The following is a 57,671-nucleotide window of genomic DNA, read 5'->3' on the forward strand; positions in this document are numbered from 1 at the left end:
ATGATCCGAGGCACCCCATCCAAGCCCGCCAGCAAAGCCGTGGTATCCCCTCCAGCGGAATGGTCGAACGCAAGGTAAGAGTTCAGCATCGGCCCATCCACCTTCCCCGCGAACGAAGCCCCAAACAACGATGCCAGCCCAAACTCCTTCCGTCTCACGCCCGCCTCGTCATACAGCGACGTCTCGAACGTAGCCACCACGCCCCCACCCCGCGCAACGAACGCCTCGATCTGCCCACACTGCTTCGTCGAAAGTGCAGCGATATTCGGCAGGATCAGCGTCCGAAGCTGCCTCAGGTGCTCCTCATCGAGCAGCCCGTCATGCACCATCTCGAACGGAATCCGCGCCTCGATCATCGCCTGGTAGAAGCCTAGCGCCGCATCCTCCACCTTCGTCCGCGCGTTCACGCCGCCGTAGAACTCCGCCGTCTGCTGCGAGTACACCATGCCCACACGCGCCAGCGACCGCTCATTCCGCAGATACCCTTCGTTCGCATAGTGCCACTGGTAGATCTCCTCCACCACCGGCAGCCAGCGCTTATCGATCACCTTCGCATTGAACTTCGTAAACCACGGCCTCAGATCGTTCGCAATCCCATCCGCCACCCAAAGCCGTATCTCGTCCCCACTCTGCACCGAGTCCTTCCAGCGGTACCGTTCCTCCACCCCCACGCTGAAGATCCCGCCGATCGCCTTCGACCCCATCGTCGCGCGATATTCCTTGCCATTCTTCCCATTCGTCCACGGAGGCGTCGTTCCGCTCCGTCCCTGCCGATCCGCAAACAGCGTCGGCGCAAGCTCCCCGATCGTCACCATGTCCAGCTCGCTCAAAGCCCCGCCACCCGCATTGGCGATATAACTCGCGTTCGGATTGATCTCCCGAATCTTCGTATTCCACAACCGCCAAAGCTCAAACAGCGTCTTCTGGTTCCAAAGGATGTAAGCATGCCGCGCCGCATCCTGCGGATCGAGCGTCCGCGGCAACTCCAGACCCGAGTAGGCCTTGAAGCTCACCTGGCAGTGCTCGCAGAAGCACATCCCATTGCCCGACCACCGGTTGGTAAAGATCCCATCCGGCATATAAAGCCGCATGATCTCCTGGTGAACCGACGTCATGAACTCGAAGTTGTAAGGCCCCAACGCGCACGTCAACCAAAGGCTGGGGTCTGAAGGATGCCGCCTTTTCTTCCCCTGCGCATCCACCGCGATCCACTCCGGGTGCTGCTCATACGCATCCTGGTGGCACGCATGCGAGTCTGTCCGCGCAACCACATTCATCCCCAGCTTCCGGCACCCTGCGACAAGATCCCCAAACGTATCCATCGACCCGAGCCATTTGCTCCGGTAATGCAACGGGACCTTCGTCGGGTAGAACGCCACCACACCACCCGCGCTCAGGCACGCCGCGTCTGCATGAATCCTCTTGAAGTAGTCCAGCCAGAACCCCTGGTCGTAGTTGCCCGGATCATCCTCGACAAACGCTAGTTGCGCCCACCGCATCGGCCGGTCATACCATCCAGGATTCCCAACGGTAGGACCAACCCTGGCTTGCGCGCCTTCCGCGTCGAGGGTCATCCACAACGCACCCAGGACCGACATCGCCGCCACACCGCCCACCTGCTTCACAAACGTCCGCCGGCTCTGCGTCAATGGATCTCCACTGCATCCAGGCTTTTGACGATGGTACGACCATTCGCCTACGATGCAAGCGAATCATAGGTGGCCGCCGAGAGCCTCGTCAACGAGCGGGAGCACGCCCGCATCCTCTGAACATCAACACTTGCTTCCAAATCCCTTCACCCCGATGAGGTAGAACGTAGTATCGAAAGCGCACGGAGGATTCTCGTCTTGACCTGGTCTCAAACGTATCTTCTCTTCGGCCACGGCCTCGCCTTCTCCGTCCTCCTCGCAGCAACACCCATCTTCACGCTCCTGCTCCTGCTCGGAGTCCTTCGCCGCCCCGCCTGGATCGCTGGCCTCTCCGGCCTCGCCGTCACCCTCTGCCTCGCGGTGCTGGCCTACCACATGCCCGTCGTCACCGCCGTCAGCGCGGCCGCCAACGGAGCCGCCTTCGGTCTCTTCCCCATCTCGTGGATTGTCTTTTCCGCCCTCTGTCTCTTCCGCGTCACTGTCGAGACCGGCCAGTTCGAAATCATCAAGGACTCCCTCGGCCGTCTCACTCCCGACCCGCGTCTTCAGGCCCTCCTCATCGCCTTTGCCTTCGAAGGCTTCCTCGAAGGCGCGGCAGGCTTCGGCGCCCCCGTCGCCATCGCCTCCTCGATGCTCATCGGCCTCGGCTTCTCCCCCTACAGCGCGGCCGCCCTCTGCCTCCTCGCCAACACCGCGCCGGTCGCCTTCGGCTCCATCGGCATCCCCATCGTCACCCTTGCCGGAACTACCGGCCTGTCCCTCGCCAAACTCAGCGCCGCCGTAGGCGCTCTCGTCACCCCGATCGCCCTCATCCTTCCGATCTATCTCGTCGTCGCCGTCGGGGGAGTAGGCGCACTGAGCGGCATCTGGCTTCCGTTGATCGTCGCCGGAGGCGTCTTCGGCGGCATGCAGTTCGTCGTCTCCACCTACCTCGGCCCCCAACTCACCGACATCCTCGCCGCCATCGCCGCCATGGCCTCCCTCGTCCTCCTCCTCCGGTTCTGGCGAGCCCAGAAACCGGGCGAAGCTTCAGGCGGTGTCTCAACAGCAACGCTGAAGAACTTCGCCCGCATGGGAGCCGAAGCCGGCGACCACGACGGAGAACTTTCCCTTGAAGAAAAGACAGTCCCCGAGAACTCCGTTGGCAAGGTCTTCAAAGCCTGGGCTCCCTACGCCTTCCTCGTGGCCTGCGTGCTCCTCTGGGGCTACGCCCCCTTCCAGCGCAAGCTCAACGCCGTTACCTTCCTCATCAAGTGGCCGTTCCTCCACGACGTGGTCCAGCGCATGCCCCCAATCGTCGCGTCGCCCTCGCCCTATCACGCGCTCTACACCGTCAACTGGCTCTCCGCCGCCGGAACCTCCTGCATGGTGGCCGCGCTCCTCGCCGCCGCCTTCCTCCGCCTCAGCCCCATCCGCTTCGCCAGGATCCTCCTAGCCGTCACCCGGCAGCTCATGCTCCCGACCGTCACCGTCACCTCCGTCATCGCCATCGCCTTCCTGATGAACTACTGCGGAGCCACCGTGACCCTCGGCCTCGGCTTCGCCGCCACCGGAGCCCTCTTCCCCTTTTTCAGCGCTCTCCTCGGCTGGGTCGGCGTCTTCCTCACCGGCTCCGACACCTCCGCCAACGCCCTCTTCGGCAACCTCCAGGTCGTCTCCGCCGAGCGCCTCCACTTCGACCCCATCCTCATGGCCGCCGCCAACTCCGCCGGGGGCGTCATGGGCAAAATGATCAGCCTCCAGACCATCGCCGTCGCCGCCGCAGCCACCGGCCTCACCGCCCTCGAGCAGGTCAGGCTCTTCCGCTTCACCCTCAAGCACAGCATCATCCTCGCCGTCGCCACCGGGCTCATCGCCCTCCTCTACGCCCACATCCTGCACTTCGGCTGACGCCCTTGCGAGGGCCAAGTCCGTTACCCTTGAAAGCATGCGCATCGCAGTCATCACAGGAGCAGCCCAGGGCATAGGCCGCCGCACCGCCGAACTCTTCGCCGCCAACGGCTACGGCCTCGCCCTCATCGATCTCCAGTCGTCCAGCGAGACCCTCCACTCCATCGCCCAACACAATGTCGAAGCCTTCGACTTTACCGGCGACATCTCCGACGAGTCCTGCGTCTCCACCTTCGTCTCCGAAGTAAAGTCCCGCTACGGCCGAGCCGACGTCCTCGTCAACAACGCCGGCATCAGCTTCATCGCTCCCGCCGAGACCGTAACCGGAGCCGCCTTCCGCCGCGTCCTCGATGTCAACCTCCTCGCCCCGTTCCTGCTTGCCCGCGACTTCGGCGTCATGATGCTCGAGCAGGGCGAGGGCTCGATCGTCAACGTAGCCTCCATCGCCGGCCTCGTCGGCATTGGAGACCGCTCCGCATACAACGCCAGCAAGCACGGCCTCATCGGTCTCACCCGCACCCTCGCCGCCGAGTGGGGTGGACGCGGCGTCCGCGCCAACGCCGTCTGCCCCGGCTGGGTCAAAACCGAGATGGACGTAGCCGACCAGGCCACCTCCGGCTACAACGACCAGGACATCGAAGACCGCAACCCCATGGGCCGCTTCGCCTCCCCCGACGACATCGCCAACGCCATCCTCTTCCTCGCCGACCCGGCCAAGAGCGGCTTCATCAACGGACAATCGCTGGCCGTAGACGGTGGATGGATTACCGACGGAAGCTGGCAGACCCTGCGCCTCCGCCATCGCTGATCCCTCAATCGATCGCAAGTTGCTGACAGAATTGTCCTTACCTGCCCAACCTCCCGCGCATCCAATCTTCGCAGTGTAGGAAATACACGGAGGAACGAAATGATAATGATGAAATCAGTTGCAGTCTTGGCAATGGTCAGCTTTCTCTCGTTACCCCTCACCGGAGTGGCTCAGACCTACTCCCAGCGCCGCCATGATCGCGCCAAAGCTTCTCAAACCAGGCACGATCACCGCCACCACACCGGTGCCAAGATCGTCGGTGGCTCAGCCGCCGGCGGAGCCGTAGCAGGCGGACTTCTGGGCGGCGGCAAAGGAGCACTCATCGGAGCCGGCGTAGGAGCAGGCGGCGGAGCCATCGCCAACAAGGTCCGCGTCGACAAGGGCGTCAAAGCCCGCGAACGCGAAGACCGCTAGCCCGCTAGACCGCTAGACCGCTGGGGCTTCTCGCAAGCAAGCAAATTATTTCACCCTGTTTCCGGATCATCTCCAACAGCCTAGGCTATGCTGGTCGCTTGGCGATGCGAGACTCTCTCAGGTCTCGCCGCCAGCCGGAAAGCATGGAGGAGTGAGGATGCAGGAGCAGGAAAGAAGGGAATTCCTAAACAACGTCGTCGCTGCCGCCGACCGCATCGAGTATGAAGACATGATGGTGTCCTCTCGCAGGGCACAGGACTTCGGCGGTCCTCCGGTAGTCGACGACGAATCCAAGGAAGCCCGGGCCACGGCTGAGTCGCTTCTCAAGGAGAAGACAGTTCTCGACACCCTGTGTCCCGCCTTGCGTTCCGTATCGGACGATATCGGCTCTATCGCCAAGGTAGTCGGCGGCTCCATGTTGACGCTTGCCCTCACGCCGGCAGCCGCCATTCCCGTCAGCGCACTTGTCTTCGGCGCCATCGCCGTCATGATCGCCCGCGCCGGCGTCAGCAGCCTCTGCGCTGGGCACGGAGCCAAACCGAAAGCAGAGTAAGCGAAAGGCGGAGCATCCCATGGATGCGGCCAGGACTCAGCGTAACGCTCAGAAACTCGAAAAGATCCAACGCATCGGCTACAGCAGGCTTGGCCTTACCCCGCCTGATTATTCCCCCGACGCCGTACGCGAACGTGACGCTGGTGCAACAGCCGCCGTTCGACCCGGTGGCGAACTTGAGACCTACGTGTACGAGACCTACTCGCGCAAGGGCATCGATCCCGCGGCAGCCCAGCCCATGCTCACCGACGTTCGCGCCGCTGTCGCGCAACTCGACAGGATGCATCAAAACCTCCCTCGGCCCGAACGCGGTTCTCCCCTTAGCCACCCGCAGCATCTTTTGATCCTGAACAGGCAGCGCGAGCGTCTTCAGAGGCTCATCGGGACAGGGCTTCCGGAGTTCGTTGAGAACTTCAGCTACCTCGAGCACAGGGTCACCCTCGACACCCTGCCGACCGGCGAACTGAACGGTCGCGCTCTCCTCCCGCCTGGTGAAAACCCCGCCGACCCGCTCTACTGGATCCTCCTCGATCCCACCTTCTTCGACTTCATCTATTTCCTCAGCAATGTTTACGCCAGTGCCATCGACTTCAAGGCCCTCGGCTGGTTGGCCAGGCGGTTCGCCGTCGGGGATGAGAGCGTCCGGACCACCGATTGTATTCGGTTCGGGGACGAGCGCCCCCTCCGGGACCTCTCCGACCTGCTCCAGATGTTCGTTGTCCACGGCACAGGGCCCGTCGCGCTCAGGCCATTCGAAGAGCGCATCTTCTCCTTCGCCGAAGCCCTTCGCAATCAGGCCGCGCTCTTCGTCGTCGCGCACGAATACGGACATATCATTCGCGGCGACCTCAAGGCACAACAGAGCCAGCAGGCCCCTTGGCTGGCTGAACTCGGCGCGGATATCGTAGGCTGGCGACTCACCAACGCCGTCCTGAACATGGAAGGCACCTCGCCCGAAACCCGGCTGGGCGGGGCTGCTCTTTTCTTCATGGGTTTGGCGCTTCTTGAGATGACCCGCCACGAGCTTGCGACCGGAGAGCCCTGGAACCTGGGCAATCTCGAAGCGGCCGCTCTTTCAGGACCAAAGCCCTCGGATAGCCATCCCACGGCTCTCACACGCCGCGCGAGACTCACGCATGAGTTCGAAAGTCACTTCCCTCCAGATCAGGCTCGCGCCGCGGAGTTTATCGTCGGCCTCTTCATCGACCTCACCAATCAGTTCTGGATTCGGCTCGGCCCAAACTTCCTCGTCCTGCACCAGAAGGGCCAGCGTCCGAAGCCAGTCTGGAAAGGCTACATCGGTGTGGAACAGGGCCAAAACGTCTCTGAAACGCCAGAAGAAGCAAACTAAGGGTGAAGGCGGCGTGGCGAGCTGTCCACAAATGAGAGTGGCTGGAGAGCATGAAGCCCTCCAGCCACTCTCAACTTCAACTTAGGTACCTTACTGACCCGCTTCAACCCGAGGCGTAATCAGACCGATGTTATCCACGCCAGCCTGATGCCCGAAGTCGATCACCTCAGCGATCTTGCTGAAGTCCAGGTCCTTGTCACCCTTCACGAACATGACCTTCTCCTGCCGCGCGGCGAAGATGGTTGCAAGCTGTGACTCGATCGCGGACTTGTTGAACGCAGTCTCGTTGATCTTGTACGCCGGCTCACCCGCGCCGTTCGATTGAACCTGAACAACAATCGTGCGGGTATTGTTATCATCCTGCTGCTTGTTCTTGGGCGGCTGGGGAACCAGCGCATCCAGACCATGCGGAGTAACCGGCACGATGACCATGAAGATGATCAGCAGCACCAGCAACACGTCGATGAGCGGGGTAACGTTGATCTCCGAAACCGCGCCGCCTGTACCTCCACCACCCATTCCCATATCAGTCTCCTCACACCCGGCTATCCCCTCGGGGCAAGCCGTACCGCTTATCTAAAATTCCCTACTGCTTCTTCGCTGCAGGCTCATCCGGATCACGACGTTCCGTGAGGAGACCAAGCTCGCTCACACCCGCCGCACGAACGCCATCAACCGCGTCCATCACCTTGCCGTAGTTCGCCCGGACGTCTGCGCGCAGGTAGACCTTCTTGCTCGTCTTCTTCTCGAGCAGTGCTGAAACCTTTGTGCCGATATCGTCCATCGTCACCTGGTCGCCGCCCAGGAACGTCCGGCCATCGCGCGTCACAGCCACGATCACGGAATCTTCCTTGTTGGCGTCTTCCATCGCCTCGGCCGACGTAGCCTTCGGCAGATCGACGTTTACCTTGTTGTTCAACATGGGCGTGATGACCATGAAGATGATCAGGAGCACCAGCATGACGTCCACCATCGGCGTCACGTTGATGTTGGAGTTGACTTTCTTACCTTCGTCCCGCTTGTTGATTCCCATGAATCGCTCCGCTTACGGCAAGACAGCCGATCAATCTAAAATCCTGCGTTCTCTCTCCAGGCCGGATCGGTTGGATCCGGGCCGGACACCGCTCGCTTGCGGCATCCGGCACCAGGGTTCGATTCTCGCAGGCGCCTCGTTCCAATCGGCGTGGCGTCAGCCGCGCCGGCGAAAGCTTAGCGGTGGCTCTGCTTGATGAAGTAGTCCAGAAGCTCGCTCGAGCTGTTGTCCATCTCGACGTCGAACGACTCGACCTTACCGGTGAAGTAGTTGAAGGTCATAACGGCCGGGATCGCGACGAGCAGACCGAAGGCGGTCGTAACCAGAGCTTCCGAGATACCGCCGGCGACCGCGCCGATACCAGAGGTCTTCTGCGTGGCGATCTGCTGGAAGGCGTTCAAAATACCGACCACCGTGCCGAAGAGACCGATGAACGGAGCCGTCGAACCGATCGTGGCGAGACCACCAAGACCGCGCTTCAGCTTCGCGTGAACGATTGCTTCCGAGCGCTCGAGGGCGCGCTTGGAGCTCTCAACCTGCGCTTCGGTGATGCTTCCACCCGAACCGAAGCTGCGGAACTCCTGCAGACCGGCGGTGACGACTTCCGCGAGGTGCGACTTCTTGCTGCGATCGGCAACCTTGATCGCCTCATCCAGGCGGCCATCCTTGAGCGCGCCCGCAACCTTGGGAGCGAACTCACGCGACTGCTTGCGGGCAGCCTGGAAGTACAGGGCGCGATCGATGATGACGGCCAGCGACCAGATCGACATGATGAACAGCAGGATAACGACGGCGCGAGCCAGGTTACCCATGTTGCCCCAGAGCTGAAGCGGGCTGAAACCAACCGCAGGTGCTTCCTGGAAGAACATGGCGAGTGATGCGGGGACATGAGCGAGTTGGGTGGTGAGATGAGCGAGAATCACTGAAATCTTTCCTCCGGACTAAAAAGTCGATTTAGGCAAAAAGTCGGTTGTAAGGGAAGCGGAGTCCCCTGGAACTCGTCCAGACCTTCCTGAACGAAAGACGTTGCAGCGGCGTTTTAGCCACCACCGAAGGTAAAGTTCACGGTCACCGTCGTATCAACCTCGGTCGGATCCCCGTTGAGAAGATACGGCTTGTACCGCCACCGCTTCACAGCGTCGATTGCTGCACCCTGCAACATCTGGGGGCCGCTCACAACCTGCAGGTTCTCAATCGTGCCCGTCTTCGAGATGATCGCGCGGAGAACCACTGCACCGGAAACGTGCGCAGCCTTGGCAATCGGCGGATACACCGGATCAGGACGCGAGATAAGCTGACCCTGCATCGTACCGCTCGAAACGCGCTGCGGACCAGCCGGTTTCGGTGGCGGAGCAGCCTTCACCACAACCGGTGGGCCGGAACCAATGCCGCCCATCACGCCGCCCAGGGCACCACCCGCCGCGCCACCCATGCCTGCCATACCGGCGACACCAGCAACCTGCGGAGGAGGAGCAGCGTCTTCCTTCAGCATCTTGATTTCCTTCGGGATCTTCGTCGGCGCATGCAGGCCCTGGTCGATCTCGGAAACCATCTTGATCGGCTGCACCTTAACCGCTGGAGGTGGGGGCGGTGGAGGTGGCGGGGGTGGAGGCGGCGCCGACAGCATCGCGGTCATCGCCGTCTTCGGCAAGGCCTCCGGATACAGCAGCGGAATCAGGATCATGATGCCTAGAATCGAGCCGTTCAGCACGAAGGTTCCAATCATCCAGTACTTGGACTTGGTCTTCAGCTTTCCGCCGGATTCCATCATTGAATCTTCAAACATGGCAACCTCTTTACGGGTGAGGAAGGAGCTACCAATGCTTAGACACCGGGAGGATTCAGAATGTTCCCGGAATTCCTGCCTACTTTCACCGAAAGTCAATCACCTGTTCGTAAAGGGTTCTGACACTTATGCGGAACTCGAAAGCTCAGCCTAAGCCCGCGACCGGCCCGCAGGAAGCGTCGCCACCTTGCCCCGCGACGCACGCCAGTCCTGGTACGCCACAAGCATCGGAGCCGCCACCGCAATCGACGAATACGTTCCGATCAGGATGCCCACCACAAGCGCGAACGAGAACCCATGCAGCACCGCGCCGCCAAACAGGTAGAGGCTCAGCACCGTCAGAAACGTAAGTCCCGAGGTCAGCACCGTCCTGCTCAGCGTCTGATTGATCGACCGGTTCACCACATCCGACAGCGTCTCCCTGCGGCTCACCGCAAGGTTCTCCCGAATACGATCGAACACGACGATCGTATCGTTCATCGAGTACCCGATAAGCGTCAAGATGGCCGCAATAACAGTAAGGTCGATCTCCTTGTTCGTCAGCGAGAACGCACCCACCGTGATCAGCGTGTCATGGAACACCGCAACAACGGCCGCAACGCCATAGATCAGCTCAAATCGGAACCAGAGATAGATCAACATCCCGATGAGCGAATAAGCCGTCGCCAGCCAGGCCTGCTTCTGCAGCTGCTTGCCAGCCGTGGGCCCGACGATATCGACTTTCTGTACCGCGAAGCCCGAATCCTTGTAGTTCGTGTGCAGCGCGCTATCGATCGCGGCCCGTCCCTGGTCCTCGGTCCCTTCGCTCTTCGATTCCGGCAGCGAGATCACCACCTCGTTGGCCGAGTTCCCGCTCGGGTCCGAGATCCGCTGGATCTTGAAGTCCTTCATCCCTGCCTGCGCCACCGCCGACCGGATATGGTCCTCATTCGGAGTCGTATCGAACCGCACCGTCACCTGCGTGCCGCCGCGGAAATCTACGCCAAGCGGAACATGGTGCCAGAACAGCATCGACAGAATGCCTGCAACCGAAAAAATCAAAGAAAAGCCGAGGAAGTACCACTTCCGCGACAGCCAGTCGATCGTCGTACTCCGAAACAGTTCCACGTCGTATCCTCTTCGGCAGCGCAGCGCGCCCGCCCATTACCCAATCCCTAGATAGAAAGCTCAGCCGTGCGGCCCTTGCCCTGCAGGTGCGCGTCGAAGATCAGCCGTGACACAAACACCGCCGTGAATAGATTCGCAAGCAGACCAAACGTCAGCGTCACCGCAAAGCCCTTCACCGGTCCCGTACCGAACAGGAACAGAATGGCCGCCGAAACGATCGTCGTCACGTGCGTATCGACGATGGTCGTCCACGCATGCGCGAACCCTTCCTTCACCGCGGCCGCAGCCGTCTTGCCTGCCCTCAGTTCCTCACGAATACGCTCGAAGATCAGCACGTTTGAATCCACGCCCATACCGATCGTCAGGATCACCCCGGCAATTCCCGGCAGCGTCAGCGTCGCATGCGAGAAGCCCATGAACCCAAGCAGGATCAGCAGGTTCAGCGCCAGCGCCAGATCCGCGTTGATCCCCGCGCCCTTGTAATAGATGAGCATGAACACCATGACGGCCAGCATGCCCGCCACCGCCGCCTCAACACCCTGCCGGATCGAAGCCGCACCAAGGCTTGGCCCAACCGTCCGCGTCTCCAGATACGAGATCGTCGCCGGAAGCGCGCCCGTCCGCAGCATCAACGAAAGATCGTTCGCCTGATCCTTCGTAAATCCGCCTTCAATCTCGCCCCGGTCGCGAATCGCCGAGTTGATTCCAGCCACCTCGCGCACCTTGTTATCGAGCACAATCGCCATCGACCCCGGCTTGTCGCTCGTACGGCTATGCGCGCTCGTGTACTTGTAGAAGCGGTCACCCGCCTCGGTCGTCAGAGTAAACGTGATGTTCGGCCGCCCGTTCACATCCTGCGAGGGCTGCGCATCCCGGAAGTCCGTACCTTCGACTTCGCTCGCCCGCTTCAGCAGGAAGACCTGGTCAGGCGCCCCAGCCGAACCCGTCCCATGCATCAGCACCGAATCCGGAGGAATCACACCCGAATTCGCCGTCAACCCCGCCTGGTCGTTCTCATACGGCCCGCCCACCACCTCGTGAATCTCAAGCTTCGCCGTCGACTGGATAATGTCTTCCACGCGCGCCGGATCATCCACACCCGGCAGCTCCACCAGGATCTCGTTCTCGCCCAGCCCATACTTCTGGATCACCGGCTCGCTCACACCCAGCTTGTCGATGCGCTCGCGAATCGTCTCGATCGACGTATCCAGCGTCCGCGTCTCGAGGTCCGTGATCGCCGAGTGCTTCATCGTCAGCGTGAACCCGCCATTCGCGCTGCTCACGTCATAAATCTGGTAGTCCGTCCCCTGCAGCAGGCTACGTACGTCCGACGTCTTCGCCACCGGCACGCCCGTCACCGAGATCGTCTCCGGATGTGCCGCATCGGTCTTCCCGACCGTCGCCCCCGTCACGCCTGCAGCCTGTAGCGCCGCTTCAATCCGCGCCACGTCCCGGTCCGTCGCCGACCCGATCGCCTCGGCCACATGCACCCCAAGCACAAGGTGAATCCCGCCCCGCAAGTCAAGCCCGAGGTTGATCCGGTTCGCGATTGACTGCTTCAACCCACCGTGCGGAATCCCCACGATGCCGTAGCAGAACACAAGCAACACTGCGATGATGAACACCGTTTTACCGGTCAGATTCTTGAACATAATCTCTTGAACGAGCCTTCTTTGCTTATCATTCCCAGGTTTCCCTGGTTGTCATTCCCGAAGGGAATCTGCGTCTGTACTTGTGTTGCCTGTTTCACGCCGTCATCCTGAGCGCAGAAAAGGACCCCTTTATTTGCCTTGTCCTTGCTTTTCGCCGGAAACGAGAAGCATCAAGCCTCGTCGCCCGTAGTCACCGAAGCGATCGCGCTCTTCACAAACTCCAGCTTCAACCCGTCCGGCTGAATCCGGATGATGACCGCGTCATCCTTCACCGAGAGGATCGTTCCCCGCATCCCGGCGTTCGTGACGACCTTATCCCCGCTCTTCAACTGCCCGAGCATCTCCTGCCACTTCTTCTGCTTCGTCTGATTCGGCTTGATCATCAGGAAATAAAGCAGCCCAAAGAACGCGATCGGCAACAAAAGCTGGCCATAGTTCGCCAGTCCGCCGAGACCACCCATCTGCAACAGCAACATCGCAAGCATCGAAACTCCGTCCCAACTCATCACAAGCTCAACCGGCAGTCACGCACCGGCCATAAAACAGGCGCACGAAGACACACCTCCGCTGTTGAAAACACTACACGCCTGACCCCTAAGCATCGCGTAACCGCATCCCCATGTCAAGAAACGCCCGGGAAGAACGTCTAGACATTTCGAGAAAACTTGTCGGCAGAGACCCTCTTCAGGATATTCACGCTGTCATGAAGAGCGAGATCCCGTCCTGCGCCTCGATACGAGCGATGCTTTCGATATTCAGGAGCTCTTAACGCGCACTGCGGGAATCAGTAGCCCATTCAAGCTTGCCTTACGGCGGAGGAGGAATCCGCTGAGGCCGACTCGTACAACGCCGGAGGCTTAGGGGCTCGGTTGATACTCCCACGGGTGATCTTATATGCCTGCAGCGAGTTGTTGAAGTCCGTTAGCTCCACCTCGGCGATGGTGTGCAGCTGAACACTCGCGCGGAAAGCGCTCGGACAGGGTCCCTTAGGATTGGAGGAGATGAGGGCTGCGACCCGGGCCGCTAAGTCATTGAAGTGGTCGTAGTGCACGCCGCGACTACTGGAAGCAACATCAACATTGTCGCGAATGGACTCGCGCAACCTCTGAATGCCCTGACGAAAAAGACCCAACGTCTGAAGGACATCTGGTTGGAGAAACCTCTCAGTGGCCAATTTTATGTTGATCGATTCTAGTTTGCTTTCTAAGGCACAGGCGCGAGTCAGGAGTGACCACTGGCAACTTTCCTGATCCACCTTTGCCGCAGAGTTATAGGTCTTGATCAAACGCCATGTCTTGCTCAATTCGCGGAATTCACCGTAAACGGCATAAAGCTGCTGAACATTCGCAATCTCTGTCTCGCGCCGCTTCTGGATTATGTTCCAAGTCACGGTCAGGCGCTGACCAACCAACCAGCCAATGGAGAGAGTCAGGGAAGAAACAACTAGGCCCAGTCCTGCCCTAAAAATTTCCAGACGTATCGGGTCGGTCATTGAGGATAACCTCTGTGATCTGGCACTCAGCGCGAGTAACTATAAGCTTGGACCTAGCGAAAGGGAAGCAAAATTGGAGCCTACACATCAGGTGGTTCTGTAAGGGGCGTCCTAAGGCCAGGTGCCCCACCTTCGCAACAGCACCATCGTTGCTAAGGTGGCAGCCCATACCGCCAAAAGGGCCGTCCTGACGCAAGACCGCAGCCATCCCCAGGGGTAAGTCTCCTCCATCCAACACCCAAATCATTCCACCCCCGGAAATGAAACGCCGCTAGCCACAACCACACCATCCAGGCATGAGGGATCGCACCTCACGCCGGACAAATCGGTGCCGCCAGCAGCACGTCAACAAACCCCAAGCGACGTGATCCACCAGTTCGGGGACAAGCGTCCGAGATGAATTTCCCGGGAAATTGACGAAGAAACCGCTGTCAACAGTGCAAGTCGACGCCTATCATCCTCGCTGCTTCCGGACCGCTCGACCAACCCGTCCCAAAGCACGCGCGTCGTTAACCGAGGCCGCTCCCGGCCCTTCGGGCTCTATCCCGCAAGCAACGCACCTGGAGAACACAAATGAACACCGCTGCATTCATCCCCATCAAGACACTCCTGACCCGGTTCACCGCGCCCGCGCTCCTGGCGATGGTTGCCGTCGCGCCCCTCGCACGGGCACAGCAGTTCCTCCCCGCAACGACCTATCCCATCGGAAGGTCGCCACAAAAGATCGCAGTCGGCGATTTCAACCAGGATGGCATCAAGGATCTCGCCATCGGGGACACCGCTCCGGACGGCGTCACTGGAACAATCTCCATCCTCTTTGGCAAGAAAGACGGCAGCTTTCGCACCGGCGGATCCTTCCTGAGCGGTGGCGGGGAGCCCGACGGTATCGTAGTACGCGACTTCAACCACGATGGCCACCTCGACCTCGCGGTAGCCAACTACGGGGGCGGGACCGATAACCCGAGTCTCGCCATCCTCTTAGGCGTAGGCGACGGAACCTTCGGCGCTCCGGACATCTACAAGACGGAGAAGCTCTCGCAATACTCACGTGGCTTGGCCAGTGGACTCGCGGCAGGGGACTTCAACCATGACGGCAACCTCGATCTCGCCGTCACGGAAAATTCCACCGGCGTCACCATTTATCTCGGCAAAGGGAACGGTAAATTCAAGAAAGAGACCACCTATGCCGCGGAGGTGGCGCCCAAGTCGATCATCGCGCGGGACTTCAATCGTGATGGCAAACTGGACCTCGCCGTTACGAACGAAAATAGCGACACCGTGAGCATTCTGCTGGGCAATGGAGACGGAACATTCGCGCTGCCGGTAAGCTATCCCGCCGGAGCAGGACCCGCAGGCATGAGAAGCAGGGACCTCAACGGAGACGGCATTCTGGACATCGTCGTAGCCAATGCTGCCGGTCCCGACGGCGGCGCCTCCGGAACAACTGTAACGGTGTTGTTGGGTGTGGGCGACGGAACGTTCCAGGCACCCGTGAGCTATCCCGCCGGAGATGAACCATTCGACGTCGCCGTAGCGGATTTCAACGGAGACGGCATCCTTGACCTCGCCGTGGCCGATGTAGCCGCAACCAGCGATGAGACAGGAACCACGGTGAGCCTCCTGCTCGGCAACGGCGACGGGACATTTGGCGCGCCAACCCCATATACCGCAGGTGCCGGACCAGTTTCCATCGTCGCAAGAAAACTCAATCGGGATAGCTGCCCCGATCTAGCGGTCGCGAACTTCTTCGGCAACAGCGCCAGCGTACTGCTCAACTCCAGCACCGATTGCAAGAAGAAACCCGCCACGAAGTCTCAGGTCAACGATCCTGAAGACGACGACGAATCGTCATTGAACTAACGCTCGCCTCTTGTAACGATCAGTCGAACCCCGGCCCAGGTGCCCCACCTTCGCAACAGCACATCGTTGCTAAGGTGGGATCCCATACATCCTGGACCGCCGTTGAATCTACCTACGAACGAACCGGCCCAGGCGGCACCACAACCTCGACCAACCCGGTCGCCACGTCATACACCAGCCCGGAAACGATCCACGCTCCCGGCAGCGCAGAAATCGTCTTCAAAAAAGCCACATCCCCCGCAACCGCCGCCCGTGGGTCCAGCACCGTCTTCGCCGCAACCGCCTCTTCCCCAACCTGGAAGTAGTGCGCCAGCATGGTAGTCTCCCCAGCCAGTCGCGTAATCCCGCAGTCCGTATGCTGCAGCACGATCAAGTGAAACTCCCCGCCACCCGCGGGAGCCTGTGCCATCACCTGCCCGATCCGCCCGAGCATCCCCAACTCCTCCAGCAAAAGCGGCGTGATTCGTCCGCCGATATTCCGGATGATCACAGCCTCTCCCGGTGCAAGCTCCAGCAGCCGAGCCGGATCGACCCGCATATCGGCACAACCAATAATCATCGCCTTCATCTGGCGCGACGCCACCGGAAGAGAAGGTATAAGTGCCCCAGCGGCAGACTCCCGCGCCGCGAAGTCCTTGTTACGTTCCAGCATCGAGTCGAGCGCGCTCATGGAACCTCCTTGAATCTCGGCCCATCTTAAGCCAATGCCAACCGCCTCTCTGGGCACATCCGGCTTCTAATTGTCAGAAGGCCGCGCAATCTGGTCGATCACAAGCATCTCCGTCGTCCCCTTGGCCGCCCGCAGCTTCAGCCCAAGCTGTTCCTTCAGCACCGTAAACAACGAAGGGTTCGTGGAGTCCGGAGTCTCCTCGGGCGACCACTCGATCTGAAAATCAAAATCCCCCTTCAGCCCCGTATGGTCCTCCACCGGACGCCCCGCCTGCCGCCGCAGCGCCGCCGCCACATCCGCCATCGACATCTTCGAAGCCTTCATCGCAACCCGCGACCCATTCGAGTTGGTGCTCATATTTGCCACCGACTCCGGCCACTCACCCTGAGTCCCGGCCCCGTGTTCCCAGGCCTGTCGACCTCAAACCAGTAAACCGGCCCTTCCTTCTGCTCCTTATGGAATTTGAACTGAAACCGCTCTACCAGCAGCGAAAGCAGAAGCTCCTGAAACTGCTGCGGAGTCGTGACCTCGGTCCGATTGACCGTAACCCCGTCGATATCGAACAACTCATCGTCGATCCACTTCGGTGCCCCCGACATACGGTTATCATCCGTCCCAAACGCAATCCGGATCAGCGTGCGCACCGTCGTGGCAGTAGCCACAAACCGCCCCCCGGGCAGCACCTTCCGGTTCGAAGGATCATTCCCCGTCGACTGATGCGGCCGAATGGAAGCCACCTCAAACTGCAGAGCCGGCTGAGCGCCCGGCTGCACGGTTTGGGCAGAGAGCAACGACGAGCCGATGCACAGCGAAAGCAGAACGGCAGCCCGGCGTGCCATGCGCAACGATCTTTTCCGCGAGTCTGTCATCCACATCCCTACGTGGAATGGCGTGCAACAGTTCCGCGAAACCCGGGCCGCTACCATCGGGAGCGAGCCCCATCATCTTTCTTGCGCTCGCTCAAGAGGTCTGCAACGATGAGGGCACGCCATGATGACCTTCCGCAGAAGACGCCTCTACGCCCTGCTCGCAGTCGCATCGTCCGTCTTCACGTCGCTCCAGGCGCAGGAGAGCGGCCCCCTCTTCGTCGTGCCGGAAGCGAAAGGTCATCGCCTTGTACTCGTCGATCCCCGCCTCAAGACGATCGTCGGCTCGATTCCGGTTCCAGGTTTTCCCCATGAAGTAGCCTTCTCAAAAGATGGTCGAACAGCATGGGTTCCCTCCTACAGCGACGCGATCGTAGGTAATCCGGGTGTGAACGGCCAAACCATCGACGTCATCAACATGCAGACCCGCTCCGTCACTCAATCCTGGGATCTGGGCAAGCCGCTCCGTCCCCACAAGGCCATGCTGCTGGGCAACGACAACCTGCTGGTCTCGACGGAACTGGCCCAGACCCTGTCGATCCTCGACACGACAACAGGAAAGATCACCGGCGAGATCCCCACCGGAGCGGCCGAATCGCACGTCTTCGTCATGAAGGCCGATGGTCGAAAGATCTACACCGCCAACCTGCACTCCGGCAGCGTGAGCGTTCTCGACCTCCCTTCGCGAAAGCTCCTGAAGGTCATTCCCATCTCCGCCCTCGTGCAGCGGGTAGCCCTGTCGAAGGATGGCAGATGGCTCTTCGCAACCGACGGCAAATCCCACAACATCGTCGTGATCGACACGACAACCGACACGATCACCCGCACGATCCCCGTCGGTGGAACACCCTTCTCTGTAAAGGTCTCGCCCGACGGCAAATGGCTCCTGGTCGGCGAAGACGTGGAAGCCAAAGGAAAACTGGAAGCCGTAGACCTGATGGACCTCACCGTCCAGCACAGCTACGACGTCGACCGCCTGCCCTACGGCATCGAGTTCTATGGCAACGAGGCCTTCGTCGCCTGCTATCTCAGCGGAAATCTCGAGGTCCTGGACATGTCCACCTGGACCCTTGAGGCCCCCATCACCGGCGTTGCCCATGGAGACGGCATCACCCTATGGCCCGGCCTCAAATAGCTTCCGCACCCGCCGCCACCCGCTTCCCTCGCCAGTAAATCCCCACCCCCACCAAATTGATCACCAGCGCCGTAGCCGCCACCTTCCCCGCGAACCCCCAGGTACTCGTCACATCCACAATCGGCACCAGCGCAAGCACCACCTGCGCCACCGTAACCCCCAGCCCCAGCACCGCCGACAGCTTCAACCAGAACCCCGGCCGCGCTCCAAACCGGTCCCCCACCGCCAGCGGCACTGCGAACATCATGCAGTAATAAATCCCGAACGAGATCTGGTTGCTCGTCTGCAGAAGCTGAAACGCCTCCTCCCGCCCCGCCCCCGAGCTGGCCAACACGCTCGCCACTCCCGCCAGCGCCACGATCACCATCAAACTCCGAACCGGTGTCCCGAAACGCGGGTTCAGCTTCGTAAACCACGCCGGCAGCGCCTTATCCCACCCCGCCACCAGCGGCAGCCGGCTCGTCTCCGCCGTCACAATCGTGTACGACGCCACCATAAACAGCGTGAGCCCCAAAATCATCACCCGCCCCAGCCAAACCCCCGAGCTCGCCCCCAGCGCCGCTGCCAGCACCTGCGGAATCGGCCCCGCCAGGTCGATCTGTGCCGATGGCACATACGTCAGCATCGACCCCGTCGTCAGCACATACATCGCCACCACCGCCGGAGCCGCAATCCACGCCGACACCATCACCGCCCGCGCCGCGTCCTTCGTCTCCCCCGCGAACACCGCCACCTGCTCCAGCCCCGACAGCGCATTGAACGCCACCTTGATATACAGGTTCAGCGTCAGCAGCGAAAACACAGGTAGCGCCAGCACAAACGGCCTCTGCGGACTCACATGCGGGTGCGCCGCCGTCGCCCCCGGGTGCCACACCAGCAACACCATCAGGGTGAACGTCACAATCAGCATCACCGCCGTCCCAAAGTGTGACACCCACCGCCCCAGCTTTAACCCAACAACATTCACCCCAAGAATGAACGCGAACAACACCGCATCCATCGCAAACGTAAGCTTCCGGCTATCCGCCATCCAAGCCGCCGAGGGCCCAAGCGCATAACTCAAACTCGTGACTGCCTGTATCCCCATCCCGGAAACAAGCAGCACCGCATAGATCCCGTAGTTCCACGCACTCAGAAACCCAGCCAGCGGCCCCATCGCAAACTTCGCCCACTGATACACACCGCCTTCGAGCGGCCAAAGCCTCGCGCAGTACGTCACCACCGCCACCTGCGGCAGAAAGAAGAACAGCACTCCCATCATCCAAACCACCGGATGCGTCGATCCCTGCCGCGCCGCAATCCCCGCCCACCCCACTCCCACCACAAGCAGAATCTGCATCGGCACTAGGTCCCGCAGCCGAAGCTCCTTCTTCAGCCCATGCGCCGCCGCGTCGGTCGTCGCGCTACTTGCCATACAGACCCTCCGCCGACCCGCGCATCACCATCGCCGCAATCGCCTCCGCCCGCGCCCGCGTCACCTCCCCATCCCGCATCATCCCCGTCAGCGCCAGCCCCAGAGCCTCCCGCCCGTTCTTACTCGCAATCCACGTCGACTCCTCCCAACCCATCCCGTCCGAGTACGGATACCCATCCGTCCCAAACAACACCTTCTCCGGATACGTCTCCAACCACTCTCTTAGCCACCCGCTCAGCGTCCTCGGCGAAAACGTCAGCGTCTCCTGCGAAAGGTCCAGATACACATTCGGCTTCTGCAGCAGAGCCCCCGCCTCCCGCACAAATGGCCACCCCCCATGCAGCAGAACAAACTTCGTCTTCCTCAACCGCGCATCATCGAACAGCGGCTCCAGCAGCAAAGGATTCGCCCCCGCCACCCCGAAATACCCACCCCCACCCGCCATCGCGTGCAGATGCACCGCCATCCCCAGCCGCCCACACTCCCGCGCGATATACCGGAACAGGAAATCCTGCAGCACCTTGTAATCCGCCTCGTTCGGATAACTCTGGCCCCGCCACTTCGCATAAATCTTCTCGGCCTCCATCTGCGTGGGGTCGCTGAAATCGAATCCCCGCAGGTAAGCCACCTCGAACTTCTCCGCCACCGCCCCACCCGCCTTCTGCGCCTTCAGCGTAGGCGTCACCACCTGCGACAGATACTCCTCCAGCGTCGCCGGAACGCCCCCCATCCCAACGGCCTTCAGATACCGCTCCCGAACCCGGTCCTCCATCGGAAAGAACAGCTTCTTATCCGGACTCTCCGCCGCAAGCTCCGCATTATCCAGCGGAAACAGCAGAGCATCCGCATAAGGCACCCACCGGAACCGAGCCTTATCGAGTGCCGCTCCCTCAGCCCCTGACATAGCCACCCGGTTCGCCACCATCACCCCGATCCCCGCCTGGTCCAGCACCCACGCGTCGAACCCCGCACCCTCCCGAGCCTTCACCGCCGCCTTCGCCGCCGCCAGCTTCCCCACCCCAACCCCATCCAGCGGAGCAACCCCATCAAACCCCCAAAGCGCCTTCCACGCTCCAACCAGTTGCGGATCATCCGCCCGCCAGGCCACCGTATCCGTCTCCGCCTCCATGTTGTCGACCGGCAGCGCATCGAACTCCCGATCCGCCTTATCCGCCGGAGGCGGCAAAACCGGATGCGCATGATCGTCAAACGCCCTGATCGCCGCTATCTGAGCCGCCAGCCCCGCATCCACATCTCGCGACGCCGCCGTCTGCCCAAACGCCCGACACCCAAGCGCCATCCCAACCAGCGCCACCCGCCCCGAAAACCACAAGAAGTCGCTCACGCCCTGAAGTTAGCACGACATCTGCTCTCAGGTAGCACCAGGTGCTACGATTAGAAATGACGGTCGACTCGGAACGCATCTTCAAAACAGCTTGGTTTGCGAAAGCTTCAAGGAAAGCGCGTATCACCGACGACGAGCTTTGCTCAGCGATGCATCAGGTCATGTTGGGCCAGGCAGACGATCTTGGAGGTGGCGTGTTCAAGAAACGTCTCGGCAGGAATCTGTTTCGATCTCTCATCGTAGCTAAAGGTCGCCAGTATTGGATCTATACCTATCTCTTTGCCAAGAAAGACCGCGCCAACATCGACGAAGACGAACTCAGGAGTTTCAAGGCTTTAGCCGAACTTTATGCCCGTAAGACCGACAAGGATCTAACCCGCGAACTGCAGCTTCAAGAACTTGTGGAGATATGCCAGTGAAAGCCAAGCAGAAGTACAAGAGCGATGCCTTCGAAGCAATACACAGCGCTGTCGATGGCATGTACAAGGCCGGAACCATCGATAAAGAAACGATGCGGAGCTTCGACGAGTCCTGTCTCACCGTGCCCAGCACCATCGAACCGGAGCAAATCAAGCAGATCCGGGAGAACCAGCAGGTCAGCCAGCCAGTCTTTGCCCGCTATCTCAACACCAGCGAGTCCACCATCGAGAAGTGGGAAGCTGGAGTCAAGCGACCCAGCGGCATGGCCATCAAGCTCCTCATGATCGTGCAGAAACACGGTCTGAAGATGCTGAGCTAATCCAGCCGACGCCCCGCGAGCGCGTACGGAAATAAAGTTCCGCAGAGACCCGCGAATTCCCGGCCAAATTCGCATGTCAAGCCCCTAAACCACGCAAATCCATCATTCCAAAGCACATACCAATGTCCTTTTAGTTTCGGTCACTCCGCTAAAATAGAACTAAAGAAGAAAAGCAGAGTTCCGAGGGATGCCTAGGGCCTCTAACCCCTTTCTTTACTGATATTTAGCATGTAAGTCCTTTCATTGCACTAACTTGCAAGCGAAGCCTCGTCGCAACATGAAGCAAACAAACAACTTACACCCCGCGTATGGGGAGGGGGGGTATCCCCTCCAGAAGCTGAAAAGAAGCTAAAACAGGAGAGTTCATGACGTTTCGCGCAGCAGCCCTGGCCACAGCAGCCGTCCTCGCAACAGCCCTCGCCTGCGCGCCCGCCCAAACGACGTCCCAGACTCCCCACACCTTCACCACCGGCCCCGACACCTTCCTCCTCGACGGCAAACCCTTCCTCATCCACGCCGGCGAGATGCACTACCCGCGCGTCCCTCGAGCCTACTGGCGCGACCGCATGCGCAAGATGAAGGCCATGGGCCTCAACACCCTCACCACCTACGTCTTCTGGAACGAGCACGAAACCGCCCCCGGCACATACGACTTCACCGGCGACAACGACCTCGCCGAGTACCTGAAAGAAGCCCAGCAGGAAGGCCTCTACGTCATCCTCCGCCCCGGCCCCTACGTCTGCGCCGAGTGGGAGTTCGCCGGCTATCCCGCCTGGCTCCTGAAAGACCACGACATCGTAGTCCGCTCCTCTGACCCTAAATACATGGAGCCAGTGAATAAGTGGTTCGCCCACCTCGGCCCGATCGTCCACCCCTTCCTCCTCTCGCAGGGTGGACCCATCCTCGCCGTCCAGATCGAAAACGAGTACGGCTCCTTCGGAGACGACCACGCCTACATGGAGCAGATGCGCCAGCTCTTGATCGCCACCGGCATGGGCGACGGCCTTCTCTACACCGCCGACGGTCCCGACGTCTTCGCCAAAGGCACCCTCCCCAACATCCCCGCCGTCGTCAACTTCGGCCCCGGCGACGCCGCCAAGGCCTTCCCCGCCCTCGCCGCCTTCCGCCCCAACGGCCCCCTCATGAGCGGCGAGTACTGGGACGGGTGGTTCGATCACTGGGGCGACAAGCACCAGCACCGCTCCAACAAGGTCCAGCTCGGCGAGATCGGCATGATGCTCGACAAGGGCTACAGCTTCAACCTCTACATGGCCGAGGGTGGCACCAGCTTCGGCTGGATGAACGGCTCCAACTCCGACGGCAAAAACTTCGAACCCGACACCACAAGTTACGACTACGACTCCGCCATCGACGAACGTGGCGGTCTCCGCCCCAAGTTCTTCGCCATCCGCGACCTCATCGCTAAATCCACCGGCGTCACCCCGCCCGCGCCACCCGCCGAGATCCCTGCCACCACTTACCCCGTCCGCACCATCACCGAGTCCGCCTCCCTCTGGGCCAACCTCCCCAAGCTGATCAAGTCTGACAAGCCCCTCTCGATGGAAGACATCGGCCAGTCCTACGGCTACATCCTGTACACCACGCCTCTGACGGCCTCGCAGTCCGGAACCCTCACACTCGACGCCCTCCACGACTACGCCCAGGTCTATCTCGATCACAAGCTCATCGGCATCCTCGACCGCCGCATCAGCCAGTCCAGCCTCGAGCTTCCCCCGCACCCTGCCGGAGAGCTCCAGATCCTGGTCGAAAACACCGGACGCGTGAACTACACAACCGTCATCCGCACCGAGCGCAAAGGCATCACCAAGTCCGTCACCCTCGCCGGAACCGAGCTGCACAACTTCCAGATCTACCCGCTGCCAATGCAGGACACCACCAAGCTCAAGTACACGACCAAGCCCTGCGAAGGCCCATGCTTCTACCGCACCCACCTCACCACCACCGGCGACCTCCGCGACACATATATCAACACCACCCAGATGACCAAGGGCTTCGTCTGGGTCAACGGTCGTCCCCTCGGACGCGCCTGGAGCATCGGCCCACAGGGCGCGCTCTACCTCCCCGCCCCGTGGCTGCACGCCGGTGAAAACGAGATCACCCTCTTCGAGCTCCAGTCTTCGACAAACCCAGACCAACTCGGCACCGTAGACCACCCCATCTACTTCGAACCCACACCTCCCTCAGCAACGGCGAGCACGAAGCAGTAATGAGCCTGACTTTCAACATTCAAAACACCACCCCCGAAGGGGGTCGGCGCGCGACTCTAAATCTCCCGCACGGCCCCGTCGAAACCCCCGTCTTCATGCCCGTCGGAACCGTAGCCTCGGTCAAGGCGGTCCCCCAGGACATCCTCGAAACCAACGGAGCCCAGGGCAAGGGCGCCCAGATCATCCTCGCCAACACCTATCACCTCTACCTCCGCCCTGGCCACGAGTTGGTCCGGCGCATGGGTGGCGTCCACAAATTCATGAGCTGGAACCGCCCCATGCTCACCGACTCCGGCGGATTCCAGGTCTTCTCGCTCAAAGGCCTCCGCAAGATCACCCCCGAAGGCGTCGAGTTCCGCTCCCACCTCGACGGCAGCAAGCACTTCTTCTCCCCCGAACACTCGATCTCCGTCCAGATCGCCCTCGGCGCCGACATCATCATGGCCTTCGACGAGTGCGTAGAAACCCCGGCAACCTGGGAACGCACCCGCGAATCCATGGGACTCACCCACGCCTGGGCCGCCCGCTCCAAGGACTACTTCGAAGCCCACAAGCACGAAGTCCCGTGGCACGAAGCCAAATCGGGCGCCACCCAGAACCTCTTCGGCATCGTCCAGGGCGGAATGTACGCCGATCTCCGCCGCGAATCCGCCGAGCGCCTCGTCGAAATCGGCTTCCCCGGTTACGCCATAGGAGGCCTCGCCGTAGGCGAACCCCGCGAAGTAACGCGCGAGATGATCGCCCGCACCCTCGAGCACCTCCCCGCCGATAAGCCCCGCTACGTTATGGGCGTCGGCTATCCTGACGAGATCGAGGAATACGCCCGCATGGGCGTCGACATGATGGACTGCGTCCTCCCCACCCGCGCCGGCCGCCACGGCCTCCTCTTCGCCCGCAATCCCGAAACCGGGCTCATCGAACGGATGAACATCAAGAAAAAGGAGTACGCCGAGGATCAGGGCCCCATCGACCCAGCCTGCACCTGCCAGGTCTGCGCCCGCTACACCCGCGCCTACCTTCGCCACCTTTACTCCGCCCAGGAACCCCTAAGCGCCGTCCTCAACTCGATCCACAACCTCGCGTTCTACCTCGACACCATGGACCGCGTCCGAGCCGCCTGCAACAGCGGAAATTAGAGGCCGAGTGCCTTGGCATATCCTCCGAAGTCGGGACCGAAGCAGCAGAGCTCCACCATGATGCAGAAGATGTGCTCCAGCGCTAAATGCGACTCCTGGATATTCATGGTTGTGCTGGACGGGATGATGACATTGATGTCGCAGAGCGCTGCCATCTGACCGCCACCATTCCCGGAGTACCCGATCGTTGTGATTCCCTTTTCACGTGCCAGTTCGAGGGCTTTAACAATGTTCTTGGAATTGCCCGACGTCGAAATGCCTAAAAAGACGTCTCCCGTCTGCCCAAGGGCTTCGATCTGGCGCTCAAAGACATTGTGATACTCGAAATCATTACCGATTGCAGTCAGGATCGAGGTGTCCGTCGTCAGGGCAATTGCGCGTAACGCCGGGCGATTGACGGTAAGCCTGGACACAAATTCAGCAACGAGATGCTGTGCGTCAGCGGCCGATCCACCGTTTCCCGCAACCAGTAGCTTGCGGCCAGCCATCATGGCTTCCGCTGTGACCGTACTGGCGCGGACGACTGCTTCCAGTAAGGTATCGTCCGCCCTGACTCTCTCCATCGTTTCGATACTTCGGGCGAGTTGCCTGCGAACAAGTTCTTTCACTTCGATCCCTCTGGGTTGTAGCGAGCGTGCTCGTAGTGTACCGAAGCCTTCGCCGGTTGTGGGACGATAAATGGTTCGCGAGCAAGCCACGATGATCGTACAAGGCTAAAATGAGGCAATCTCATCTCAGCTTGGAGAGGCCCGCGAACAAATGATGACGGAAATTTCTGCCATTTTGAATATGCTGGAAGGGGGATTCAGCCAGTTTCGTGTCCTCGTGGTTGGCGACCTGATGCTCGATCGTTACATTCTTGGCGAGGTCGAGCGCATCTCTCCTGAAGCTCCAGTTCCGGTCATTCGTCATGCGGAGCGTTATGAGCGTCCAGGAGGAGCTGCGAACGTAGCGATGAATCTCGCAGGGCTTGGATGCAAGACCTTTCTGGCCGGGCTGTGGGGAGACGACAGCGATCAGGCTGAGCTTGCCAAGCTGATGGAGTCGGCGGAAATTGATACGACTGGGGTGCTCAAGGGCTCCCTGCCAACAATCTCCAAGACGCGCATCATCGGACGCACCCAGCAATTGCTTCGGCTCGACATCGAGAGCCGGGACAAGCCAGCACCGATCGACCTGGAGAGGCTCCGGGAACGCGCAGTAGCGCTCACCTCCAGGATGCATGCAGTGGTTTTGTCCGATTACGCCAAGGGTGCCTTGACCGGGGAGATCTGCCACGCGGTCATCGCCGCGGCACGGGCCGCAGGCATCCCCGTTCTGGTTGACCCAAAGACATCAGACTTCAGCAAGTATGCCGGCGCCACGACGGTTTGCCCCAACTTGAATGAACTCTCCATGGCAACAGGCGTTCCCGCGTACGAGACGACTCAATTGATTGCCGCTGGCGAGAAGCTGCTTGATCCCCACCAGATCGACTTCCTGACGGTCACCATGAGCGAAAAAGGCATTCGAATCCTCAGTCCCGGTGCCAGCTACCACTCCCCTGCTCGAGTACGCCAGGTCTTTGACGTCTCGGGTGCCGGAGATACGGTCATTGCGACACTGGCGGCTTGCCTTGCCAGCGGCCTGCAGCGTGAGACCGCGGTCGATCTTGCGAATGTGGCCGCGGGGATCGTTGTCGGCAAGCTGGGGACAGTCCCGATCGCTCATCATGAGCTGATCGCCGCGCTCACGCCAAGCTCCGGGACAGCCTCCGGCGAAAAGATCCTCGACTTCGATCGGGTCCAGCTCCGCGCGGCTGAGTGGCGCGCGGCAGGAGAGACGATCGTCTTCACCAACGGCTGTTTCGATCTTCTGCACGTCGGTCACATCACGCTCCTCGAACACTGCCGCAGCTTCGGCTCGAAGCTGATTCTCGGCCTCAACACCGATGCGTCTGTCAGTCGGCTCAAAGGGCCCAGCCGGCCCGTCGTCGGTGAGCGGGAACGTGCCCGTGTCATGGCCGCGCTGGCTGCGGTCGACGCCGTCGTTCTCTTTGATGAACCCACGCCTCTCGAGCTCATTCAAGCCCTGAAGCCAGGTGTGCTCGTCAAAGGTGGGGACTACACGGTTGCATCCGTCGTCGGCCACGAAGACGTTTTGGCAAATGGAGGGCGGGTCGAGATCGTGCCAACTGTCGAGGGATTCTCCACAACCAACATCATCAAGAAGCTAACTGTTTCCGCGTGACCTGCGCTACTTCAGCCTTAGATCTGAATAGGCGATCCCGAGGTGCTCACACAGCACCTCGACCGCCAGCTCATGATCCTCGCGCGACGCAAGCCCCGAAAGGGTGATCGCCCCAATCACCCCACCCGCGCTCGGTACGTTGATCGGAAACGATCCGCCATCTGTCGTGTACTCCGCCGCCGGCAGCGCATACCGTTCCGCGATCGTCTGCCCAAGCCCGGCCATCTTCAGTCCGATCGCGTACGAACTCCGCTGCCACCGAGCCACGGTATTCGACTTCCGCCGCACCCACCGCGCGTGATCGCCCGTAGTTCCCGGCAGCGCCGTATAAAAGAGAGGCTGCACCGGCCGCCCAAACCGCCGTATATCGATCACCAGCGTGTGCCTCCGCTCGATCGCCTTCGCCCGCAGCATCGTGCCGAGCACCCATGCGGTCTCCGCCGTAAACTCCGGCAGCGTCAATGTTTTTTCTTGAAGAAGAATCTGGACAGCGTCTTGTTCCGGTGTAGGCGGCATGCCGATCAGTCTAACGCCCCGCCTTGCAATAGGTCCTATCCCAGAAACATCTTCTCAACATCCAGCCAGTCATTGACTCGCCGGTAGCCGTTCACATGGATGTTGTGCGGCGACGTGTAGATAATCCCCTCACCCTCAAACCGCTTCAACTGCCGCGGATTGTCGTCGATCAGGTAGTCCGCCCGAAGAATGCTCTTATTCCCGCAGAACACAATATGCGACGCCGGAATAAACGGGAAGTGCTTCGCCAGCCAACGATATTTCGACATAAAGGATGTTGGCACCTCCATCGCTGCCGTGGCGATGAAGACGTCGTACCTGCTCTGCAGCGCCTCGATCACCCGTTGCGCCTCCGGCATCACATGCAGTACATCGAAGAAGTCATCCGATCGCAAATACGATTCAAGCGCCGCATGCCGGTCCACCGAGACCACATCCCAAAGCCACTTCCCTTGCAGGTCGTCCTTGGTGATCCGCTCGTTATGATCCTGGTTATACCGCGCAAGGTGTTCCGTGACAGCGTCCGCCATCACCTCATCCATATCAATCGCAATCCTCTTCAAGGAACTCACACCCTCACAATACCCCAGACTCCTCACCGCTGGCAGCCGGAAGCACGCCATCCGTCCCTGAATGGGCGCAAACCTCTTACAGCGATCGAATAATCTGGGCCGCGATACTCTCCACCGCAACCGTCTTCCGCTGCGGAGCATCCCGCGCCGGGTCATAGAACAGCAACCTCCCGCACGTCTCGCACGTCATCATCTCGTCGCTATTCCCGCGATCCCGGATATCGTTCCACCTCTGCGGACGCAGCATCATCTGGCAGGCCGTGCACTTCTGGTTCAACGCCTCCGCCAACCCTGTCCCCTTGCCCTTCGCGATCCGGTCATAATTCGCCAGCGTCGCCTCGCCGATCTCAGGACGCAACGCACCCCGCAGACCCTCAACCTCCGCCAGCAGCAACTTATCCTTGTCGATCGTCTCCACCGCCCGCGTCCGTTCCCGCGTCAGCGTCGCCTTCGCATCGGCGATTGCCCCATCCGCGACCTTCCGCTGCGCCTCCATCTCCTCGGTCCGCAGCATGCTCTCAAGTTCCGCGTCTTCGAGCTTCGAGATCTCCTTCTCGGCAAATTGGATCTCATGCTCGAACGCCGTCACCATCGCCGCCGTCGTCGCCGCATCGATCTTCTTCCTGCCCTTCTCGATCTTCAGCCGGAAGTCCTTCACATCCGATTCCTGCCTCCGCCGCAGTGCCTCTTCTTTCGCCAGCAGGTCGACCACCACCGCCCTCTGCCCTTCCAACGCCGCCAGCTTCGCCGTCAACCCCGCCACATGCTTCGGCAGAGCCACCATCTCTTCACGCAGGCGCTTCGCCTCAAGGTCATGCCTCTGCAGCACAATCAACTTCTCAAGATCCGGATGCATCCCGCCTCCTCGTGCTCGTTACAGCCCGATTACACGCCGCCCCGGCTCCGCACGCAACTCCAGGCGTCAGACGAGCGAAGCTTCGGTCCCGTCGTTCCCTATTTCGGTCCCGTCGTTGTCTATTTTGTTGTCACTCCCGAAAGGAATCTGCGTCTGGACGTGCATTTGTCGTTGCCCGTTTCACGCCATCAGCCTCAACGAAGCGAAGGCCCCTGTACTTCGCCTCGGCCCCTGTACTCCAGCTTCAGCTCTCGATACCCAGAGCCGTCAGACTAGCCGTCCGATCCGAATCGATCATCAAAAACCGATCCGTCGTCGTCAGCTTCAGCATCGCCAGAACCCGCGGCCCCACGCCGCAAAGCCTGAGCAGTCCACCTCTGCTCTTTACCAGACCGTAGGTATGCACCAGCATGCCAAGCCCAGCCGAATCCGAATACGCCACCGACGTCAGATCCAGCACCAGGTTCTTCGCTCCTTGCTCAAGAGCTGTCTGCACCTGCTGATCCGCCGTTTTCAGATTTGTGCCAAGCGTGAGAAGACCCGTCAACGTGACGACTGCTGTCTCGGCTTGGATCATCTCTATTTTCACGTCCAGGGCCATCCCAACAACTGTACCATTCCGGTTTCGCAGCCAAACATCGTGAATCCGCGCTCTTCCCGCGGAATCAAACAGGGACATGGCCACAGCCACAGCAACTCTTGACCAGGCGTCTCCAACCGTCAGTGCCCCCGCTGCACCCTGGCGTCCTCGGGCCAACCCATGGGCGATCGCCCTCACTGTCACCCTGGCGACCTTCATGGAGGTCCTCGACTCCTCCATCGCCAACGTCGCCCTGCCGCACATCGCGGGCTCCCTCGGAGCCAGCCAGGATGAGGCCACCTGGGTCCTTACCAGCTATCTCGTCTCGAACGCCGTGATCCTCCCGGCCTCGGCCTACCTCACCACCTTCATAGGCCGCAAGAAGTTCTACATGATCTGCGTGGTCATGTTCGGCATCTCCTCGATGCTCTGCGGACTCGCCCCGTCCCTCCCGATCCTCATCTTCTGCCGTGTCCTGCAAGGCGCAGGCGGAGGCGGTCTCGCCCCCTCCGAACAGGCCATCCTCGCCGACACCTTCACCCCCAAGCAGCGCGGGCAGGCCTTTGCTCTCTATGGTTTAGCGGTCGTGTGCGCCCCCGCCATCGGCCCGTCCCTAGGCGGCTGGATCACCGACAACTACAACTGGCGATGGATCTTCTTCATCAACGTCCCCATCGCTATCCTGTCGCTCTTCCTCACCAACCGTCTCGTCGAAGATCCACCGCACATCGTCAAAGAGGTGAAGGAAGCCGCCAAGCGTGGCCTCAACCTCGACTTCTTCGGCTTCGGCCTCCTCGCCACTGGCTTCGGCTCGCTCGAGTTCATCCTCGACAAGGGTCAGGAAGACGACTGGTTCGGCTCGCACATCATCACCTTCTTCACCGTGCTCTGCGTCGTCTCCCTCGTGACCCTGATCATCTGGGAACTCTACCAGCTCAAAATCAAGAACCGCCCCATCCTCAATCTCACCCTCTTCAAGCGCAAGACCTTCGCCATCCCCTTCGTCCTGATGTTCGTCCTCGGCTTCTCGCTCTACGGAACCACGGTCCTGATCCCGCAGATGGTCCAGACCCTCCTCGGCTACACCGCCGAACTGGCCGGATTCGTGATCTCCCCCGGCGGAGTCTGCATCATGCTGATGATGCCCGTAGTCGGCTTCCTCATCGGCAAGGTCGACCCACGTTACCTCATCTCCGGTGGCTTCTTCATCCTCGCCAGCTCGATGATGCTGATGCATACCTTCTCTCTCGACTCCAGCTTCAAATACATCATGTGGGTCCGGGTCTATCAGGCGTCCGGCCTCGCCTTCCTCTTCATCCCCATCAACACCATCAGCTACTCCGGCGTACCTCAGTCCCAGAACAACGACGTCGCCGGCCTTACCAACCTGGCCCGCAACATCGGCGGCTCGGTCGGAACTGCCTTTGTCGCCACCATGCTCTCGCGCGGAACCCAGCGCCATGAGAGTCACATGGTCCGTGACCTCACCTCCGGCAACCAGGCTTTTGTCGACCAGGTCAATCACCTCAAGGGCGTCTTCGGGGGTTCGGCCCACGACGCCAACGCCATGATCGGTAAAGGCGCAAGCACCGCCCAGGCATACATCTATCAGCAGATGCACCGCCAGTCGTCGATGCTCGCCTACCTCGACATCATCTCGATCTTCTGCGTCTTCTGCTTCTGCATGATTCCCGTTGTCCTCGCCATCGGCAAAATCAAGCCGCCAAGCGGCGACGCCCCCATGCACTAGAGCGTTGCCGCCGCCTGATTGGTTGTCATGACCGGAGGCGGCCTGTTTTATCTTTACCGTGCGTCCCCATTTCGCGTTCGCTCCTTGCCCGTTCCAGGCCAATCCCCCGCCAACCACCGGCGCTATCGGCCGGGAAATAGGGGCCGTAGGCAACGCACTTAGGATGTTCTGCGTCAATCTAGCACCTGATCGGTAGTTGGAACGATCAGTCTCCAGCCCGAGGAATGGTTACTCCCCCCCCATTTCTCCAACGAAAGTTGTATAGCTGTACAGGTAAAGTCAGGTTAAGAAGGTAGATGGGTGTTCAGAAACGCTACCAAAATCGACATAAAGAAGAATTATTCCCAGGCATGGTCTTTGTCATTGAATTGATTCAACGTTCCGTCCCCCAGGATCGTGTGTTCCTTTCGTCGACCAACACGGGTGTACTATGCATATTTCCCTCGAGCAACGTGGTCTAAGGAGCGCCGCCATCGCCTCCGCCTCTCTCCTGCCCGCCTGGACCGGGCGTCTCATCACGCTCGCCCGGCGGCGCCTCGCTGGTTCTTCGAACGAAACCCGCCTAAGCGCCGCCATGGACATCTCGCCCACGGCCGTATTTCTCCATGATGCGGTCCGCGACGACTCCGGCCGCCTTACCGGGTTCCGCTTCAACTACCTCAATTCCGCCGCCGAACGTCTCATCGGCCACCCTCGCGCCTACCTCAAGGGCAAGCTCGTCACCGAGGTCCATCCCGCCAGCGACCTGCCCCTCTACCAGCGAGTCCTGGACTCGAATGAACCCACCCTCGTCGAGCGGGAGTGCTCTCTCCCCGGACGTCCCAAAACTGTCCTCCGCATGCATCTTTCTCCTCTCCCCAATGGCCTCCTCCTCACCTGCGAGGACATCACAGCCGAGCGCCGCCTCGCCCGTTCCCTCGCCTTCAACAAGTCCCTCGTCACTTCCACGACATCCAGCATCCTCGTCCTCGAACTCGACGGATCGATCTCCTCCCTCAATCCCGCCGCCGAATACATGCTCGGCTACACCCAGCCCGACCTCGTCGGAAAATCCATCACCCTCCTCCACGATCCCATTGAGCTTCTAGAGCGCTCCCGCCAGCTCTCCAGCTACTTCGAGCGCGAGATCTCCCCTGACAGCAACGTACTCTTCGCCCGCCCGCAAGCCGGCCTCCACGAAGCCGGCGAGTGGACCTGGATCTGCCGCAACGGCGTCCGCATCCCAGTCCAGCTCACCATCAACCCCGTCCACGACGAGGACGGCGTCATCATCGCCTTCATGGGCACCTCCTTCGACCTCACCGACCGCAAGCAGACCGACCAGTACATCTACCACATCGCCCACCACGACCCGCTCACCGGCCTCGCCGGCCGAACCCTCCTCCGCGAGCAGATCCAGCTCGCCGCCGAGCGCAGCGAACGCACCCATGCCCTCTTCAGCGTCCTGATGGTCGACCTCGACCACTTCAAGCGCGTCAACGACTCCCTCGGCCACGAGACCGGCGACATGGTCCTCCGCGAAGTCGCCTTCCGCCTCCGTGACTCCGTCCGCAAGTCCGACACCGTCGCCCGTTTCTCCGGCGACCAGTTCGTCATACTTCTCGACGGCGTCTCCGGCCGGATCGAAGCCGAAGCGATCGCCCACAAGGTCACGGAGGCCTTCGCCCGCCCCATCCACGTCGGCGGCCAGCAGGTCATCCTCACCGCCAGCATCGGCCTCAGCATGTATCCCGAGAGCGCCTCGCCCGAAGAGCTCCTCAAGCACGCCGACATCGCCCTCCACCACGGCAAGACCACCGGCCGCAACGGCCTCGCCGTCTTCACCCCCGAGCTCGGCCGTCTCCTCCACGACCGTCTCCGCCTCGAATCAGCCCTCCGCACCGCCCTCGAGCGCCACGAGCTCTTCCTCGTCTACCAGCCCCAGATCTCCCTCTCCACCCACCGCCTCGTCGGCGTCGAAGCCCTCCTCCGCTGGCGCAGCCCCGAATTCGGCCTCGTCATGCCCAACACCTTCATCCCCCTCGCCGAGGAAACCGGCCTCATCGTCGCCATCGGAGCCTGGTGTCTCGAGTGCGCCTGCCAGGAGATCGCAGCCCTCCAGCGTCAGGTCGGCAACACCATCTCCGTCGCCGTCAACCTCTCTCCCAGCCAGCTCCACGAAGAACACTTCCTCGAAACTGTCGAGCGCGCTCTCACCGTCAGCGGCCTCATCCCCTCCAGCCTCGAGGTCGAGATCACCGAGCGCCTCCTCATGAGCGACTCCGAAGAATCCCTCCAGATCGTCGAGCGCGTCCAGTCCCTCGGCGTCACCACCGCCATCGACGACTTCGGCACCGGCTTCTCCAACATGTCCTACATCACCCGTTTCAAGGTCGACCGCCTCAAGATCGACCGCTCCTTCGTCTCCCGCTGCCTCTCCGACGCCAACTCCCTCGCTGTCACCACCGCCATCATCGCCCTCGCCCACTCCCTCAACATGGAGGTCATCGCCGAAGGCGTCGAGTCCGTCGAACAGGCCGTCATGCTCCGCGCCCTCGAGTGCGACTCCGCCCAGGGCTACCTTTTCGCCCACCCCCTCACCCTCCCCGAGATCACCTCCTACTCCCGCTCCATGCACGACTTCGACGAAAACACCGAAGCCCCCGGACTCTGGATGTACCGAACCCCCGCCTCCCCAGGCCCCGTCACGTTCGACGCCTGAGCCCTCGCATCACCGTTGCCTCCCAAGCTTTTGCCGTTGTCTTTCTGGTTATCATTCCCGCAGGAAATCTGCGTTTGCCGTTAGCTCAACCCCGCAAATCCCTCAACGCCACTGACGCCGCCCCATACCCACACATCCCATGGACCCCACCCCCCGGCCCGGTAGACGACCCGCACAGATAAACCCCCTTCACCCCCGTCCGATACCCCGAAACCGTAGGCCGCGCCACAATCTGCCCCACCGTCATGGCCCCTCCTGAGAGATCCCCACCAACAAGATTTGCATTCCACCCTTCGAGTTCGCCGGTGGTCCAAGTCTTCCGAGCCAGCACACAATCCCGAAACCCCGGCGCAAACCGCTCGATCTGCCTCTCGATCGCCTCCGTCCGATCCCCCGCGTACCCCTGGGGTACATGGCAGTAAGCCCACGCCGTATGCCGTCCTCCCGGAGCGCGACCCGGATCGAACAAACTCGGCTGCACCAGCAGCACAAACGGAGCAACATCCGTCCGTCCCTCCCAGCAAGCCGCCTCCGAAGCCACAATCTCCTCGATCGTCCCCCCAAGATGCACCGTAGCCGCCCTCCGGCACTCCGGAGCCCTCCAAGGGATCGCCTCCGAGAGCGCGTAGTCGATCTTGAAAGCCCCCGGCCCGTACCGGAATCCCGCAAGCCGCCCCTTCGTCCCCGCCCCCAGCCGATCTCCCAGAATCCGCACCGCCTGACGCGGAGTCAGATCGAACATCGTGATATCTGCCGCAGGCAGATCCTCCAAACGCTCCACCCGCATCCCCAGCCGGATCTCTCCCCCAACCCCTCGCAAAATGCCCGCCAGCGCATCACTCAGGCTCTGCGCCCCACCCGCCGCAACCGGCCACCCCGTCGCGTGCCCAGCCGCCTGCAACACCAGCCCCACCGCCGAACTCAACGGAGACGTCAGCGGCATCACCGAGTGGGCCGCATTGCCGGCAAACAACGCCTTCGCCCGCACCCCCCGAAAACGCATCCCCGCCAGCGTGGTCGCCGGCATCACCGCCCCCATCCCAAACCGCCCAAGCACAACCGGATGCAGCGGAACATGCAGGACAGGCTGCAGAATCTCCCCCACAAGATCCTCCCACCCATCCACCAGCGGCCCAATCAATCCCCGATAAGCCGCACCATCGCTCCGCCCAAGGCTCGCCGCCGTCGACGCCAACCCATGCTCCATCATCACGGCGGAGCCATCATCCAGCGGATGAGCCAGCGGAGCCTCCGGCTCAACCCACCGAAACCCATACTCCGCCAGCGGAAGTGACCGGAAAAAGGGCGAGGCCACCCCCATCGGATAAACGGACGACCCAAGGTCGTGCCGAAATAAAGGCAAAGTCACTTCCCTCGTAGAAGCCGCCCCACCCACCCACTCCAGCGCCTCGTAAACCGTGACCGCCACCCCAGCCCGCGCCAGCGTAATCGCCGCCGCCAACCCATTCGGCCCTGCCCCGATCACATTGGCCCTTGCCATCCCGCTCCCTCAGATTCCCCGCACCAGCTTGGGTGCCCCACCTTCGGCAGTCCTATCGCCTAAGGTGGGTTCCCACGAACGCCAGCAACTAACCCTTCATCATCCTCGACCCCTTTAGCCCCTCCAGCAACCCCGCCGGATCCCGATAAATCTCGACGCACCCAGCCTTCCTCAAATCCTCCTCCCGCCACCCACCACACTCCACCCCGATCGTCTTTACCCCCGCCCGTCCAGCCGCCTGCGCATCCCAGGGCGTATCCCCCAGCGCGATCGTCTCCTCCGGCGCAAGCCCGAGCTTGCCTAACGCAGCGAGAAAGATATCCGGTTCCGGCTTCGAGTCTTCGGCGTCGTCGCTCGAGGTCTTCTCGTCGACCAGGGCCGAAATCCCCACAATCTCCAGATACTTGTCCAGTTCGCCCTTCGCCGCCGAAGAAGCCATGGCAATTCGAATCCCATGCCCCGTTATCGCCTCCATCAACTCCCGAGCCTGCGGAAACGGCTTCACCTGGCTCATATACTCCGCCTCAAAGAGCTTCTTCTTACACTCATTCAGCGGCTTCTCAATCTCCTTCAGCCGTTCTCTATCGACAAACAACGGCAGCATCTGGTCCCCACCCTTCCCGATCTGCCGTTGAATCTCCCCAACGGTCGCCGTAATCCCAAACGTCGCAAGACACCTCTGCCAACACTCCGCATGAAGTGTGTTGCTATCCACCAGCGTCCCATCCATGTCACAAAGAACAGCCTTCACCATCCCAACACCTCGCAGCACATACGGATGCCGTTTCCGCCCTACAAGTGCTCTCGTTCCCTCTGTTAACATGGGTCAAGCTGAGCCGTCGCGCTGAAGGGCACGGCATCAGCCGTGCCAAAAGTCCCCGCGTGCAAGGCAGCTTGAGCCGCTGAGGTACGATTTCAGCCAAAGAGACCATCGAAGAGCCCCAATGACCCCACACCCCCGCCCAATTCTTGTCGTCCACGGCGGAGCCTGGGACATGCCCGACAACGCCATCCAGTCCCACGAGCGCGGCATAGCCAACGCCCTGCGCGCCGGCTACACTCTTCTCGAACGCGGAGCCACCTCCGTCGAAGCCGTCGAAGCCGCCATCACCGTCATGGAAGACGACGACACCTTCGACGCCGGTCGCGGATCCTTCCTCACCCGCGACGGTCGCGTCCAGCTTGACGCCCTCCTCATGGATGGAGCCACCCTCCGCGCCGGTGGCGTAGCCTGCGTCGAGCGACTCCGCAACCCCATCCAGGCCGCTCGACTTGTTCTCGACCAGAGCCCCCACGTTTACTTCGTCGCCACCGGGGCCGAGCGCTTCGCCCGCCAGTACGGCATGGCCCTCTGCGACAACACCGACCTCATCGTCCCCCGCGAGCGCGAACGCCTAATCGCCTTCCAGAAAGCCGAGCTCGAGGGCGCCGTCGACACCACCTTCTCCGGTCAGTCCCACGACACAGTAGGAGCCGTCGCCCTCGACATCCACGGCAACCTCGCCGCCGGAACCTCCACCGGTGGCACCCTCTCCAAGGCTCCCGGCCGCGTCGGAGACTCCAGCCTCATCGGCTGCGGCTGCTACGCCGACAACGACTCCGCCGCAGTCTCCCTCACGGGCTGGGGTGAGCCCATCATGAAACTCGTCCTCGGCAAATGGGCCGTCGATCGCATCGCCCGAGGCGAGCACGCTGAACCAACCGCCCAGGCCGCAATCCAATACCTCTATAACCGCCTCGGCGGTCACGGAGGCATCATCCTCCTCACCCCCGGCGGCGACATCGGCATAGCCCACAACACGCCCCGCATCGCCTGGGGCATCCACGACGCGAACGGCCCCCGCCTGGGCGTCACCGTCAACAACTAACTCGGAGGACTGCCTTCGAAGGACGAGCCGTCGCTCTCGCAGTCGTAGTCGTTCTTGCTTTTCTGGTTGTCATTCCCGAAGGGAATCTGCGTCTGCTGTTGCCGTTGCCTGTTTTACGCCGTCATCCTGAGCGAAGCGAAGACCCTTGTAGTTCGCCCTTGTTCTCCCACAAACCACCCCACCCAACCATCAGGAACCCGCTCTCAAATTGCCCGACTCAACCGAACCCCTCTTCCCCACAAAACCCGACCCACGCCTCCCCGAAATCCACGCCATCCTCCTCGAGCGTTACGGTCGCCCCGCGCCCCGCGTCCCTTGGGATCCCCTCACCCAGCTCATCTACTCCATGCTCACCAGCAGGACCAAGACCGCCGAATCCGAACAGGTCATGCGCGATCTTCACGCCCGCTTCCCTACCTGGGACGACCTCCGCGACGCCTCCGTCGACGAGATCGAGCGGACCATCGCCATCGTCACCTTCCCCGAAGTCAAAGCTCCCCGTCTCAAGGCCGCCCTGATGGGCATCACCTCCCGCTATGGCTCCCTCACCCTCGACTTCCTTGCCAAATACCGCACTGAGAAAATCCGAAGCTGGCTCGAGCAGTTCGAAGGCGTCGGCAACCAGGTCTCCGCTGCCGTCGCGAACTTCTCCACCCTCCGCCGCCGCGCGATCTGCGTCGACGCGCATCATCTCCGCGTCACCCAGCGGTTAGCTCTCACCCCCAGAGCCGACGCCGCCATCACCGAAGAGCGCCTCATGCGCCTCGTCCCGCTCGACTGGACCGCCGAGATACTCGACGAGCATCATTCCCTCTTCAAGATCCACGGCCAGACCCTTTGCACCTTCTCCGATCCCCAGTGCCGCCGCTGCCCACTCCTTGAGCGATGCCCCTTCGGAACCCGCGCCGCAGGCCCCGAAAAATAAAGTTCGCCGGAAGCATTCGTTTTTACAGGCAAATTCGCATGTCAAGCCCCGAAATGACTCATCTCACTCATATCAAAAGAGATAGCGATGTCCTTTTAGTTTCGGTCGCTTCGATACGATTGATCTAGGAATAAGACTAGTCCTAAGGGGAATCGAACCACATTCTCGCGGATCTGAAAGACAGCTAAGTCCTTTATCTACTAATATTTGCAGGTAAGTCTTTTGTTTACAGTAATTTCGCGGCGATGGGATGCCGCAACTTACTGTAAAGAAAAGACTTGGGCCCGGGCTATGGGAGGGGGGGGGTAGGGCCCCCTAGTACCCTCCGGAATCGCCGCCGCCACCCTGAAGATTCTCGAACCGCGTGTAATCGGCCAGGTAAGCCAGGTGAACGCTTCCAGTCGGCCCATTGCGCTGCTTCGCGATGATGATCTCGGCCTTGCCCTTCGACTCCGGATCTTCCTCGCCGTTCTCGTCCTTGTTGTAGTAGCTGTCGCGATGAATAAAGGCCACGACGTCCGCATCCTGCTCGATCGACCCTGACTCCCGCAAATCGGAAAGCAAGGGCTTCTTATCCCCGCCACGCTGCTCGCTCGAACGCGAAAGCTGCGAAAGCGCCACGACAGGAACCTTCATCTCCTTCGCCAGCGCCTTCAACCCGCGCGACACAGCAGAAACCTCCTGCGTCCGGTTCTCGAACTTCTTCTGAGCGCCAGTCGTCGAACCAGTCATCAGCTGCAGATAGTCGATCACGATGAGGTCAAGTGATCCTTCCTGCTGCTTCAACCGCCGCGCCTTTGCCCTCATCTCGGCGAGCGTGATTCCCGGAGTGTCGTCAATGAACATCTTCGATTCCATCAACCGCTCAAGCGCCGCCAGCAACTTTCCCTTGTCCTCACGTGGCAAAAAACCCGTCTGAATCTTCCGCGAATTCACCAGGGCCTCCGAAGCAAGCATGCGTCGAAGAAGCGATTCTTTCGACATTTCCAGCGAAAAAACCGCAACTACCTTCCCATCCTTCACGGCGGCATTCTGAGCGATGTTGATGGCCCACGCAGTTTTTCCCATTGAAGGACGAGCCGCAATGATGATCAACTCCGAATCCTGCAAGCCCGAAGTCATCCGGTCGAACTCCGTGTAATGCGTCGCAAGTCCGGTAATCTCGCGACCTTGCTCATAAAGCTTGTCGATCGATCCAAATGAAGAAGCAACAATCTCGGCAATCCCCGAGAAAGAGCGCGTTATCGCCTGATCCGCAACCTCAACCAGTCTCATCTCGATGTCAGAAAGGACACTAATCGCCTCATCCGACTGATCCGCCGATCGACTGACTCCATCGTTGAAGATGGACATCATCTGCCGCAGAAGGCTCTTGTCCTTGACGATCCGAACATAGCTCTCGATGTTCAGGTTCCGCGGAATGCCTTCCGTCAGATACGCGAGATAAGCTGGTCCTCCGATCGCATCGAGTTCCTTCTTCCGCGCAAGCGCCTCGCGAACCGTGATGAAGTCGATCGCGTGCCCGGAGACCATGAGCTCCAGAATCGCCGCATAGATCCTGCGGTGCGAGTCGAGCGAGAAGTCTTCGGAGCGCAGACGCCCAGTCGCGTCCGAGATTGCGACTGCATCAAGGAGCATCGCTCCGAGAATCGCGACTTCAGCGTGAACCGAGGCTGGAAGGCCCTGAATGTCCTGTATCTGGGCAAAGGTTGCCATGCCTTATTGTGGGCTATCGCAGAAGCGCGCAGATGTGGATTGTGTGGAGAAGTTGGACATTGAGTGTGAGAATGACTTTAAGAGGTGAGCGATGGGGGCAGATAAGGTATTGGCGATTCCACCAGCTGCGGTGAGGGACCGGGCTTCGTTTGAAGTTTTGCGGGTTTGGATCGCGGAGAAGGGCCAGCATGTGAGCATCCAGAGCGGGGCCTGGGATGATCCGTTTGCGTGGGGAATTGTCCTGGCCGATCTGGCGCGCCATATTGCGCTGGCGCACCAGATGCAGGATAAGAAGGTCGATACAGAAAAGTTTATGGAGCGGCTGCTCGAAGGTTTTCAGGCGGAGATCGAAGATCCTACCGATGAACCCGAAGGCGAAGTGACGCAGTAGTTATTTGCCTTTGTAGGTCTGGAAGAGATCAGGAAACTCGGCTTTGAGAGCTTCGATCTTTGGGCGGTCGCAGACCTGGATGTACGGGTTGTTCGGGTTGTTGGTTGCGTAGTCCTGGTGATAGGCCTCGGCGTCGTAGAAGCCCTTGAGTGGCGTGACTTCGGTGACGATTTTTGCCTTGAAGATGTGTGCCTCTTCGAGCTGGGCGATGTAAGCCGAAGCGACTTTCTTCTGCTCTTCGTTCGAGTAGAAGATGGCGGAGCGATAGCTTGTGCCCTGGTCGGGTCCCTGGCGGTTGAGGGTGGTGGGATCGTGGCCGACGGTGAAGAAGATGCGGAGAAGCTGACCGTACGTGATCTTCGACGGATCGTAGGTAATCTCGACCGACTCGGCGTGGCCTGTCGTTTCCGTTGTCACCTGATCGTAGGTGGCGGTATTTGCGTTGCCTCCGGAATATCCGGCTTCGGTGTGGATGACGCCCTTGACGCGCTGGAAGACGGACTGCGTTCCCCAGAAGCAGCCTCCGGCGAAGACTGCCTTTTCGCGGCCTGCGTGAGGCTGCTCGTCGACCTGCGGGACAGGTGCTGGCGTCCTGAGGAGGGCTGCGCCCTGGGCGTGGGAGACGCCGCGCCAGCCAAAGGCGACCGCGGCGAGGATGACGAGAGCGAATGCTCCGGCGCGGAGCGTTCCGGAGAGATCGAATTTGCTGGTTGCTGACATGCTGTGGCCCTTTCTTGAGCCGGTATTCGGAACTGCACTTCTATAGGACGCGAATCAGACTCAAGAGATACAGAGCAGGCTAGCTAGCGCGGGCTTTCGCTTGAATTTCGAGGAAGCAGTTGACGAGGGCTACGGCGGCGGGAGTAACGCCGGGGATGCCGCTGGCCTGGCCGAGCGTCATGGGACGGACGCGGGTGAGGGTTTCGACCATCTCGCGAGAGAGACCGGAGCAGGCTTTGTAGTCGAACCAGAGGGGGATCTGGCGGTTTTCGGCGCGCTTGAGCTTGTCGATGGAACGCTTCTGCTGAACGAGGTAGCCGGAGTACTTGATCTCGGTTTCGACCGTCTTCATCTCGTTGCGGACCCAGGCGGGAAGGTGATCAGGAGTCTCGGCGATGGCTTCGAGCCATGGATACAACGGATGAGTCATTTGATCCCACATCTCAGAGGCGAGGTGTGGGGCACCCGTCTTTGCGGCGAGCCTGGCTAGGAACATGGGGGCCAGAAGGTCGATTGTCAGTTCGGGGCGCTTGAGGAGTTGGGCGTAGGTTTGTCCCTTGAGCGTATGCGGGTCTTCGGGGGCGATCGCTTCGACGATCGCGACGGTCGGCTGCTCGGTGGTGACGCGGGTAGTCTCAAGGAGCTTCGCGAAGGCGGCGGAGCGTGCCTGGCGGGCCTCGTAGGCGGCCCAGGTGGCGTCGTCGATGAGGCCGAGACGGCGGCCGTACGGGGTGAGGCGAAGGTCCGCATTGTCGATGCGAAGGTGGAGGCGGAACTCGGCGCGGCTGGTGAACATGCGGTAGGGCTCGTTGGTGCCCTTGGCGATGAGGTCGTCGATGAGGATGCCGGTGTAGGCCTCGGAACGGTCGAGGGTGAAGGTTGGGCAGGGAGGCCGGGCGTCCTCGTCTCCCACCTTAGGCGATGAAGCCGCCGAAGGTGGGGCACCCTCATCTTTTCTCCACGTTGCGTAGAGGGCGGCGTTGATTCCGGCCATGATGCCCTGGCACGCGGCCTCTTCGTAGCCTGAAGTTCCGTTGATCTGGCCGGCGAGATAGAGGCCTTCGAAACGCTTCACCTTGAGAGTACGGTCGAGTTCGGTGGGGTCAATAGCGTCGTACTCGATGGCGTAACCGGGGCGGAGCATCTCGGCGTTCTCGAGGCCGGGGATGGAATGGACCATCGCGGCCTGAACCTCCATGGGGAGCGAGGTCGACATGCCGTTGATGTAGACCTCGTGGGTGGTGAGGCCTTCGGGCTCGAGGAAGAACTGGTGCTGGGTCTTGTCCGGGAAGCGGACGATCTTGTCTTCGATGGACGGGCAGTAGCGCGGGCCGATGGCTTCGATCTGGCCGGTGTACATGGGGGAGCGATGTACGTTCTCGCGGATGAGACGGATGGTCTCGGGCGTCGTGGTCGCGATGTGGCAGGAGATCTGGCGGAGGGGGATCTTTTTCGTGCTGAAGGAGAACGGGGTGGGGTCGGAGTCGCCGGGCTGCTCGGTGAAGCGGGACCAGTCGATGGTGCGGCCATCGAGACGCGGAGGCGTTCCGGTCTTGAGGCGGCACTCGCGGAGGCCGAGGCGCTTGAGGGCTTCGCCGAGGAGGACGGAGGCGGGTTCGCCGGAGCGGCCGGCAGTGTACTGCTGCTCGCCGCAGTGGATGAGGCCGTTGAGGAAGGTTCCGGTGGTGACGATGGTGGCGTGGGCGTAGATGGTTCGGCCGTCGCGGAGTTTTACGCCTCGGATGGTTTGGGGTTCCGTGGATCCCACCTTAGGCGATGCAGCCGCCGAAGGTGGGGCACCCTCGGTTTCGACTGGACCGATTTCGAGGTCGATGACTTCGGCTTGCTTGATGAAGAGGTTGGACTGGGATTCGAGGACTTCGCGCATCTTGACGCGATAGAGGGCCTTGTCGCACTGGGCGCGAGGGCTCCAGACGGCGGGGCCTCTTGAGGTATTGAGGAGGCGGAACTGGATGCCGGTGGCGTCGGCGACCTGGCCCATGATGCCGCCCAATGCGTCGATTTCGCGGACGAGATGGCCCTTGGCGATACCGCCGATGGCGGGGTTGCAGGACATCTGGGCGATGAGGTCGAGGTTCAGGGTGAAGAGGGCGGTGCGGAGACCCATGCGAGCGGCGGCCATGGCCGCTTCGCAGCCGGCGTGACCGGCTCCGACTACCAAAACGTCGTATTGTTCGGTGTACGGCATAGTTTCGACCCCCTCCCCCCTCCCCATAGCCCGGGTACAAGTCTTTCATTTTGTAGCACTTACGAAGAAGTTACGGCTGTAAATGATAGTAAACAAATGGCTTACGCCTAAATATTAGCAAATAAAGAGCTTACGCCGACATGAGAGCTCGCAGCTAAAGAAAGGCCTCTTCTCGTATCTTTCTGCTTCTATTTTATCGAGTTCACCGTAACTCGCAGGACATCGACTTTTCCTTTTCCTTTGTTGAACTTACGCTCTTCGAGGGCTTGACAAGCGAGTTTACGGGCAAATACGCGAAAAATAAATTTCCGTGCGATTTAACCGGGTTTCTTGCCGATTTCGAATGCCTGCTATTCGTCGAGGAAAGAGGCTCCAGGATCAAGGTGGATGTGGGTGGGAATATCGCGGTCGGCGATGATGGTGTCGCCTTCGAGGTGAAGCTCGGCTACCTGGAGGACGGTGCGTTGTTTTGAATTCGGGATGTTCGGGTCAAGGTCGGGGCCGGACTGGTGAGTGAAGTAGAAGATGTAGGCGCGGCCTCCGCTCACGATGACGTCGCAGTGGTGGCCGAGCGTGCGATCGGTCGGGTGGGTTCCGGGGATTGCAAGGATGCGGCTGGGCTGGGACTGCCAGTGGTCGAGTGTGGCGGAGTGGTAGACGGCGAGGCCGTCCCAGGCGTCGACGATGAGCCAGTTCTGGCCTTTCCAACGGAAGACCTTAGGACCCTCGCTGTGGATGTCGGAGATGGCGACGCCGGACGGGGTCCAGTGGGAGAGGTCGGTGGAGTCAGCCTGGTGGATGTAGCTGTGGTCGGCCTCGTCCTTGTACCACATGCGCCATTTGCCGTTGCCGAGGGGAAAGACGCAGGGGTCGATGACGCGGCCGGAGGCGAGGTCGAGCTTGCGGTCGAAGGTCCAGTGAACGAGGTCGGGGCTGGTGAGGTGATCGATCTCGCGGGGGGCGTTCCAGTCCTTGAAGATGCCGGGAACGAGGGTGAGGTACATGTGGTATTCGCCATTTGCGTCGATGATCTCTGGCGCCCAGTGGGTGGAGTCGGGCCTGGTGTTGGGGATCTCGGCGATGCCTTTGTAGGTCCAATGGGCTCCGTCAGGCGAGGTGGCGATGCCGAGACGGGTGCCGTGGAGCCAGGAGACGTCTTTCGGAGGAAGAGTCATGTCGGCGCGGCGGTTGGTGTAGAACATCCACCACTGTTTCGTGGCGCGGTTCCAGATGATCGTGGGGTCGGCGGCACCGTCGTGGATGGGGTCGCGGAAGAGGGGTTTGGGGGCTTCGGAGCCCTGGGCTTGGAGGGTTATCGGGAGGGCCAGGAGGAGCAGGAGGAGGAGTTTGGAGGGCATGGGGCTCCGGTGAGAACAGACAGACGCAGATTCCCTTCGGGAATGACAACCAGAAAAGCAACGGCAGGTGCGATTGAGCGTTTACGTTCCCACCTTCGCCGACGATGAGACCGTCGGAAGATGGGGCATCCCTTTTCGTGGCCTTCAGAGTGAAAGCGGTCTCGCTTCGCTCGATACCCCACCCTATCCGACGATGAGACCGTCGGAAAGGATGGTGCACCCATTGTTGGCTCTTTATTCGAAGCGGGGCAGGTGCTCAATGTCGCTGGAGGGAACCATTTCTACGGCTCCGCCGGCTTTGATCCAGGCTTTCAGGCCGCCTTCGATGACGGAGGTCTTGCAATTTTCCTGCTCGAGCATGTGGGCGATACGGACGCTGGTGGTGTCCTTGATGCAGGAGCAGTAGAGATAGATTTCGCACTCGGGGGCCATGAACTCGCGGAGGGCTACGAGTTCCTCTTTCAGGCGGCTGGGTTCGACGCGGATGGAGTTCTTGATGCGCTGCCCGCCTGGGTCGTAGTAGCCGTGGCTGCGGACGTCGGCGATGATGACGAGCTTGCCGGGGTCTTCGGACTGGAGGCGCTGGTGAAGGCTGGCGGCGCTGACACGCTCGATACGGCGGTACTTGCGGGCGCGGAGTTTGCTGATGCAGTACATGGCCCCGTAAAGGAGGAGGAGGCAGATGACGACAACGGTGACGGCGTGGCCGAGCTCGTTGACCCAACGGACAATATCGTTGATGAAGGCGCTGAAGAGATAGCCGCCGAGCATCCAGGAGCCGACGTAGCCGAGGACGCCGAGAGCATCCATGCGCAGGAAGCGGGTGAAGCGCATGTTCAACGAGCCGGCGAGGGGCGCGGCCATGGAGGCGAGGCCGGGGACGAACTTGGCGAAGAGGAGGGTCTTGGGGCCGCGGCGGTAGAAGTACTCGGCGGAGCGGAAGATGCAGTTTTCGGGGTTGGGCGACATGCGGCAGAGGCCGGAGAGGAGCCACCAACCGGTGTACTTTCCACCGAAGTAGAGGAGCGAGTCTCCCAAGACAGCGGCGCCCCATGCGAGAGGGAGGACGAGCCAGAGCTTCAGGACGGTGTGGGAGGCAGCGCCGGCGCCGAGGAGGACGACCGAGCAGGGGAGTGGGAGACCGCTGGCGGCGGCGAAGAGGACGATTGCTGTGACGGCATACCCGTGATGCGCGATGATGCCGAGGATTCCCATGAAGCTCCTACGCTGTCGTTCTGCGGTTTGATGCGAACTCTGACGATAGCAGCTTGCGTTGGAGGTGGGAATCGGATGGAGGGCTAGAACTCAAGGCGGAGGGTGAACTGGAGCTGGCGGGACCGGGAGGTGGAGGTTCCGGAGTCGGTGTAGGACCCGAATGGGCGAGAGGTGATGCCTTCGGCTGCGATGGTGGGGGCGTCCTGATAGGTGAGGGGCGTGATGGGGGCGGCGGGGGTTCCGAGGGAGTTGAGGTCGCCGACGAGGTAAGCGCGCTGGGTGACGCCGGCGATGTTGACGTGGTTGGCGAGGTTGTAGGCCTCGGCGGAGGCGGTGAGGATGAGGGATTCGCAAAGGCGGACGGCGCGGGCGAGGCGGAGGTCGAGTGTGGTGGCGGTGGGGAGCTGGAGGGTGTTGCGGCCTACGGTGGGGAGGTAGAGGGCTCCGCCGGAGCCGTTGAGACTCTCGTGGCCGCCGGGAAGGTAGGTGCCGCCGAAGAGGGTGTAGGTGTACGGAGAGCCGCTGCGGCGTAAGAAGATGGGGGTCAGGGCCCAGCCGTTGAGGGCGAGGCGGAGGGTGCGATTCGGGGTCGTGAGACGGGGGCGGAGGGTGGCGGTCGCGACGAAGCGGAAGGGGAAGTTGAGGGTAGAGAGGCCCTTGTCGTAGCGGTTGGTGAAGGGGTCGAGCTGGTTGTTCTGGCGGGGGATGGCGCCCTGGGTGGGGTTGTCGTCGATGGCGCGGGACCAGGTGAGGCTGGTGATGAAGGAGAAGGTCTGGGAGGCGCGGCGGGCTTCTACCGTTAGGGCGTGGTAGGTGGCGTTGGCAGTCGAGGTAATGGCGGTGACGGGGCCTACGGTGGGCGTGAGGCGGGCGGTGTAGAGGGGCAGGGCGAAGGTTTCGCCGTCCATAGCTCCGAGGACGCCGGGGCCACCCTGGAGCTGGTAGATGGTTTTGGTAGTGCTCGGGGCTATGTTGAGGTCGGTGGTGCTGGGGAGCTGGCGGTCCACGTTGACGCGGTAGGTGGCGAGAGCGGTGAGGCCGAGAGGGAGTTCGCGCTCGGCCGTGAAGGATGCCTGCTGGACCATGGGGAGACGGAAACGGTTGGAGAAGAGGGTGGCGGCGGTTGTGTCCTGGAGCGCGGCGGCGGGTGAGGCGAGGTATGCGCAGGGATAGCCGAAGCCCTGGTTCTGTACCTGGGGGCAGGCGGTGGTAGTGCTCGGGGTAATGCGGATGCGGGTGGTGCTGGTGGGGAGGTCAGTGTTGAGGAGGGCGGCGCGGATGGTGGCGCCGGGGAGGCGTCCGTAGAAGAGACCGTAGCCAGCGTGGAAGGTGAAGCCGATGGCCTGGAGGGAGAGGCCGAGGCGGGGGGCGATGTTGTTTCGATCCTGGGGGAACAGGCGAGTGGAGGCCTGGGGGAAGAGGGCGTCGAGGGCGGAGTTGGGGTTTTGAGCAGGTGGGAGGCGATCGTAGTCGTAGCGGGCACCGACGTGGAGGGTGAGTCGGGGGATGATGCGGATGTCGTTCTGGAGGAAGCCGGCCCATTGCTGGGTGTTGAAGACAACCTGCTGCTGGCCAAAGCTCTGAGTAAAGGTCCGGAAGCAGAAGAGGTGGTCGGCGGCGGTGATGGAGGGGCAGCCGCCGTTGGGGTAGGCGTTGACGTTGAAGGTATAGTCGGTGATCCAGTCGACGAGGCCTCCGGCGCGGCCGTGGGTGGCTCCGCTGTCGTACTGGAAGGTTCCTTCCTGATTGTTGAGGGCGGAGACGCGGGTGTGGACGGCGGCGAAGTCGATGCCGGCCTGGAGGTGCTGGCGGCCGTGGGCGAAGGAGACGAGGTCGGCGAACTGGAGGCGGCGCTCGTCGGGGTAGGCGGCGCGGCCGAGGTTGGCAGGGGTTCCGAAGATGAGGCCCTGGGGGCTGATGGCGACTTCGGGAGCGAGGCCGTTGGGGGCGATGGCGGGCTCCTGGGGGAGTGGCGTTTGCGGGGTCTGGGTCTGGAGCTCGCGGCCGTACTGGAGGCGGAGGTCGTTGGCCAGGCTCTCGGTTGGCCGGACGAGGATGCGGGCCAGGGCGGTGTCGACCTTGTCTCCGGTATTGCCGATGCTGGCGCGGGCGCGGGAGACGACAGGTGTGCTGAGGGCGGCGGCGGGCTGGTTCCAGCGGGCTCGGTTGTATTGCAGGCTGCCGTTGAGACGTTCTGCCGGGCGGAGGTCGAGCTTGGCGAAGGCTACGTCGCCGTCAGAACGGCGGGGAGTTGAGCCGGTGAGGCTATCGAGATAGTTGAGGGCGGTGTTGGTCTTCGCGGTGGATACGCCTCGGTTGGCGAGGAGGGCGCGTTGGGTGGCGGATAGGGTGTAGAAGCTGGGGTCTTCGGGTGACGAGATGGCAGGGAAGCCTCGACGCTGACCTTCGTAGGCTCCGAAAAAAAAGATGCGGCGGGGAACGATGGGGCCGGAGGCGGTGGCTCCGAACTGCTGGCGAGCGTCGTGGGGCTTTACGGCGGCGCTGGTGATTGCGCCGCTGTTGTAGGTGGTGGCCTCGGCGTAGGGGTTGGTAGCGGCGAAGGCGCTATCGCGGACGGCGCCGAAGGCTGAGCCGTGGAAACGCACGGTACCGCTGCGGGTGGTCGTGGTGAGAATGCCTCCGGCGGCGTGTCCATAGAGCGCGGAGTAGGTGTTCCCGGTGAGGTGGAACTCGCGGATGGCGGCGTGAGCGAAGGTGAAGGGCGTGGCGGCGTTGCGGATAGAGCGGGCGGAGGCATTGCGGCTTGTGGCGCTGATGTCGGAGAGGCCCTGGCCGGACTCGTCGGAGAGCTCTGGATCGACCGGTGTGCCGGAGCCCTGGGGGGTGGAAGAGAAGCCCTGCGTCTGGTCGCCACCGTCGAGATGGAGGGAGTTCTGGGTGGCAGGAAGGCCGGCGTAGGTGGGGAGGGATTCGTCCTGGGAGTTGGAGTCGGGGACGGCGGCTTCGGGGGCTTCGGCCTGGCTCTCGGCACTCGGACGGGAGTGTTCGGTCGTTTGCAGGAGGGGAGTGACGAGGCCCAGATGGACGGGGATGTGAGTGCGGCGTTGCGGAGGACCGTCCGGACTGGTCAGCTCGATCGTATAGTCTCCGGGCGGGAGGTGGGCGAGGAGAAAGTAGCCGGTGCGGGAGCAATGCGTACTCATGCTGAGCCCGGTTTCGGTTTCGCGGGCGATGATCGTTACGCTGCCGGGAATGCGGCCGGAGATCGCGCCGTCGGTTGCGGACTGGGCGGAAAGCCGTTGTAGCTGCGCGGCGAGGAGGACGCCCAAGACGAGGGTGGAATACGGGCGAACTCCCGGTGTGGCCGGGGCGATGCGGAGTGGTGTTGGCACGATGACTCCCCTAGTACTGCTCTGCGGTGAGGGGGAAGGGTCTTGTGGTGAACCGGGTAAGGCAACGACAGATACGCCGGGCGGAATCCTGGTGAGAGGAATTCTACGACGCGGGTTCCCTTTTGGAACGCTAAATAAAAAGCGGCAGCCGAAGCTGCCGCTCGTTCGGACGCAATGGTTGTTGTCTAGAAGAACAATCGCGCTCCAGCCTGAATGTTGCGCGGGCTGTAGGCGAAGTTGCTGTTGACGGAGTTGACGTAGCCAAAGCCGCCGGTTGCGGTGCGGGGCTGATAGGTGAGGGTTCCCGAGGAACTCGTTGCGTTCGATGTTGAGGCGACATTGTAAGCGGTCGTCACGAGGCTGGTAATGTTCTGGAAATTGGCGACGTTGAAGGCTTCGCCGACGAACTGAAGATTGAAGCGGTCCGTGAGCTTGAAGTCCTTCTGGATGCGGACGTCGATCACGAGGTCGCGTGGGTAGGTGTTGGTATTGCGACCGACCGCTGGGAGATACGTGACGGCAAGACCGGAGAGACCGCTGTTGACGGCCTGGAGGCAGCCGGTTGCGGTGCATTGCGCAGGGGCCGTGGTGCCGTTGACGGATGCGCTGTACGGAAGACCGGATTGCACCTGCAATGCGGGTTTGATCGACCAGCCGTTGGTGGCTCCGTCCACGAAGCGGTGCCCCCTGGTGCCGGGGAGGTTGAGGATAGCCCAGCCGACGGCCCGATGGCGCACGTTGAGGTACGAGTTTCCGTAGTTCGCCTTGGCGTTGCCGTAGGGGTCAAAGAAGTTGTTGCTGCTGAAGCCGGTGACGGAGGTCTGGTTGTAGTCGAGCGCGTGCGACCAGGTGTAGTTGATGTCAAAGCTCAGGAAGTTGTTGGCGCGTTTCGTAACGCCGACGGTGGCTCCATGGTAGTTCGAGTTGACGTTGCTGACCCCGGCATAGACGGCACCGTACGCGGGGTTAAGGTTTACGCTGGCGCTCGACCCGGCGCGACGCTGGCCATAGACCTTGACCGGGATGACGGCACCGCACGTCAACGTTCCGCAGGTGCCATCCGTGCCCGCAAGCACGGTGTAGTTGACGGTGTAGGCGTTGGCCGGGTTGATGTTGAGGTTGAGGCTGTTGGGGAGCTCACGGCCGAGGGCACCGAGGTAGCTGAGCGAAAGCACGGTGCCCCAGCCGAGATCCTGCTGCACAGCAAGGTCGAACTGTTCGGTGTAGGGATTCTGAAAGTGCGAATCGATGTACTGAATATCGGGTGTCTGCCCGACGAAGCTGGAGGGGAGCGCCGGTAACAGGGGAGCGCCGGCGGAAGTGGGGGACGGGATGTTGTAGCTCAACTGACCCGCGGCAGCACCTGAGGCAAACCGGGCGCCGAGGATGTTGACGTTGGGAATCCGGCCATAGTAGATGCCAAAGCCGCCACGGACGACGGTCTTGCCGAGGCCGAAGGGGTCGTAGGCGAAGCCGAGGCGCGGGGCAATGTTGTTCTTGTCACTGATCTGGTTTGCGCTGGGGGCGAAGCTGGAGACCACGAGGTTCGCCTGCTGTCCGGGGATGGACTCGTAGTCGTAGCGAACACCCAGATTGAGCGTGAGGCGGGGCGTGAGTTTCCAGTCATCCTGCGCGAAGAAGCCGTAGTCGACGGTGGCGAGATCGAAGGTCGTTCCACCGACCGTCTGGTGGAAGTAGCTGTAGCAGCCAGCCGGTGTGTAGACACCCCCAGCGGTCGTGCCGCAGCCTCCGCCGACCCCGCTCAGCGCATCCTGCGCGAAAGCGAGGATCGATGTGTAGTTATAGGTTCCATTCGGCGAGTAGCCGGAGTAACCGAGAGTGTTCTGCAGATCGTAGTTGTGCACGATGTCGAGGCCGAATTTGACGGCGTGCCGGCCAATCTGGGCAAGGGCGGTGTCGCCGATCTGCCACTTGCGCTCATCAGGAAGCGCGGGGCGGAAGGCGTAGTAGGGCTGGCCGGCGATGAATCCCTGTGATCCGTTGTTGAGGTTGACCTGCGGGGTATTGCCGTTGAAGGTGAGGTACTTGTTGACGAAGCTGCCGTTCGGCAGGGCGCTCTCATCGTTGAGCTCGCGACCATACTGATACCGTGCTTCATTGGTGAGGTTGGAGTTGATGGTCGTATCGAGCTTGGCCAGGGTGTAATCCAGCTTCACGAAATCCTGGGCGAAGCCTTCCTTGCCGTAGAAGACGTTCGACTGCGTCTGAACGCCGCCAGGGGAATCCCAGCGGAGGCGGTGATAGAGGAGGCTGACCGTGTTCTTCGCGTTGATCTGGTAGTCGAGTTTGGGGGTGTTGATGATCTGGAAGCCGATGCGCGGCGTGGTCCCGAGGTCGGTGTTGGCGGCAGCGATGAGGTTGTTATAGGCCGCGGATGCCGTCGTGGCGCTCGTCGCAACGCCAGTGCCGTTCTGAATGCTGGTAGCCAGCGTGGCAGACTGCGCAGCGGTGAGCGGGGTGTAGAAGGAGGCGGAGGCAGCGGAGCCGGTCCCCGGGAAGACGCGCTGGAAGCGGTCGAAGGCATAGAAGAAGAAGAGCTTATCCTTGATCAGCGGGCCGCCGACCCCGAAGCCATACTGGTTGCGCTTGTCCTTGGGCTTGAAGAAGACCTTGCTTGCGGTACCGGCGACTGGATCGTAGGCGATGGTGCTGGTGAACTGGTTGGATGCGCTCCACTGCTGATCGCGGTGATAGAAGTACAGTTCGCCGTGAAACTGGTTGGTGCCGCTCTTGGTGACCGAGTTGATGACCCCGCCCACGGCGCGTCCGAATTCGGCCGAGTAGACGCCGGTGTTGATCTGGAACTCGCGAATCGCGGTCTGGGCGGTGGAGTAGCCGGCGCGAGTGCGGCCACGCTCTTCGCCGTAGAAGACCTGGTTGTCGTCGGCGCCGTCGATCTCGACGTTGTTGAGCTGAGGCTGGATGGCGCGGAAGGAGATGAGTCCGAAGCCCTGAGCGTCATTGGTCACGCCGGGAGTGAGCAGCGAAAGGCTCGACCAGCGGCGGTTGTTGATGGGGATGTTCTCGATCTCCTGGTTCGAGAGCTGACCACCATAGGCCGGGGTATCGAACTTGAGGACGGGAGCCTGCGCAGTGACTTCAACGACCTGGGTCTCACCGCCGGCCTTGAGATGTGGGCTGACTTCCGTGACGAAGTTAACCTGAACGCTTACGTCCGAGGAACGCTGGGTGTTGAAGCCGGGGAAGGTGAAGGTCACCGTGTAGGTGCCGGGGGGGAGTTGCGGCGCTTTGTAGAAACCGCTGCCGTCACTCTTCAGGACAACTTCAGCGTTCGTTCCGTCGTTATGAATCGCGACCTCAACACCGGGGACGGCTGCGTCCGATGAGTCGAACACTGTGCCGGAGATGGCTCCCTGGGTGGTCGATTGGGCGGATGCGAGAGCAGTCAAGCCGAAGAGGACGAGGGGGGCGAAACACCCTCGCAGCTTTCTATTGAGTACGTTGTTGGTCATCTGGATCTCCTAGAGTAAGAGGGGGAACTTCCGGTTCACTGCTGAATTCGGCGCGTAGCCTTTCCAGGTCCTGCGAACTGGTGAGTGGTGTAGGTCAAAAGTTACATACTCCGGTTAACGGGAGATGACGGAGCGCCTAGTGGGCACGAGCGTGTGATCGGATCACAGGGCTTCGGCGGATCCTTTGCTCCGGTCGCTCCAGGGGAGGTACCAGGCTATAAGTGCTTTGGGTGAGGGGTTAGTGTAGCGTGGTCTCCGGAGCGATGTCCAGCCTCTTCCGTTACACTAGAGATTGCGATGTTTATTGATGAAGCAAGAATTCGAGTAAAAGCCGGAGACGGTGGAAACGGCTGCATGGCGTTCCGGCGGGAGAAGTTCGTGCCGCGCGGGGGGCCGTCGGGCGGGGACGGCGGGCACGGCGGAGACGTCGTCATGTCGGCGTCGTTGAGCCACAATACGCTGGTGCACTTCCGGTTCAATCCGGAGCATAAGTCACAGCGCGGCGGGCACGGGTTGGGGTCGAACTGCTCAGGGTACTCGGGCGAGCATACGGTGCTGCAGGTGCCACTGGGCACGCTGCTCTTCGACGACGATACCGGCGAGCTGATCCATGACTTTACCCGGCTGAATGATCAGATCGTGATCGCCAAGGGCGGGCGCGGCGGGCGCGGGAATCAACACTTTGCGACCAGTACGCACCAGGCTCCGCGAGAGCATGAGCTTGGGCGAGCGGGTGAGGAGCGGAACTATCGGCTGGAGTTGCGGCTGCTGGCAGATGCCGGGTTGGTCGGGTACCCGAATGTCGGGAAGTCGACGTTGATTTCGAGGATTTCGGCGGCGAAGCCGAAGGTGGCGGATTATGCGTTTACGACGCTTGAGCCGAACCTTGGGGTCGTGTCGGTGGGGGATTGGCCGCATACGCAGTCGTTTACCGTGGCGGATCTGCCGGGGCTGATCGAAGGGGCGCACCTTGGGGCGGGGCTGGGGATCCAGTTTCTGAAGCATATCGAACGGACGAGCGTGATCGTGCACCTTGTCGATGTGTCGGATGGGTCGGGGCGCGAGGATCCTGTCGAGGACTACAAGGTGATCACCGAGGAGTTGAAGAGCTTCGATCCCGAGCTGGTGAAGAAGCCAACCGTGCTTGTGGCGGCGAAGATTGATGTCGCGAACCCGGAGAAGCTCAAGAAGCTGACGGCGATGGCGAAAAGGCGGAAGCTTCCCTTCTATGCGATGTCGGCAGTGACGGGCGAGGGGATTGAGCCACTGAAGTTCGCTCTGGCGGAACTGGTGGCGACGCATCGGCCGATCTCGCTCGAGGAAGAGGCGCCTGCCCCGGAGAAGACGAAGCCCGCGTATCCGCCACCGCCGAGTTCGGCGAGGCGGCGGTCCAGCTAGGCGGATGCGGGTCGCGCTGTTCGGTGGAAGCTTCGACCCGCCGCACCGGGGGCATGTGGCGATCGCCAAGGCTGCGGCCGATGCGTTTCGGCTTGATCGGGTGCTGTTTGCGCCGGTGGGGCGGCAGCCTCTGAAGCGGGATGCGCTGATTGCTTCGTTCGAGGATCGGCTTGCGATGGTACGGCTTGCTTGTGAGGGGGACTCACGGCTGGTGGCGTCGGATATGGATGCGCCGACTGGGGATGGAACTCCCAATTACACCGTGGATACGCTTGTCCGGCTCGGCGCGAGGTTTCCGGGCGCTGAGCTTTTTTGCGTCGTCGGCGTGGATGCGTTCAAGGATATGCCGCGGTGGCGGGAGCCGGACAGGCTGAGGTCGCTCGCGGAGTGGATCGTGGTGACTCGCCCGGGATATTCAGTGGAGATTGCCGAAGCTGGGGGGGGGAAGCACCTGCTCGAGACGGTGCATGAGGACGTGTCGGCGACGGATGTGCGCGAACGGCTGCGTGAAGGGCTGCGGTGCCAGGATCTCGTTCCGGTCCAGGTGCTGCGGTATATCGAGGAGCACGGCCTCTATCGACGGCAATAAGACGGTTTGACGCTGGTTTGTGGGGCGACAACCCGATACCATAGAGGGATGGCCTCTACCGAAAGCTACCAGCTCTTGCTCACCGCGGCGGCCGCCTGCGAAGACAAGAAAGCCGAAGATATCCGGATCCTCAAGCTCGACCCGTCGGAGAGTGGACTCACCGACTACTTCCTGATCTGCAACGGCACCAACGACCGCCAGAACGTCGCGATCACCGACGAGATCGAGATCCGGCTCAAGCGGGACTTCGGCGTGTATCCGAACTCGGTTGAGGGACGCCGACAGGGAGAATGGGTGCTGATGGATTACGTGGACTTCATCGTCCATGTGTTCTCGCCAGAGAAGCGGGCGTTCTATGGGCTGGAACGGCTGAGGAAGTCGGCGACCACGATCAGTGTCGACGACCTCAATGAGGAGTTGAAGGCGTCGATTGCGGCGGCGCGGGTGAAGACGCCGAAGAAGCCGCTGTCGGGAGAACGGGCCGAGGAAGAACCGGTTGCTCCGAAGGCCAAGGCGAAGAAGGCTGCGAAGAAAGTCGCTGCAAAGGTTGCGGCGAAGAAGAGTGCCGCGAAGAAGGTTCCGGCGAAGAAGACAGCAGCAAAGAAGAAGTCCACGAAGTAGTGTTCCGCCGTCTGTCGGCTGACTCGGATTGCGCCTTCCCTGGCTACTGGAAATAGAAATGCGGAGAGCCGAAGCTCTCCGCATTTCGTTTTACTGGGTGAGGGTTAGAAGTTCAGCTTGAGCTGGAACTCGGTAGAGCGAGGACCGCCCTGATCGAAGGTACCGGATCCACGACCGACACGGTATGCCTCGATTGCTCCCGGACCAGCCAAGCCGTTGACATTCCCCGTCAAGGTGTTGACCGTACCGCCATTCCCGTCACCCCCGTCCGCGACATTCTGCAGAGTACCTGAGGGGCCCTTGCTGGGATCGAAGTTGCTGAAGTTTCCGACGTTGTAGAAGGCGATCGCAGGCTCGAGGCTCATTCCTTCCCGGAACCGATTGAGACGAATCGGATAGGAGAAGTTCAGATCCATGCCACGAATGGATGGATTGCCAAGGGCACGCGCCTGGGGAAGGGTGGCGATAGGTTGAATGGCTGCACCGATCGCGACCAACTGCTGCTGAGTGAAGAGGCCGGCGGCTACGAGCGCCTGTCCTGCCGGGGTGAGCTGGTTGGCATGGGTGTTGTTGAAGTTCTGGATGAAGGCACCAAGATTGGTTGGCTTGACGCGATGCATGTAATCGCCCGGGAGGGTTCCGGGAACCAGATCAGCCACTGTACCGTCACCGGTGACGTCGGTCTGGAAGATGTTGCCGGTGGTGAGCGGGTTGTCGAGGAGCAGGGTCGTCGGCGCAGCCGAGCTGAAGTGGCCGACGATGCCGATCTGCGGTCCGTACTTCATGGTGAAGGAGCCGCCGAAGGATACCTGGTGCTTGTGGTCGAGGTTCGCGCGACCGATGTAGGCGTTCGGGTTGTCGTTATCGTAGGAGAGACCGCTGAAGAACTGGTCACCCGTGGAGTTGTTGCTGCTGCTCACGATACGAGACAGGTTATAGGACACCTGGATATTGCCGCGATCGACGAATTTGAACGGATGCGACTTGGCCTGACGGAAGACGACCTGGAGAGCGTCGTAGCCAGAACGGCCGATGGGCTGAAGGAATGCACCTGAACCGAGCAGCTGATTCTGACCAGGGAAGGCAGCACCGGTGTTTGGGGTCACACCATTGAAACCAGCTGACAGCCCGCCATTGAAGTTCGCACCGGAGTCAAGACCGTTGCCGGCGAAAGACTGCAGTATTCCGTTGCCGCCCAGGATGTTGGCGCCACCGGCACCCTCGCCAGCTGCTGCAATGGTGCAATTGATGGCAGCCTGAGAAGAGCCACCCGCGCAACCCGCAGCCGCCGTTGTTGCGGCAATGGCATTCTTGGCCGCAGTGACGTTCAAGTAGCGGGAGGCCCCAAGATGGTTCAGATCGGTCTCTTGCGAGATCTTGATGGTGCTGTTGTGGATGTAGTCCGCACGAAGGATCGCGCCCTTGGCGATCTCATGCTGGATGCCGAAGTTCCACTGCTGCGAGTAAGGGGTTTTGTAGTTGGGGGCGTAGATGCCGGCGGCATCGAGCGTCTGCCCGATATAGGCGCCGTTTGCCGAGGTAGCGTTTGCAGCGCTGTTCTGCTGGTAGAGCTGCTGAAGGGCGATTGCATACGGAGCGGCTGAGGCAACTGAACCGGAGCAGATCGATGCGATGGAGCGAGTGACCCCGCCGACCGTCGCGCTGTTTACTACGGTTCCGTCGGGCTGCACGAAGTTTCCCGACGCGCAGATCGATTTGTCGTTGAAGAAGGCGCCTTGCTTGATGACGCCGGTGCGGGCGTTGGTGGTGTTGTTGAATACGTCTCCCTCGAAGAAGATGCCGTAAGCGCCGGTGAGCACGGTCTTGTGGTTACCCGGGGCGTACGCGAAGCCAATTTGAGGAGCGAAGTTTCCGTAGGGCTGGTGGACGTGACTCTGGGTGAAGCTGGGGTTATAGGCCGAGAAGAGTGGCGTACTGCCAGTGCAGGGAAGAAGGCTGGGATCCAACGTACTGCTGATAT

The 57,671-nt window shown here is 61.3% G+C and carries 49 protein-coding genes (2 of these 49 cut by a window edge); 20 read left to right on the forward strand and 29 right to left on the reverse strand.

Features of this window, described 5'->3' with window-relative positions; translation table 11 throughout:
* A protein-coding gene (locus GRAN_RS07690; protein WP_241654398.1) for an alpha-amylase family protein crosses the window boundary here: on the reverse strand, positions 1-1,649 show its 5' portion. Its footprint begins 568 nt before the window's first position; the window shows 1,649 of its 2,217 coding nt (coding positions 1-1,649); its start codon is at positions 1,647-1,649; the stop codon falls past the left edge of the window.
* A 198-nt stretch (positions 1,650-1,847) separates the two neighbouring features.
* On the opposite strand from GRAN_RS07690, the gene GRAN_RS07695 reads away from it, so the two are divergent.
* From GRAN_RS07695 to GRAN_RS07715, 5 genes are all read left to right on the forward strand, one after another.
* Entirely contained in the window at positions 1,848-3,539 is a 1,692-nt protein-coding gene (locus GRAN_RS07695; protein ID WP_128912333.1) for an L-lactate permease, read from the forward strand.
* A gap of 37 nt (positions 3,540-3,576) precedes the next feature.
* Entirely contained in the window at positions 3,577-4,347 is a 771-nt protein-coding gene (locus GRAN_RS07700; RefSeq protein ID WP_128912334.1) for an SDR family NAD(P)-dependent oxidoreductase, read from the forward strand.
* 105 nt (positions 4,348-4,452) lie between these two features.
* Positions 4,453-4,761, forward strand: a complete 309-nt coding sequence (locus tag GRAN_RS07705) for a hypothetical protein (protein ID WP_241654399.1) — start codon at positions 4,453-4,455, stop codon at positions 4,759-4,761.
* A 157-nt stretch (positions 4,762-4,918) separates the two neighbouring features.
* Positions 4,919-5,314 (forward strand): hypothetical protein, encoded by a 396-nt coding sequence (locus tag GRAN_RS07710; protein WP_128912336.1) that lies wholly within the window; start codon positions 4,919-4,921, stop codon positions 5,312-5,314.
* Between the two features lie 19 nt (positions 5,315-5,333).
* Positions 5,334-6,665 (forward strand): hypothetical protein, encoded by a 1,332-nt coding sequence (locus GRAN_RS07715; protein ID WP_128912337.1) that lies wholly within the window; start codon positions 5,334-5,336, stop codon positions 6,663-6,665.
* Positions 6,666-6,755: 90 nt separating this feature from the next.
* Here the strand turns inward: GRAN_RS07715 and GRAN_RS07720 are convergent, their stop codons facing one another.
* From GRAN_RS07720 to GRAN_RS07755, 8 genes are all read right to left on the reverse strand, one after another.
* Positions 6,756-7,190, reverse strand: a complete 435-nt coding sequence (locus GRAN_RS07720) for an ExbD/TolR family protein (RefSeq protein ID WP_128912338.1) — start codon at positions 7,188-7,190, stop codon at positions 6,756-6,758.
* Positions 7,191-7,251: 61 nt separating this feature from the next.
* Entirely contained in the window at positions 7,252-7,698 is a 447-nt protein-coding gene (locus GRAN_RS07725) for an ExbD/TolR family protein (protein ID WP_128912339.1), read from the reverse strand.
* Between the two features lie 176 nt (positions 7,699-7,874).
* A complete protein-coding gene (locus GRAN_RS07730) occupies positions 7,875-8,621 on the reverse strand; it encodes a MotA/TolQ/ExbB proton channel family protein (RefSeq protein WP_128912340.1) in 747 nt (248 codons plus the stop codon).
* A 116-nt stretch (positions 8,622-8,737) separates the two neighbouring features.
* Complete coding sequence (locus tag GRAN_RS07735; RefSeq protein WP_128912341.1) at positions 8,738-9,484, reverse strand: energy transducer TonB; 747 nt, start codon at positions 9,482-9,484, stop codon at positions 8,738-8,740.
* Positions 9,485-9,634: 150 nt separating this feature from the next.
* Positions 9,635-10,591 carry a protein translocase subunit SecF gene (gene secF / locus GRAN_RS07740; RefSeq protein WP_128912342.1) on the reverse strand — a complete coding sequence of 319 codons (957 nt, stop codon included), beginning with the start codon at positions 10,589-10,591 and terminating at the stop codon, positions 9,635-9,637.
* 47 nt (positions 10,592-10,638) lie between these two features.
* Positions 10,639-12,243, reverse strand: a complete 1,605-nt coding sequence (secD, locus tag GRAN_RS07745; protein WP_128912343.1) for a protein translocase subunit SecD — start codon at positions 12,241-12,243, stop codon at positions 10,639-10,641.
* A gap of 170 nt (positions 12,244-12,413) precedes the next feature.
* A complete protein-coding gene (yajC, locus tag GRAN_RS07750; RefSeq protein WP_241654400.1) occupies positions 12,414-12,749 on the reverse strand; it encodes a preprotein translocase subunit YajC in 336 nt (111 codons plus the stop codon).
* A gap of 290 nt (positions 12,750-13,039) precedes the next feature.
* Complete coding sequence (locus tag GRAN_RS07755) at positions 13,040-13,735, reverse strand: hypothetical protein (protein WP_128912344.1); 696 nt, start codon at positions 13,733-13,735, stop codon at positions 13,040-13,042.
* 573 nt (positions 13,736-14,308) lie between these two features.
* Between GRAN_RS07755 and GRAN_RS07760 the strand changes: the two genes are divergently transcribed.
* Complete coding sequence (locus tag GRAN_RS07760; protein WP_128912345.1) at positions 14,309-15,595, forward strand: FG-GAP repeat domain-containing protein; 1,287 nt, start codon at positions 14,309-14,311, stop codon at positions 15,593-15,595.
* 112 nt (positions 15,596-15,707) lie between these two features.
* Here GRAN_RS07760 and GRAN_RS07765 read toward each other — a convergent pair whose 3' ends face one another.
* The 3 genes from GRAN_RS07765 to GRAN_RS26615 form a co-directional block, all read right to left on the reverse strand.
* Positions 15,708-16,265: a carbonic anhydrase gene (locus tag GRAN_RS07765; protein WP_128912346.1), complete on the reverse strand. Its 558-nt coding sequence runs from the start codon at positions 16,263-16,265 to the stop codon at positions 15,708-15,710.
* 66 nt (positions 16,266-16,331) lie between these two features.
* Positions 16,332-16,622: a TIGR03435 family protein gene (locus GRAN_RS26610; RefSeq protein ID WP_128912347.1), complete on the reverse strand. Its 291-nt coding sequence runs from the start codon at positions 16,620-16,622 to the stop codon at positions 16,332-16,334.
* Positions 16,619-17,104, reverse strand: a complete 486-nt coding sequence (locus GRAN_RS26615) for a TIGR03435 family protein (protein ID WP_161570890.1) — start codon at positions 17,102-17,104, stop codon at positions 16,619-16,621. The genes GRAN_RS26610 and GRAN_RS26615 overlap by 4 nt, the downstream gene beginning before the upstream one ends.
* Before the next feature lie 151 nt (positions 17,105-17,255).
* Between GRAN_RS26615 and GRAN_RS07780 the strand changes: the two genes are divergently transcribed.
* The gene (locus GRAN_RS07780; RefSeq protein WP_128912349.1) at positions 17,256-18,266 is read left to right on the forward strand and encodes a YncE family protein; all 1,011 of its coding nucleotides are present in this window, start codon (positions 17,256-17,258) and stop codon (positions 18,264-18,266) included.
* Here GRAN_RS07780 and GRAN_RS07785 read toward each other — a convergent pair.
* Together GRAN_RS07785 and GRAN_RS26620 are read right to left on the reverse strand one after the other, a co-directional pair.
* A complete protein-coding gene (locus tag GRAN_RS07785) occupies positions 18,259-19,680 on the reverse strand; it encodes an APC family permease (protein WP_128912350.1) in 1,422 nt (473 codons plus the stop codon). The two genes, GRAN_RS07780 and GRAN_RS07785, sit on opposite strands and share 8 nt — an antisense overlap.
* On the reverse strand, positions 19,670-21,025 hold the full coding sequence (locus GRAN_RS26620; RefSeq protein ID WP_277751199.1) for an amidohydrolase family protein: 1,356 nt from the start codon (positions 21,023-21,025) through the stop codon (positions 19,670-19,672). Before GRAN_RS26620 ends, GRAN_RS07785 begins: the two co-directional genes overlap by 11 nt.
* 56 nt (positions 21,026-21,081) lie before the next feature.
* On the opposite strand from GRAN_RS26620, the gene GRAN_RS07795 reads away from it, so the two are divergent.
* From GRAN_RS07795 to tgt, 4 genes are all read left to right on the forward strand, one after another.
* Positions 21,082-21,444, forward strand: coding sequence for a type II toxin-antitoxin system RelE/ParE family toxin (locus GRAN_RS07795; protein WP_128912351.1), 363 nt, complete (start codon positions 21,082-21,084; stop codon positions 21,442-21,444).
* Positions 21,435-21,764: a helix-turn-helix domain-containing protein gene (locus tag GRAN_RS07800; protein ID WP_206662720.1), complete on the forward strand. Its 330-nt coding sequence runs from the start codon at positions 21,435-21,437 to the stop codon at positions 21,762-21,764. Before GRAN_RS07795 ends, GRAN_RS07800 begins: the two co-directional genes overlap by 10 nt.
* A 365-nt stretch (positions 21,765-22,129) precedes the next feature.
* Positions 22,130-23,992, forward strand: coding sequence for a glycoside hydrolase family 35 protein (locus GRAN_RS07805; protein WP_128912352.1), 1,863 nt, complete (start codon positions 22,130-22,132; stop codon positions 23,990-23,992).
* On the forward strand, positions 23,992-25,128 hold the full coding sequence (gene tgt, locus GRAN_RS07810; protein WP_128912353.1) for a tRNA guanosine(34) transglycosylase Tgt: 1,137 nt from the start codon (positions 23,992-23,994) through the stop codon (positions 25,126-25,128). The genes GRAN_RS07805 and tgt overlap by 1 nt, the downstream gene beginning before the upstream one ends.
* Here the strand turns inward: tgt and GRAN_RS07815 are convergent.
* A complete protein-coding gene (locus GRAN_RS07815) occupies positions 25,125-25,691 on the reverse strand; it encodes a D-sedoheptulose-7-phosphate isomerase (RefSeq protein ID WP_150133256.1) in 567 nt (188 codons plus the stop codon). The two genes, tgt and GRAN_RS07815, sit on opposite strands and share 4 nt — an antisense overlap.
* Positions 25,692-25,887: 196 nt before the next feature.
* Between GRAN_RS07815 and hldE the strand changes: the two genes are divergently transcribed.
* Entirely contained in the window at positions 25,888-27,357 is a 1,470-nt protein-coding gene (gene hldE, locus GRAN_RS07820) for a bifunctional D-glycero-beta-D-manno-heptose-7-phosphate kinase/D-glycero-beta-D-manno-heptose 1-phosphate adenylyltransferase HldE (RefSeq protein ID WP_128912355.1), read from the forward strand.
* Positions 27,358-27,363: 6 nt separating this feature from the next.
* Here hldE and GRAN_RS07825 read toward each other — a convergent pair whose 3' ends face one another.
* From GRAN_RS07825 to GRAN_RS25440, 4 genes are all read right to left on the reverse strand, one after another.
* The gene (locus tag GRAN_RS07825; protein ID WP_128912356.1) at positions 27,364-27,873 is read right to left on the reverse strand and encodes a heme-degrading domain-containing protein; all 510 of its coding nucleotides are present in this window, start codon (positions 27,871-27,873) and stop codon (positions 27,364-27,366) included.
* A gap of 35 nt (positions 27,874-27,908) precedes the next feature.
* Entirely contained in the window at positions 27,909-28,496 is a 588-nt protein-coding gene (locus tag GRAN_RS07830; RefSeq protein WP_277751200.1) for a 5' nucleotidase, NT5C type, read from the reverse strand.
* 25 nt (positions 28,497-28,521) lie between these two features.
* Entirely contained in the window at positions 28,522-29,301 is a 780-nt protein-coding gene (locus GRAN_RS07835) for a zinc ribbon domain-containing protein (RefSeq protein ID WP_128912357.1), read from the reverse strand.
* Positions 29,302-29,545: 244 nt separating this feature from the next.
* Entirely contained in the window at positions 29,546-29,878 is a 333-nt protein-coding gene (locus tag GRAN_RS25440; RefSeq protein WP_161570891.1) for an STAS domain-containing protein, read from the reverse strand.
* Between the two features lie 100 nt (positions 29,879-29,978).
* Here GRAN_RS25440 and GRAN_RS07845 point away from each other — a divergent pair, with 100 nt between their 5' ends.
* Together GRAN_RS07845 and GRAN_RS07850 are read left to right on the forward strand one after the other, a co-directional pair.
* Positions 29,979-31,631: a DHA2 family efflux MFS transporter permease subunit gene (locus tag GRAN_RS07845; RefSeq protein ID WP_128912359.1), complete on the forward strand. Its 1,653-nt coding sequence runs from the start codon at positions 29,979-29,981 to the stop codon at positions 31,629-31,631.
* Positions 31,632-32,061: 430 nt separating this feature from the next.
* On the forward strand, positions 32,062-34,332 hold the full coding sequence (locus GRAN_RS07850) for a putative bifunctional diguanylate cyclase/phosphodiesterase (RefSeq protein WP_128912360.1): 2,271 nt from the start codon (positions 32,062-32,064) through the stop codon (positions 34,330-34,332).
* 85 nt (positions 34,333-34,417) lie between these two features.
* Here the strand turns inward: GRAN_RS07850 and GRAN_RS07855 are convergent, their stop codons facing one another.
* Both GRAN_RS07855 and GRAN_RS07860 read right to left on the reverse strand, forming a co-directional pair.
* On the reverse strand, positions 34,418-35,833 hold the full coding sequence (locus tag GRAN_RS07855; RefSeq protein WP_128912361.1) for a phytoene desaturase family protein: 1,416 nt from the start codon (positions 35,831-35,833) through the stop codon (positions 34,418-34,420).
* A gap of 88 nt (positions 35,834-35,921) precedes the next feature.
* Positions 35,922-36,587 (reverse strand): HAD family hydrolase, encoded by a 666-nt coding sequence (locus GRAN_RS07860; RefSeq protein ID WP_128912362.1) that lies wholly within the window; start codon positions 36,585-36,587, stop codon positions 35,922-35,924.
* A gap of 190 nt (positions 36,588-36,777) precedes the next feature.
* Here GRAN_RS07860 and GRAN_RS07865 point away from each other — a divergent pair, with 190 nt between their 5' ends.
* Both GRAN_RS07865 and GRAN_RS07870 read left to right on the forward strand, forming a co-directional pair.
* Positions 36,778-37,701 (forward strand): isoaspartyl peptidase/L-asparaginase, encoded by a 924-nt coding sequence (locus GRAN_RS07865; RefSeq protein WP_128912363.1) that lies wholly within the window; start codon positions 36,778-36,780, stop codon positions 37,699-37,701.
* Positions 37,702-37,909: 208 nt separating this feature from the next.
* On the forward strand, positions 37,910-38,626 hold the full coding sequence (locus GRAN_RS07870) for an endonuclease III domain-containing protein (RefSeq protein WP_128912364.1): 717 nt from the start codon (positions 37,910-37,912) through the stop codon (positions 38,624-38,626).
* Between the two features lie 315 nt (positions 38,627-38,941).
* On the opposite strand, the gene dnaB is transcribed toward GRAN_RS07870, so the two are convergent.
* Complete coding sequence (dnaB, locus tag GRAN_RS07875; RefSeq protein ID WP_128912365.1) at positions 38,942-40,342, reverse strand: replicative DNA helicase; 1,401 nt, start codon at positions 40,340-40,342, stop codon at positions 38,942-38,944.
* A 91-nt stretch (positions 40,343-40,433) separates the two neighbouring features.
* Here dnaB and GRAN_RS07880 point away from each other — a divergent pair, with 91 nt between their 5' ends.
* Positions 40,434-40,733: a DUF5076 domain-containing protein gene (locus GRAN_RS07880; protein WP_128912366.1), complete on the forward strand. Its 300-nt coding sequence runs from the start codon at positions 40,434-40,436 to the stop codon at positions 40,731-40,733.
* Here GRAN_RS07880 and msrA read toward each other — a convergent pair whose 3' ends face one another.
* From msrA to GRAN_RS07910, 6 genes are all read right to left on the reverse strand, one after another.
* Positions 40,734-41,453, reverse strand: coding sequence for a peptide-methionine (S)-S-oxide reductase MsrA (gene msrA / locus GRAN_RS07885; RefSeq protein ID WP_128912367.1), 720 nt, complete (start codon positions 41,451-41,453; stop codon positions 40,734-40,736). It abuts the gene before it with no gap.
* A gap of 79 nt (positions 41,454-41,532) precedes the next feature.
* A complete protein-coding gene (gene mnmG / locus GRAN_RS07890; protein ID WP_128912368.1) occupies positions 41,533-43,662 on the reverse strand; it encodes a tRNA uridine-5-carboxymethylaminomethyl(34) synthesis enzyme MnmG in 2,130 nt (709 codons plus the stop codon).
* Positions 43,663-44,012: 350 nt separating this feature from the next.
* Complete coding sequence (locus GRAN_RS07895) at positions 44,013-45,020, reverse strand: family 43 glycosylhydrolase (RefSeq protein WP_128912369.1); 1,008 nt, start codon at positions 45,018-45,020, stop codon at positions 44,013-44,015.
* Positions 45,021-45,254: 234 nt separating this feature from the next.
* Positions 45,255-46,235, reverse strand: a complete 981-nt coding sequence (locus GRAN_RS07900; RefSeq protein WP_128912370.1) for a VTT domain-containing protein — start codon at positions 46,233-46,235, stop codon at positions 45,255-45,257.
* 83 nt (positions 46,236-46,318) lie between these two features.
* Positions 46,319-49,588: a TonB-dependent receptor gene (locus tag GRAN_RS26625; RefSeq protein ID WP_128912371.1), complete on the reverse strand. Its 3,270-nt coding sequence runs from the start codon at positions 49,586-49,588 to the stop codon at positions 46,319-46,321.
* Positions 49,589-49,773: 185 nt separating this feature from the next.
* Positions 49,774-53,082: a TonB-dependent receptor gene (locus GRAN_RS07910; RefSeq protein ID WP_128912372.1), complete on the reverse strand. Its 3,309-nt coding sequence runs from the start codon at positions 53,080-53,082 to the stop codon at positions 49,774-49,776.
* A 297-nt stretch (positions 53,083-53,379) separates the two neighbouring features.
* On the opposite strand from GRAN_RS07910, the gene obgE reads away from it, so the two are divergent.
* From obgE to rsfS, 3 genes are read left to right on the forward strand one after another with little or no spacing between them, the layout of a single operon-like run.
* A complete protein-coding gene (obgE, locus tag GRAN_RS07915; protein WP_128912373.1) occupies positions 53,380-54,480 on the forward strand; it encodes a GTPase ObgE in 1,101 nt (366 codons plus the stop codon).
* A gap of 4 nt (positions 54,481-54,484) precedes the next feature.
* The gene (nadD, locus tag GRAN_RS07920) at positions 54,485-55,069 is read left to right on the forward strand and encodes a nicotinate-nucleotide adenylyltransferase (RefSeq protein ID WP_128912374.1); all 585 of its coding nucleotides are present in this window, start codon (positions 54,485-54,487) and stop codon (positions 55,067-55,069) included.
* A 48-nt stretch (positions 55,070-55,117) separates the two neighbouring features.
* A complete protein-coding gene (rsfS, locus tag GRAN_RS07925; RefSeq protein WP_128912375.1) occupies positions 55,118-55,690 on the forward strand; it encodes a ribosome silencing factor in 573 nt (190 codons plus the stop codon).
* Positions 55,691-55,794: 104 nt separating this feature from the next.
* Here the strand turns inward: rsfS and GRAN_RS07930 are convergent, their stop codons facing one another.
* A protein-coding gene (locus tag GRAN_RS07930; RefSeq protein WP_128912376.1) for a TonB-dependent receptor crosses the window boundary here: on the reverse strand, positions 55,795-57,671 show its 3' portion. 1,738 nt of this gene lie beyond the right edge of the window; only the last 1,877 of its 3,615 coding nucleotides appear in the window; its start codon lies off the right edge, out of view; the stop codon is at positions 55,795-55,797.

It is taken from the genome of Granulicella sibirica, assembly GCF_004115155.1.
In the GTDB taxonomy this organism is placed as follows: domain Bacteria; phylum Acidobacteriota; class Terriglobia; order Terriglobales; family Acidobacteriaceae; genus Edaphobacter; species Edaphobacter sibiricus.

Coding starts and splice junctions, on each gene's coding strand:
- GRAN_RS07735 (WP_128912341.1), bottom strand. CDS start 9,484: ATGTTTGAAGATTCAATGATGGAATCCGGCGGAAAGCTGAAGACCAAG.
- hldE (WP_128912355.1), top strand. CDS start 25,888: ATGATGACGGAAATTTCTGCCATTTTGAATATGCTGGAAGGGGGATTC.
- GRAN_RS07705 (WP_241654399.1), top strand. CDS start 4,453: ATGATGAAATCAGTTGCAGTCTTGGCAATGGTCAGCTTTCTCTCGTTA.
- mnmG (WP_128912368.1), bottom strand. CDS start 43,662: ATGCCGTACACCGAACAATACGACGTTTTGGTAGTCGGAGCCGGTCAC.
- GRAN_RS07825 (WP_128912356.1), bottom strand. CDS start 27,873: ATGCCGCCTACACCGGAACAAGACGCTGTCCAGATTCTTCTTCAAGAA.
- GRAN_RS07815 (WP_150133256.1), bottom strand. CDS start 25,691: ATGGAGAGAGTCAGGGCGGACGATACCTTACTGGAAGCAGTCGTCCGC.
- GRAN_RS07720 (WP_128912338.1), bottom strand. CDS start 7,190: ATGGGAATGGGTGGTGGAGGTACAGGCGGCGCGGTTTCGGAGATCAAC.
- msrA (WP_128912367.1), bottom strand. CDS start 41,453: ATGTCAGCAACCAGCAAATTCGATCTCTCCGGAACGCTCCGCGCCGGA.
- GRAN_RS07855 (WP_128912361.1), bottom strand. CDS start 35,833: ATGGCAAGGGCCAATGTGATCGGGGCAGGGCCGAATGGGTTGGCGGCG.
- GRAN_RS07780 (WP_128912349.1), top strand. CDS start 17,256: ATGATGACCTTCCGCAGAAGACGCCTCTACGCCCTGCTCGCAGTCGCA.
- GRAN_RS07880 (WP_128912366.1), top strand. CDS start 40,434: ATGGGGGCAGATAAGGTATTGGCGATTCCACCAGCTGCGGTGAGGGAC.
- GRAN_RS26615 (WP_161570890.1), bottom strand. CDS start 17,104: ATGGCACGCCGGGCTGCCGTTCTGCTTTCGCTGTGCATCGGCTCGTCG.
- GRAN_RS07800 (WP_206662720.1), top strand. CDS start 21,435: ATGCCAGTGAAAGCCAAGCAGAAGTACAAGAGCGATGCCTTCGAAGCA.
- GRAN_RS07760 (WP_128912345.1), top strand. CDS start 14,309: ATGAACACCGCTGCATTCATCCCCATCAAGACACTCCTGACCCGGTTC.
- obgE (WP_128912373.1), top strand. CDS start 53,380: ATGTTTATTGATGAAGCAAGAATTCGAGTAAAAGCCGGAGACGGTGGA.
- GRAN_RS07900 (WP_128912370.1), bottom strand. CDS start 46,235: ATGGGAATCCTCGGCATCATCGCGCATCACGGGTATGCCGTCACAGCA.
- GRAN_RS07835 (WP_128912357.1), bottom strand. CDS start 29,301: ATGCATCCGGATCTTGAGAAGTTGATTGTGCTGCAGAGGCATGACCTT.
- GRAN_RS07765 (WP_128912346.1), bottom strand. CDS start 16,265: ATGAGCGCGCTCGACTCGATGCTGGAACGTAACAAGGACTTCGCGGCG.
- GRAN_RS07850 (WP_128912360.1), top strand. CDS start 32,062: ATGCATATTTCCCTCGAGCAACGTGGTCTAAGGAGCGCCGCCATCGCC.
- GRAN_RS07805 (WP_128912352.1), top strand. CDS start 22,130: ATGACGTTTCGCGCAGCAGCCCTGGCCACAGCAGCCGTCCTCGCAACA.
- GRAN_RS26610 (WP_128912347.1), bottom strand. CDS start 16,622: ATGAGCACCAACTCGAATGGGTCGCGGGTTGCGATGAAGGCTTCGAAG.
- GRAN_RS07715 (WP_128912337.1), top strand. CDS start 5,334: ATGGATGCGGCCAGGACTCAGCGTAACGCTCAGAAACTCGAAAAGATC.
- GRAN_RS07700 (WP_128912334.1), top strand. CDS start 3,577: ATGCGCATCGCAGTCATCACAGGAGCAGCCCAGGGCATAGGCCGCCGC.
- rsfS (WP_128912375.1), top strand. CDS start 55,118: ATGGCCTCTACCGAAAGCTACCAGCTCTTGCTCACCGCGGCGGCCGCC.
- GRAN_RS07865 (WP_128912363.1), top strand. CDS start 36,778: ATGACCCCACACCCCCGCCCAATTCTTGTCGTCCACGGCGGAGCCTGG.
- GRAN_RS07910 (WP_128912372.1), bottom strand. CDS start 53,082: ATGACCAACAACGTACTCAATAGAAAGCTGCGAGGGTGTTTCGCCCCC.
- GRAN_RS07725 (WP_128912339.1), bottom strand. CDS start 7,698: ATGGGAATCAACAAGCGGGACGAAGGTAAGAAAGTCAACTCCAACATC.
- yajC (WP_241654400.1), bottom strand. CDS start 12,749: ATGAGTTGGGACGGAGTTTCGATGCTTGCGATGTTGCTGTTGCAGATG.
- GRAN_RS25440 (WP_161570891.1), bottom strand. CDS start 29,878: ATGATCCAAGCCGAGACAGCAGTCGTCACGTTGACGGGTCTTCTCACG.
- tgt (WP_128912353.1), top strand. CDS start 23,992: ATGAGCCTGACTTTCAACATTCAAAACACCACCCCCGAAGGGGGTCGG.
- nadD (WP_128912374.1), top strand. CDS start 54,485: ATGCGGGTCGCGCTGTTCGGTGGAAGCTTCGACCCGCCGCACCGGGGG.
- GRAN_RS07795 (WP_128912351.1), top strand. CDS start 21,082: ATGACGGTCGACTCGGAACGCATCTTCAAAACAGCTTGGTTTGCGAAA.
- GRAN_RS07860 (WP_128912362.1), bottom strand. CDS start 36,587: ATGGTGAAGGCTGTTCTTTGTGACATGGATGGGACGCTGGTGGATAGC.
- GRAN_RS07710 (WP_128912336.1), top strand. CDS start 4,919: ATGCAGGAGCAGGAAAGAAGGGAATTCCTAAACAACGTCGTCGCTGCC.
- dnaB (WP_128912365.1), bottom strand. CDS start 40,342: ATGGCAACCTTTGCCCAGATACAGGACATTCAGGGCCTTCCAGCCTCG.
- GRAN_RS07845 (WP_128912359.1), top strand. CDS start 29,979: ATGGCCACAGCCACAGCAACTCTTGACCAGGCGTCTCCAACCGTCAGT.
- GRAN_RS07830 (WP_277751200.1), bottom strand. CDS start 28,496: ATGGCGTGCTTCCGGCTGCCAGCGGTGAGGAGTCTGGGGTATTGTGAG.
- GRAN_RS07785 (WP_128912350.1), bottom strand. CDS start 19,680: ATGGCAAGTAGCGCGACGACCGACGCGGCGGCGCATGGGCTGAAGAAG.
- GRAN_RS07895 (WP_128912369.1), bottom strand. CDS start 45,020: ATGCCCTCCAAACTCCTCCTCCTGCTCCTCCTGGCCCTCCCGATAACC.
- secD (WP_128912343.1), bottom strand. CDS start 12,243: ATGTTCAAGAATCTGACCGGTAAAACGGTGTTCATCATCGCAGTGTTG.
- GRAN_RS07755 (WP_128912344.1), bottom strand. CDS start 13,735: ATGACCGACCCGATACGTCTGGAAATTTTTAGGGCAGGACTGGGCCTA.